The organism is Microcoleus sp. T2B6 (assembly GCF_036700475.1).
In the GTDB taxonomy this organism is placed as follows: domain Bacteria; phylum Cyanobacteriota; class Cyanobacteriia; order Cyanobacteriales; family Microcoleaceae; genus Microcoleus.
On sequence record NZ_JAUBOZ010000026.1, the window covers coordinates 1 to 56,739 of the forward strand.

General features: G+C 46.1%; 58 protein-coding genes and 1 pseudogene (1 of these 59 only partly in view). 29 read left to right on the top strand and 30 right to left on the bottom strand.

The genetic code is table 11. The annotated features are described in order from the left end of the window. The 4 genes from QUA00_RS13960 to QUA00_RS13975 all read left to right on the top strand — a co-directional run. On the top strand, window positions 1-284 hold a 284-nt coding region (locus tag QUA00_RS13960; protein ID WP_445305745.1), incomplete at its 5' end, for an IS607 family transposase. Further along, complete coding sequence (locus tag QUA00_RS13965) at window positions 277-462, top strand: hypothetical protein (protein ID WP_333141883.1); 186 nt, start codon at window positions 277-279, stop codon at window positions 460-462. The genes QUA00_RS13960 and QUA00_RS13965, both read left to right, overlap by 8 nt. Then, on the top strand, window positions 446-1,474 hold the full coding sequence (locus QUA00_RS13970; RefSeq protein ID WP_333409993.1) for a transposase: 1,029 nt from the start codon (window positions 446-448) through the stop codon (window positions 1,472-1,474). Before QUA00_RS13965 ends, QUA00_RS13970 begins: the two co-directional genes overlap by 17 nt. A gap of 20 nt (window positions 1,475-1,494) precedes the next feature. Continuing rightward, entirely contained in the window at window positions 1,495-2,706 is a 1,212-nt protein-coding gene (locus QUA00_RS13975; RefSeq protein ID WP_333141885.1) for a chloride channel protein, read from the top strand. Window positions 2,707-2,813: 107 nt separating this feature from the next. On the opposite strand, the gene QUA00_RS13980 is transcribed toward QUA00_RS13975, so the two are convergent. Beyond that, window positions 2,814-2,936: a hypothetical protein gene (locus QUA00_RS13980; protein WP_333141886.1), complete on the bottom strand. Its 123-nt coding sequence runs from the start codon at window positions 2,934-2,936 to the stop codon at window positions 2,814-2,816. 187 nt (window positions 2,937-3,123) lie between these two features. Between QUA00_RS13980 and QUA00_RS13985 the strand changes: the two are divergent. The 3 genes and pseudogenes from QUA00_RS13985 (at window position 3,124) to glmS (ending at window position 6,913) form a co-directional block, all read left to right on the top strand. Beyond that, window positions 3,124-4,311: pseudogene (locus QUA00_RS13985) on the top strand (RNA-guided endonuclease InsQ/TnpB family protein). Window positions 4,312-4,584: 273 nt separating this feature from the next. After that, window positions 4,585-4,830 carry a photosystem I iron-sulfur center protein PsaC gene (gene psaC, locus QUA00_RS13990; RefSeq protein WP_015175986.1) on the top strand — a complete coding sequence of 82 codons (246 nt, stop codon included), beginning with the start codon at window positions 4,585-4,587 and terminating at the stop codon, window positions 4,828-4,830. A 160-nt stretch (window positions 4,831-4,990) separates the two neighbouring features. Beyond that, window positions 4,991-6,913, top strand: coding sequence for a glutamine--fructose-6-phosphate transaminase (isomerizing) (gene glmS, locus QUA00_RS13995; RefSeq protein WP_333310952.1), 1,923 nt, complete (start codon window positions 4,991-4,993; stop codon window positions 6,911-6,913). A gap of 13 nt (window positions 6,914-6,926) precedes the next feature. On the opposite strand, the gene QUA00_RS14000 is transcribed toward glmS, so the two are convergent. The 4 genes from QUA00_RS14000 to QUA00_RS14015 form a co-directional block, all read right to left on the bottom strand. Further along, window positions 6,927-7,154, bottom strand: a complete 228-nt coding sequence (locus QUA00_RS14000; protein WP_333409994.1) for a hypothetical protein — start codon at window positions 7,152-7,154, stop codon at window positions 6,927-6,929. Continuing rightward, window positions 7,130-8,608 (bottom strand): O-antigen ligase family protein, encoded by a 1,479-nt coding sequence (locus tag QUA00_RS14005; RefSeq protein ID WP_333311069.1) that lies wholly within the window; start codon window positions 8,606-8,608, stop codon window positions 7,130-7,132. Before QUA00_RS14005 ends, QUA00_RS14000 begins: the two co-directional genes overlap by 25 nt. A 43-nt stretch (window positions 8,609-8,651) precedes the next feature. After that, the gene (locus QUA00_RS14010) at window positions 8,652-9,497 is read right to left on the bottom strand and encodes a YaaW family protein (RefSeq protein ID WP_333311067.1); all 846 of its coding nucleotides are present in this window, start codon (window positions 9,495-9,497) and stop codon (window positions 8,652-8,654) included. Between the two features lie 77 nt (window positions 9,498-9,574). After that, window positions 9,575-9,730: a hypothetical protein gene (locus QUA00_RS14015; protein ID WP_333409995.1), complete on the bottom strand. Its 156-nt coding sequence runs from the start codon at window positions 9,728-9,730 to the stop codon at window positions 9,575-9,577. Window positions 9,731-10,087: 357 nt separating this feature from the next. Between QUA00_RS14015 and QUA00_RS14020 the strand changes: the two genes are divergently transcribed. Both QUA00_RS14020 and QUA00_RS14025 read left to right on the top strand, forming a co-directional pair. After that, window positions 10,088-11,158 carry an FAD-dependent oxidoreductase gene (locus QUA00_RS14020; RefSeq protein WP_333409996.1) on the top strand — a complete coding sequence of 357 codons (1,071 nt, stop codon included), beginning with the start codon at window positions 10,088-10,090 and terminating at the stop codon, window positions 11,156-11,158. Window positions 11,159-11,267: 109 nt separating this feature from the next. Then, window positions 11,268-11,429 (top strand): hypothetical protein, encoded by a 162-nt coding sequence (locus QUA00_RS14025; RefSeq protein WP_333409997.1) that lies wholly within the window; start codon window positions 11,268-11,270, stop codon window positions 11,427-11,429. Between the two features lie 131 nt (window positions 11,430-11,560). On the opposite strand, the gene QUA00_RS14030 is transcribed toward QUA00_RS14025, so the two are convergent. The 3 genes from QUA00_RS14030 to QUA00_RS14040 all read right to left on the bottom strand — a co-directional run bounded on the left by QUA00_RS14030 (window position 11,561) and on the right by QUA00_RS14040 (window position 16,005). After that, window positions 11,561-12,496 (bottom strand): polysaccharide deacetylase family protein, encoded by a 936-nt coding sequence (locus QUA00_RS14030; RefSeq protein ID WP_333409998.1) that lies wholly within the window; start codon window positions 12,494-12,496, stop codon window positions 11,561-11,563. A 492-nt stretch (window positions 12,497-12,988) separates the two neighbouring features. Beyond that, complete coding sequence (locus QUA00_RS14035; protein ID WP_333409999.1) at window positions 12,989-14,581, bottom strand: bifunctional pantoate--beta-alanine ligase/(d)CMP kinase; 1,593 nt, start codon at window positions 14,579-14,581, stop codon at window positions 12,989-12,991. 326 nt (window positions 14,582-14,907) lie between these two features. Then, window positions 14,908-16,005: a septal ring lytic transglycosylase RlpA family protein gene (locus QUA00_RS14040; protein ID WP_333410000.1), complete on the bottom strand. Its 1,098-nt coding sequence runs from the start codon at window positions 16,003-16,005 to the stop codon at window positions 14,908-14,910. Window positions 16,006-16,476: 471 nt separating this feature from the next. Here QUA00_RS14040 and purM point away from each other — a divergent pair, with 471 nt between their 5' ends. Then, window positions 16,477-17,505, top strand: coding sequence for a phosphoribosylformylglycinamidine cyclo-ligase (gene purM / locus QUA00_RS14045; RefSeq protein WP_333410001.1), 1,029 nt, complete (start codon window positions 16,477-16,479; stop codon window positions 17,503-17,505). A gap of 411 nt (window positions 17,506-17,916) precedes the next feature. Here the strand turns inward: purM and QUA00_RS14050 are convergent, their stop codons facing one another. Then, window positions 17,917-18,753 carry a pentapeptide repeat-containing protein gene (locus tag QUA00_RS14050; RefSeq protein WP_333410002.1) on the bottom strand — a complete coding sequence of 279 codons (837 nt, stop codon included), beginning with the start codon at window positions 18,751-18,753 and terminating at the stop codon, window positions 17,917-17,919. 213 nt (window positions 18,754-18,966) lie between these two features. On the opposite strand from QUA00_RS14050, the gene QUA00_RS14055 reads away from it, so the two are divergent. After that, complete coding sequence (locus QUA00_RS14055; RefSeq protein ID WP_333322203.1) at window positions 18,967-19,158, top strand: hypothetical protein; 192 nt, start codon at window positions 18,967-18,969, stop codon at window positions 19,156-19,158. A gap of 56 nt (window positions 19,159-19,214) precedes the next feature. Then, on the top strand, window positions 19,215-19,388 hold the full coding sequence (locus QUA00_RS14060) for a hypothetical protein (protein ID WP_333322205.1): 174 nt from the start codon (window positions 19,215-19,217) through the stop codon (window positions 19,386-19,388). Window positions 19,389-19,496: 108 nt separating this feature from the next. Here QUA00_RS14060 and QUA00_RS14065 read toward each other — a convergent pair whose 3' ends face one another. From QUA00_RS14065 to QUA00_RS14095, 7 genes are all read right to left on the bottom strand, one after another. Next, a complete protein-coding gene (locus QUA00_RS14065) occupies window positions 19,497-19,907 on the bottom strand; it encodes a hypothetical protein (protein WP_333410003.1) in 411 nt (136 codons plus the stop codon). Beyond that, window positions 19,891-20,091, bottom strand: coding sequence for a hypothetical protein (locus QUA00_RS14070; protein WP_333410004.1), 201 nt, complete (start codon window positions 20,089-20,091; stop codon window positions 19,891-19,893). The genes QUA00_RS14065 and QUA00_RS14070 overlap by 17 nt, the downstream gene beginning before the upstream one ends. Window positions 20,092-20,308: 217 nt before the next feature. Beyond that, window positions 20,309-20,737, bottom strand: a complete 429-nt coding sequence (locus tag QUA00_RS14075; RefSeq protein ID WP_333410005.1) for a hypothetical protein — start codon at window positions 20,735-20,737, stop codon at window positions 20,309-20,311. Between the two features lie 32 nt (window positions 20,738-20,769). Next, window positions 20,770-21,387 (bottom strand): Uma2 family endonuclease, encoded by a 618-nt coding sequence (locus QUA00_RS14080; RefSeq protein WP_333410006.1) that lies wholly within the window; start codon window positions 21,385-21,387, stop codon window positions 20,770-20,772. A 252-nt stretch (window positions 21,388-21,639) separates the two neighbouring features. Beyond that, complete coding sequence (locus QUA00_RS14085; RefSeq protein WP_333410007.1) at window positions 21,640-22,374, bottom strand: hypothetical protein; 735 nt, start codon at window positions 22,372-22,374, stop codon at window positions 21,640-21,642. Window positions 22,375-22,566: 192 nt separating this feature from the next. Continuing rightward, window positions 22,567-23,190: a DedA family protein gene (locus QUA00_RS14090; protein ID WP_333410008.1), complete on the bottom strand. Its 624-nt coding sequence runs from the start codon at window positions 23,188-23,190 to the stop codon at window positions 22,567-22,569. A gap of 57 nt (window positions 23,191-23,247) precedes the next feature. Beyond that, window positions 23,248-23,535: a hypothetical protein gene (locus QUA00_RS14095; protein WP_333410009.1), complete on the bottom strand. Its 288-nt coding sequence runs from the start codon at window positions 23,533-23,535 to the stop codon at window positions 23,248-23,250. Between the two features lie 347 nt (window positions 23,536-23,882). Between QUA00_RS14095 and QUA00_RS14100 the strand changes: the two genes are divergently transcribed. Both QUA00_RS14100 and QUA00_RS14105 read left to right on the top strand, forming a co-directional pair. Continuing rightward, a complete protein-coding gene (locus tag QUA00_RS14100) occupies window positions 23,883-25,460 on the top strand; it encodes a reverse transcriptase domain-containing protein (protein WP_333410010.1) in 1,578 nt (525 codons plus the stop codon). A 211-nt stretch (window positions 25,461-25,671) separates the two neighbouring features. Then, window positions 25,672-26,016, top strand: a complete 345-nt coding sequence (locus QUA00_RS14105) for an STAS domain-containing protein (protein WP_333410011.1) — start codon at window positions 25,672-25,674, stop codon at window positions 26,014-26,016. A 26-nt stretch (window positions 26,017-26,042) separates the two neighbouring features. On the opposite strand, the gene QUA00_RS14110 is transcribed toward QUA00_RS14105, so the two are convergent. The 4 genes from QUA00_RS14110 to QUA00_RS14125 form a co-directional block, all read right to left on the bottom strand. Continuing rightward, a complete protein-coding gene (locus QUA00_RS14110) occupies window positions 26,043-26,711 on the bottom strand; it encodes a hypothetical protein (RefSeq protein WP_333410012.1) in 669 nt (222 codons plus the stop codon). Beyond that, window positions 26,704-27,258 carry an Npun_F5560 family protein gene (locus tag QUA00_RS14115; RefSeq protein WP_333410013.1) on the bottom strand — a complete coding sequence of 185 codons (555 nt, stop codon included), beginning with the start codon at window positions 27,256-27,258 and terminating at the stop codon, window positions 26,704-26,706. The genes QUA00_RS14110 and QUA00_RS14115 overlap by 8 nt, the downstream gene beginning before the upstream one ends. Window positions 27,259-27,857: 599 nt before the next feature. Continuing rightward, the gene (locus QUA00_RS14120) at window positions 27,858-28,469 is read right to left on the bottom strand and encodes a class II aldolase/adducin family protein (protein ID WP_333410014.1); all 612 of its coding nucleotides are present in this window, start codon (window positions 28,467-28,469) and stop codon (window positions 27,858-27,860) included. Between the two features lie 564 nt (window positions 28,470-29,033). Beyond that, on the bottom strand, window positions 29,034-29,303 hold the full coding sequence (locus QUA00_RS14125; RefSeq protein WP_333410015.1) for a hypothetical protein: 270 nt from the start codon (window positions 29,301-29,303) through the stop codon (window positions 29,034-29,036). A 1-nt stretch (window position 29,304) separates the two neighbouring features. Here QUA00_RS14125 and QUA00_RS14130 point away from each other — a divergent pair, with 1 nt between their 5' ends. After that, the gene (locus QUA00_RS14130) at window positions 29,305-29,502 is read left to right on the top strand and encodes a hypothetical protein (RefSeq protein ID WP_333410016.1); all 198 of its coding nucleotides are present in this window, start codon (window positions 29,305-29,307) and stop codon (window positions 29,500-29,502) included. Here the strand turns inward: QUA00_RS14130 and QUA00_RS14135 are convergent. The 4 genes from QUA00_RS14135 to psbN all read right to left on the bottom strand — a co-directional run bounded on the left by QUA00_RS14135 (window position 29,462) and on the right by psbN (window position 33,409). After that, complete coding sequence (locus tag QUA00_RS14135) at window positions 29,462-30,385, bottom strand: hypothetical protein (protein ID WP_333141907.1); 924 nt, start codon at window positions 30,383-30,385, stop codon at window positions 29,462-29,464. The two genes, QUA00_RS14130 and QUA00_RS14135, sit on opposite strands and share 41 nt — an antisense overlap. 634 nt (window positions 30,386-31,019) lie before the next feature. Beyond that, the gene (locus QUA00_RS14140) at window positions 31,020-31,931 is read right to left on the bottom strand and encodes an MBL fold metallo-hydrolase (protein WP_333141908.1); all 912 of its coding nucleotides are present in this window, start codon (window positions 31,929-31,931) and stop codon (window positions 31,020-31,022) included. 1 nt (window position 31,932) lies between these two features. Continuing rightward, the gene (gene aroC, locus QUA00_RS14145) at window positions 31,933-33,033 is read right to left on the bottom strand and encodes a chorismate synthase (RefSeq protein ID WP_333372165.1); all 1,101 of its coding nucleotides are present in this window, start codon (window positions 33,031-33,033) and stop codon (window positions 31,933-31,935) included. Between the two features lie 244 nt (window positions 33,034-33,277). Next, window positions 33,278-33,409 (bottom strand): photosystem II reaction center protein PsbN, encoded by a 132-nt coding sequence (gene psbN, locus QUA00_RS14150; protein WP_190742515.1) that lies wholly within the window; start codon window positions 33,407-33,409, stop codon window positions 33,278-33,280. Window positions 33,410-33,621: 212 nt separating this feature from the next. On the opposite strand from psbN, the gene psbH reads away from it, so the two are divergent. The 4 genes from psbH (at window position 33,622) to QUA00_RS14170 (ending at window position 35,163) form a co-directional block, all read left to right on the top strand. Continuing rightward, complete coding sequence (psbH, locus tag QUA00_RS14155) at window positions 33,622-33,825, top strand: photosystem II reaction center phosphoprotein PsbH (protein ID WP_015176007.1); 204 nt, start codon at window positions 33,622-33,624, stop codon at window positions 33,823-33,825. 151 nt (window positions 33,826-33,976) lie between these two features. Then, a complete protein-coding gene (locus QUA00_RS14160; protein ID WP_333141910.1) occupies window positions 33,977-34,237 on the top strand; it encodes a TatA/E family twin arginine-targeting protein translocase in 261 nt (86 codons plus the stop codon). Further along, a complete protein-coding gene (pth, locus tag QUA00_RS14165) occupies window positions 34,238-34,900 on the top strand; it encodes an aminoacyl-tRNA hydrolase (RefSeq protein ID WP_015176009.1) in 663 nt (220 codons plus the stop codon). Further along, window positions 34,897-35,163, top strand: coding sequence for a DUF3146 family protein (locus QUA00_RS14170; RefSeq protein WP_006633689.1), 267 nt, complete (start codon window positions 34,897-34,899; stop codon window positions 35,161-35,163). The genes pth and QUA00_RS14170 overlap by 4 nt, the downstream gene beginning before the upstream one ends. 219 nt (window positions 35,164-35,382) lie before the next feature. Here the strand turns inward: QUA00_RS14170 and QUA00_RS14175 are convergent, their stop codons facing one another. Next, window positions 35,383-35,760, bottom strand: coding sequence for an S-layer protein (locus QUA00_RS14175; RefSeq protein WP_333410017.1), 378 nt, complete (start codon window positions 35,758-35,760; stop codon window positions 35,383-35,385). 56 nt (window positions 35,761-35,816) lie between these two features. Here QUA00_RS14175 and QUA00_RS14180 point away from each other — a divergent pair, with 56 nt between their 5' ends. The 3 genes from QUA00_RS14180 to QUA00_RS14190 all read left to right on the top strand — a co-directional run bounded on the left by QUA00_RS14180 (window position 35,817) and on the right by QUA00_RS14190 (window position 38,858). Next, entirely contained in the window at window positions 35,817-37,619 is a 1,803-nt protein-coding gene (locus QUA00_RS14180) for a bifunctional serine/threonine-protein kinase/formylglycine-generating enzyme family protein (RefSeq protein ID WP_333410018.1), read from the top strand. A 407-nt stretch (window positions 37,620-38,026) separates the two neighbouring features. After that, complete coding sequence (locus tag QUA00_RS14185; RefSeq protein ID WP_333410019.1) at window positions 38,027-38,491, top strand: hypothetical protein; 465 nt, start codon at window positions 38,027-38,029, stop codon at window positions 38,489-38,491. Further along, complete coding sequence (locus QUA00_RS14190) at window positions 38,481-38,858, top strand: HEPN domain-containing protein (RefSeq protein ID WP_333141914.1); 378 nt, start codon at window positions 38,481-38,483, stop codon at window positions 38,856-38,858. Before QUA00_RS14185 ends, QUA00_RS14190 begins: the two co-directional genes overlap by 11 nt. Before the next feature lie 136 nt (window positions 38,859-38,994). Here the strand turns inward: QUA00_RS14190 and QUA00_RS14195 are convergent, their stop codons facing one another. The 3 genes from QUA00_RS14195 to QUA00_RS14205 all read right to left on the bottom strand — a co-directional run bounded on the left by QUA00_RS14195 (window position 38,995) and on the right by QUA00_RS14205 (window position 41,337). After that, window positions 38,995-39,462 (bottom strand): hypothetical protein, encoded by a 468-nt coding sequence (locus QUA00_RS14195; RefSeq protein ID WP_333410020.1) that lies wholly within the window; start codon window positions 39,460-39,462, stop codon window positions 38,995-38,997. Continuing rightward, window positions 39,459-39,968 (bottom strand): hypothetical protein, encoded by a 510-nt coding sequence (locus tag QUA00_RS14200; protein WP_333141916.1) that lies wholly within the window; start codon window positions 39,966-39,968, stop codon window positions 39,459-39,461. Before QUA00_RS14200 ends, QUA00_RS14195 begins: the two co-directional genes overlap by 4 nt. Window positions 39,969-40,494: 526 nt before the next feature. Continuing rightward, complete coding sequence (locus QUA00_RS14205) at window positions 40,495-41,337, bottom strand: type II CAAX endopeptidase family protein (protein ID WP_333410021.1); 843 nt, start codon at window positions 41,335-41,337, stop codon at window positions 40,495-40,497. A gap of 528 nt (window positions 41,338-41,865) precedes the next feature. Here QUA00_RS14205 and QUA00_RS14210 point away from each other — a divergent pair. Further along, window positions 41,866-43,338 carry a GTP-binding protein gene (locus QUA00_RS14210; RefSeq protein ID WP_333307867.1) on the top strand — a complete coding sequence of 491 codons (1,473 nt, stop codon included), beginning with the start codon at window positions 41,866-41,868 and terminating at the stop codon, window positions 43,336-43,338. A gap of 78 nt (window positions 43,339-43,416) precedes the next feature. Here QUA00_RS14210 and QUA00_RS14215 read toward each other — a convergent pair whose 3' ends face one another. After that, a complete protein-coding gene (locus QUA00_RS14215; RefSeq protein WP_333410022.1) occupies window positions 43,417-43,560 on the bottom strand; it encodes a hypothetical protein in 144 nt (47 codons plus the stop codon). Between QUA00_RS14215 and QUA00_RS14220 the strand changes: the two genes are divergently transcribed. The 3 genes from QUA00_RS14220 (at window position 43,547) to QUA00_RS14230 (ending at window position 48,144) form a co-directional block, all read left to right on the top strand. Then, window positions 43,547-44,941 carry a 3' terminal RNA ribose 2'-O-methyltransferase Hen1 gene (locus QUA00_RS14220; RefSeq protein ID WP_333410023.1) on the top strand — a complete coding sequence of 465 codons (1,395 nt, stop codon included), beginning with the start codon at window positions 43,547-43,549 and terminating at the stop codon, window positions 44,939-44,941. The genes QUA00_RS14215 and QUA00_RS14220 overlap by 14 nt on opposite strands. Window positions 44,942-45,007: 66 nt before the next feature. Beyond that, window positions 45,008-45,265, top strand: coding sequence for an AbrB/MazE/SpoVT family DNA-binding domain-containing protein (locus QUA00_RS14225; RefSeq protein WP_333410024.1), 258 nt, complete (start codon window positions 45,008-45,010; stop codon window positions 45,263-45,265). Between the two features lie 236 nt (window positions 45,266-45,501). Further along, window positions 45,502-48,144, top strand: a complete 2,643-nt coding sequence (locus QUA00_RS14230) for a polynucleotide kinase-phosphatase (RefSeq protein ID WP_333410025.1) — start codon at window positions 45,502-45,504, stop codon at window positions 48,142-48,144. Window positions 48,145-48,420: 276 nt separating this feature from the next. On the opposite strand, the gene QUA00_RS14235 is transcribed toward QUA00_RS14230, so the two are convergent. Next, a complete protein-coding gene (locus tag QUA00_RS14235; protein ID WP_333109161.1) occupies window positions 48,421-49,629 on the bottom strand; it encodes an argininosuccinate synthase in 1,209 nt (402 codons plus the stop codon). A 388-nt stretch (window positions 49,630-50,017) separates the two neighbouring features. On the opposite strand from QUA00_RS14235, the gene QUA00_RS14240 reads away from it, so the two are divergent. The 3 genes from QUA00_RS14240 to argZ all read left to right on the top strand — a co-directional run. Continuing rightward, complete coding sequence (locus QUA00_RS14240; RefSeq protein WP_333307857.1) at window positions 50,018-50,956, top strand: glycosyltransferase; 939 nt, start codon at window positions 50,018-50,020, stop codon at window positions 50,954-50,956. A 905-nt stretch (window positions 50,957-51,861) separates the two neighbouring features. Further along, on the top strand, window positions 51,862-55,014 hold the full coding sequence (locus tag QUA00_RS14245) for a PAS domain-containing protein (protein WP_333410026.1): 3,153 nt from the start codon (window positions 51,862-51,864) through the stop codon (window positions 55,012-55,014). Window positions 55,015-55,517: 503 nt separating this feature from the next. Further along, a protein-coding gene (gene argZ / locus QUA00_RS14250; protein ID WP_333141926.1) for a bifunctional arginine dihydrolase/ornithine cyclodeaminase crosses the window boundary here: on the top strand, window positions 55,518-56,739 show its 5' portion. The gene runs 893 nt beyond the window's last position; the window shows 1,222 of its 2,115 coding nt (coding positions 1-1,222); its start codon is at window positions 55,518-55,520; the stop codon falls past the right edge of the window.

Here is a 56,739-nt window from a genome sequence, read left to right on the forward strand (position 1 = left end):
TTGCCTCAAAAGATAGATTATGCCGGTTCGGATTCGATCTTATCTCATGGTTCGCGGAGCGGGGCGGGTGTAAGATTCTGGTTCTCAACAATAGTTCACTTAGTCCCGAAAGAGAAATGGTTGAAGATATACTCGCCATCATCCACGTCTTCAGTTGCCGATTGTACGGACTCAGAAAGTATAAAAAGCAAATCATTGAAGACTATGACGTACCGAGTTTACCCAAAGGGGGAGACGAAGAAAGTCTGGATGTTGAGAATTCACGCCAATCGCAAAGTGTATAACAATGCAATCGCTTACCTGAATCAGCATCAAGGAAAGTTCACCTACTACACTGTAGACAAAAAGACTAATCAGCCAGTCTCAAAAACTTCCGGTAAGCAAGCTTTTCGGAGTTACTGTAAAACTCGCTTGTTGCGAGATAATCCCGGAATGGTGCAAAGAATTGGGAATAGCACATAGTTTGGACAACGCCCTTTTCGAGGCTTATACAGCTTGGAAGAAAACCGACAAACAGCCAGCTCAGTTAGGTAAAGGAAAAAAGGCAAAACCCAATCCTTTAGTCGGATTGAAATTAGCTCGATTCAGGTCAATTCGAGCCCAAAAACAGACTATTCAGTTCGCTCCGGGTGACTATAAGAACGGTCATCTAATGCTCAATGCTAGCAAAGGTCTAGAAAAACCTCTCTGGACGGGGCAGGATTCCTGCTTAATCAACTATGACAAGGCAGTAGAAGTCACCTACAATAAGGGACGCTGGTTCGTAAATATGCCTATAGAGATGGACGTTCCAGAACCCAAAAATGGCGGCAATACCATCGCACTCGACCCCGGACTGCGCTGTTTCCTGACTGGATTTGATGGCAATTCTTTTACTGAATTTGGAAAGCATGACTTTGGGAAGATTGCGCGATTGTGCCAGCATTTGGATAAGATGCAGTCAAAATTTGGATGCTCAAAGGGCGGTCAGTTTTCTCGATTGCGCTATCGGCTGAAACAAGCAATGGAGAAAGTTAGAACTAAAATCAAAAACCTGCGGTCGGAAATTCACAAGCAGGTAGCGAGCTATTTAGCACGGAATTACGATGTTATTTACCTACCTACTTTTGAAACTTCTCAAATGGTGGCAAGAGGTAGTCGCAAACTTAATTCCAAGTCGGCGAGGGCGATGATGACTTGGGCATTTTATCAGTTCTCGCAAACCTTAGAACATCTCTGTAATCGTTACGGTTCGAGATTGGTTAGAGTGACTGAGGAATATACTTCCAAAACTTGTACAAAATGCGGTCATATTCAGAGAAAGTTAGGTGGCTCTAAAACTTTTAGATGTCCCAACTGCGGTTATGAAATACCTCGCGATTTCAATGGCGCTTTAGGAATTTTTCTTAAAGCTTTGTGGGATACCACCATACTCTCAGACGTATCTGATGAGTGTGCTATATTCAGATTTTCGCCGATAGTCGGGATTGTCTGAATTAAAAGTATCAGTAAACAATGAAACGAAACCCAGTAAATCTCACACGTTCGGTATTCCTATGGGCAATGCTAGGAATCATTTGTGGTTTGTTTGGTGCAAGTTATTGGATATTTTTGTCTTACATGATGGTGGGATTTGAATATTTTAGTGGACATTCTCTACTAATCATCATGCCGCTTGCGGGTTTACTCATCGGTTTGCTCATTCATTGGCTGGGAAATCCTGGCGAAATAGGGTTGATTATTGACAATATTCATCTCAATGGTGGGCGGTTACCAATGAACGAGAATCCTTCGATGATTCTGTCGTCGCTAATCAGTATTGCAAGTGGAGGCAGTGCGGGTCCAGAAGCACCAATGGTGCAAGTCACAGGTTCAATTGGTACGTGGTTAGCCGATCGCTTTCAATTGCGCGGAGAGGCACTACGAACTTTGAGTATTGCTGGCATGGCATCTGGTTTTACAGTTTTGTTCGGTGCTCCTTTGGGTGGTACTTTTTTTGCTTTAGAAATCCTGCATCATCAGAATGTTGTGGAGTATTTTGAAGCAATCTTGCCTGCGGTAGTGGCAAGTTGTGCAAGTTACACCATTTTTGTAGCAATTACCCAGCTTGGAATAGGCCCTACCTGGCATTTTCCTCAATACAATGTGGACAGCCTTTATGACTTTGGCGCAGCGATTGCTTATGGAATCGTAGGTGCGCTCATGGGGTGGCTTTTTATCGCTATATTTCGCGGTGTAGGTCGCTTGTTTGATGCCATACCCAGTCCAATCTATGTGCGGACTACTTTAGCTGGGCTAGGACTTGGTGTTTTATCAGCTTTATTTCCGCTCACTCGTTTCTTTGGTGAACATCAAATTGAAAAAATTGTTGAGGGAAACTTTCCTGTGGAATTTCTCTTGATTTTAGTTATTGCTAAAGTGTTTGCCATTAGTACGACCGTAAATGGAGGCTGGCGGGGAGGGATTATCATCCCACTGTTTTTTATAGGAGCCTGTTTAGGAAAGGCAATCGCTATCATTAATCCCGCATCCAACGAGACTTTGGCAATGATTTGTGTAATGGCTGCTCTGAATTCAACAGTTACTCGAACTCCAATTAGTACAACTCTGCTACTGGCAAAATTGACAGGATTTAGCACTTTTACACCGATTCTCTTCGCTAGTCTCGTGGGCTTCTTCTTGGCTCCCCGATCTCCCTTCATTAGCTCACAGCGTAAAGTGGATTAACCAAACGGCTAGAATTCCTCTAATAGCTCGGTGTAGCGGTGAAAAATACGTGCAATTTGCGAGTGTCGAGTCTAAAGGCTTCTGCCATTACAAATGCACCAATGGCATCAAACAACATCTAGCCGTTGATACCAGTCAGCTTGCCGTTTTTGAGCCATTGCACAACAGCCAGTGTGTCCGATGAATGTGGCTTGATTGAAATGTTGAGTCACAACCTCGATTATTTTCACACTCTGACCCGTCAATATTCCGAAGATTACCATTCTGCAAGGGCAAGGGGTATCACCCGGATAAGATCATCAGAAAAATGGGTGAGAAACCCCGTCCTTCTAGGACGGCTTTACTTGAATTTTGCTAAGACCTTCTACTATTTCAGATGGGAGGTGCTAGACTGTGAAAGTAACGCCAAAGGTGAGCATGACACTAAAAGCCTTCAGTTACCGATTCTACCCCACGCCGGAACAAGAAAGTTTGTTGCGACGCACACTGGGTTGTACTCGTTTGGTTTACAACCGTGCATTAGCTGCAAGAACTGAAGCCTGGTACAAAGACCAGAAACGGGTAGGGTACGCTGAAACCTCTTCAATGCTAACCGAATGGAAGAAAACGGAAGAACTTGATTTTCTTAATGAAGTTAGCTGTGTACCATTGCAGCAATGCTTGCGCCACCTGCAAACTGCCCTGAGCAACTTCTTTGACGGGCGGGCAAAATACCCCAACTTCAAAAAGAAACGCAATGGCGGCAGTGCTGAGTTCACCAAATCTGCTTTTAAGTTAAAAAACGGACAGGTCTACCTAGCAAAATGCACTCAAGCGTTGCCTATTCGCTGGAGTCGGATGCTGCCTGTCGGTGCGACACCATCAACGATTACGGTGAAGCTTTCACCATCTGGTAGATGGTCAGTCTCTCTGTTGGTAGATGTTGAAATTGAAGCACTACCTGTGTCAGACAGTCAAGTCGGCATCGACTTGGGAATTGCGAGTTTACTCACTCTGGGCACTGGTGAAAAGATTGCTAATCCCAAAGGATTTAAGGCAAAGTATCGAAAGCTCAGGAGAGCGCAGAAATCTTTAAGTCGAAAGCAGAAAGGGTCTAACAACCGTCACAAAGCACGGCTTAAAGTAGCGAGAGTGCATCAAGAAATTACTGATGCAAGAAAAGATAACCTTCACAAGTTAACGACTCGATTGGTGCGCGAAAACCAAAGGATTGCCATTGAGGATTTAGCTGTGAAGAACATGGTTAAAAATCGGAAACTAGCTGTTGCCATAAGTGACGCAAGTTGGGGTGAATTGGTCAGGCAACTTGAATACAAGTGCAACTGATACGGTCGCACTTTAATCAAAATTGACCGATGGTTTCCGAGTTCAAAACGGTGTGGCAATTGCGGTCACATCGTTGAAAAGATGGCGTTAAATATCCGGGAATGGGATTGTCCTAAGTGCCGGACTCACCATGACCGAGACATCAATGCGGCAAGGAATATTTTGGCGGCAGGGCTTGCCGTGTCAGTCTGTGGAGCGACCGTAAGACCCGAACAGAGTAAATCTGTTAAGGCTGGTGCGAAACCCCGTCAGGGACAGAAGCAGAAACCCAAGCAGTGATGTTTGGGAATCCCCGCCCTAAAAGTGCGGGGAGGATGTCAACAGGCTGATGCTCAAACGGTTGGCGAATGATATAGAGCCCAAATGGGTTCTATCAGAGTCCCACCGTGAATAACTGTGAAGTTTTGTCGCTTTTTCGCGAAGTGCTTCCAGGCACTGCGGTAGACTAACCTTTAATTCTCTGTGCAGGCTATAGCGGTGGCACCTCGCCGTCAAATCTGTTCACTCGCAGAGGCAGCAAATTTTTAGTGACTCGTTGGGAGCCTTTATTCAATGTCTCATTCAGTCAAAATTTACGATACTTGCATCGGCTGCACTCAATGCGTCCGCGCTTGTCCGACTGACGTTTTGGAGATGGTGCCCTGGGATGGCTGCAAAGCAGCTCAGATTGCCTCATCTCCCCGCACCGAAGACTGTGTAGGCTGCAAGCGGTGCGAAACTGCTTGTCCCACCGATTTTCTGAGCATCCGGGTTTACCTGGGAGCAGAAACCACTCGCAGTATGGGTCTAGCCTACTAAATATCGATCGACACGCCGATCGAATTACGGGCACAAAAGAGGGGGCAATTTAATCGCCCCCTCTTTTTTTGTCGCGGAATCTGCATTCTGGGGCCGGAAGAAGGTAAAAATGATAAAACTTAAGTTTTATTGCGATCGCTAAGCAGGAGTAGTACGTTAAATGTGCGGAATCGTTGGCTATATCGGCACGCAAGCAGCAAGCGAGATTTTGCTAGCAGGATTGGAGAAACTAGAATACCGGGGCTACGATTCAGCGGGCCTCGCTACCATCTCCGAAGGAGAAATTACCTGCATCCGAGCAAAGGGCAAATTGCACAGCCTCCGGGAAAAGCTAGCAGAGATAGACTCTCTGGCTCCCATCGGCATCGGACACACCCGCTGGGCCACTCACGGCAAGCCTGAAGAATATAACGCTCACCCTCACCTAGATAATAGCGGGCGAATTGCGGTAGTTCAAAATGGAATTGTCGAAAATTATCGCGAGTTGCGGAAAGAATTGAAAGCGAAGGGACATAAATTTGTTTCGGATACCGATACAGAAGTTATCCCTCATTTAATAGCTGAATTTTTGAAAGAAGCAAGAAGGGAGAAGGAAGAAGAAAAAGATAAAAAAACAGAAAAAATTGCTGATTTATCGTTTTTGGAAACCGTTTTAAAGGCGGTAAACAAATTAGAAGGAGCTTTTGCGATCGCCGTTATCTGTGCAGATTTTCCAGAGGAAATAATTGTCGCCAGACAGCAAGCTCCTTTGGTGATTGGGTTTGGTGCTGGTGAATTTTTCTGCGCTTCCGATACGCCGGCCTTAGTATCTCACACCCGCACTGTTTTGTCCTTAGAAAATGGCGAATTGGCAAGACTGACTTCGATGGGAGTGGAAGTTTACAGCTTTGCAGGGGAAAGGCTGAAAAAAAGCCCGCGCATCCTTGGTTGGAGTCCGGTTTTAGTCGAAAAACAAGGCTTCAAACACTTCATGCACAAGGAGATTTACGAACAGCCAGCCGTAGTCCGAGCTTGTTTGGAGGCTTATTTAGACAGCGATTGGCAGCCAGGAAATCCGCGCTCTCCCATCAATCTCAATTTGCCCAAGGAACTTTGCGCTGATGTCGAACAAGTTTCCATTCTCGCCTGCGGAACGAGCTGGCACGCCTCGCTAATCGGCAAATATTTGTTGGAACAATTAGCTAATATTCCGACTGCGGTGCAGTACGCTTCTGAGTACCGCTACGCACCGGCACCGCTGACAGCAAATACTTTAACTATTGGGGTAACTCAGTCGGGAGAAACGGCGGACACGCTGGCTGCTTTGGGGATGGAACAGCAGCGCCGCGCGGGTTTTACTGATAAATTCCGGGCGAGAATGTTAGGCATTACTAACAGAACCGAAAGTTCGATCGCCCACATGATGCCGCAGGTAATCAACACCCACGCTGGTATAGAAATCGGCGTTGCTGCGACTAAAACTTTTGTCACTCAGTTGATGGCATTCTATTTCTTAGCTTTGGATTTGGCGCACCAGCGGCAAACAATCAGCACTGAGAGATTGGCAGAAATTATTACTGGTTTGCGCCAGTTGCCAGCGGAAATTGAGAAGTTTTTGGAGATTCAAGAACAGTATGTGGAGGAATTGTCTCACCAGTTTACAGACACCCAAGATTTTATCTTTTTGGGGCGGGGAATTAATTTTCCGATTGCTTTGGAAGGGGCGCTGAAACTGAAGGAAATTAGCTACATTCACGCCGAAGGATATCCGGCGGGAGAGATGAAACACGGCCCGATCGCCCTTTTGGATGCGAAAGTGCCTGTAGTGGCGATCGCCATGCCAGGAAGCGTCTACGAAAAAGTGCTTTCCAACGCTCAAGAAGCCAAGGCCCGCGACGCCCGTTTAATTGGCGTTACGCCGAAGCAAGGTGTGGCGGAAGCCGAGATTTTTGACCACGTTTTGCCCGTGCCTTTGGTGGATGAATTGTTGTCACCGATTGTGACAGTGATTCCGCTGCAATTGTTGGCTTATCACATTGCGGCGCGTCGGGGTTTGGATGTGGATCAGCCGCGCAATTTGGCGAAGTCGGTGACGGTAGAATAAAGGAAGTCATTAGTCAGTAGTCATTAGTCAGTAGTTGGTTGTTGGTTGTTGGTTGTTGGTTGTTCGTTCTAATAACCAATAACCTATGCCCGATGCGCGATACCCGATGCCCGATGCCCGATGCCCGATGCCCGATGCCCGATGCCCGATACCCGATGCCCGATGCCCGATGCCCGATGCCCGATGCCCGATGCCCGATGCCCGATGCCCGATGCCCTATTCCCTCTGGCTGACTCCGCAAATTGCGGCTAACAGCAACCAGCTTGTAGTATTGAGTCGAAAATCAAACAGCGTCACATCTACAGTGTTAAAAAGCGTACAGGCGACGAAGGCTAATAAATAACTGAAAAAAATTAGGCGATCGGCCGCTCTTACATCTTGACAAACAACCTGATTTTTGCTATTAATTATAGATTTTGGATTGAACAATAAAGCATTTTCCGCTACTTCCTGTGTTGCTATTTGCTCGTGTTTGATATCTGCAGAAAAAAGCGGCCAATTCGCCAGCAGCAAAACACCCCTAGCCAAAACCCAACCAACTAAACCCAACAACAAAAGCGTTGCGGGTATCCCCGTTTCCGCAGTCAACATCAGTATCAAACTGTGAGGATGACCAAGCCATTCTTGCATCTGAGCTTGATAGAGAGGCGTAAAATTTCGCAATCCCCAACCAGTCCAAGGACGCTGCTGAGTCATCGACCAAGCAAATTCCCACTGAGTAGTTCTCAAAGTAGCTGTCGGCCGATTTGGGAACATTTCGTCGGTGAGTCTAGCCCAGAAAAAAGCCGGAACAATTCTTCGTAAAGATTGCCGCAGTGGTTCCGGGCCAAAGGCAGACAAAAAAACTGTGCTAGCTACACTAAAAACCGCAGCTAATAATTTTTTATAACCCGCATAAAATGCAAAAGCCAAAACTGCCAAAACTGCCAGACCCCAAGCATTGCGAGAATTAGTAAAAATCAAAGCAACAGCATTTCCGATCACTGCCAAACTTAAAAATAGGAATTGGGAATTGGGAATTGGGAATTGGGAATTGGTAAGTGGTGACGACTGACAACTGCCAACTGACAACTGACAACTGCCTTCTTCCATCCACAGTCCCAGTGCTAAAGTAAAAGCAATTGTCAGATAGCAAGCTAAAATATTAGCGTACATAAATACAGAAGCCATGCGGCCGGGGGGATTGCCTTTGGGTTCGAGTACCCAGCCAAAAACAGGCTGCAATTGATCGATGCCACTCCAACCTAAAAATTGCTGTCCCAGGCCTAAAATTATCACTGGGATTGAACTAATTACAATCACCCAAGACAATTGCCGCAATTGAGGCAGAGTTTGAATTAAACTGCTAAAAGCGGCAAACAATATAAAGAACGGCAAGAAATTGTACAACCCTATAAAAGCCTCGATGCGGTTGTGGGCAAAAACCGCTGTGATGACTAGCAGCGCGCTTAGAATTGCGAATCCTCGATTCAACGGGCGGCGACTAATTTGACGGAACTTTTGCTTCCAAGTGCCGGCCAATCCCAGGAATAAACCTAAAGCTCCCAAAATGGGAATTAAGGGAAAAATTAGCATCCCCACTTGGGCGAAATTCCAAGGAATTTGCAGGCGGGGATCGGGATGTTTTTGGAGGCGAGACTTGAGATTTTCGGCTGTCTGTTTGGCAGCTAATTTCAACCGATTTTTGATATTCACCCACACTCCCAATCTCAAATCTAAAATCTACAATTTACCATCGTTAAGCTAGTTCCCAAACGCATTCCGATCGCGTCAGGCGTATTTGAGCTAGGGCAAAAATGGTCGGGATAATGCGGCCGTAGTTCGTGGAAATTGATCGCCAACCCAAATCCGCTAAAAACCAAGTCCACATCACCGGGCCGACTAACGAAAATACGCTCCGCGTTGCACCGTAACGAGCCGCACTCACCGCCATACCGCGCCGCGCCGTCTGAATGGCGACATAATTTTGAAACTGGGTTGCTGCAGTTGCAGTGCCTGCAAGCACTCCTTGTTTTGCCATTTGATAGGTGGCAAAATGCAGCGCAAATTGATTGGCCATTAGTTTAAGCAGCATTGGTTTTAAGATGGAACTAACAGCTAAAGCGCTGCCGCCTTTGAACAGTAAACCCAGCGGGTCTTTTTCAGCAGAAATTGGCAGGGGTTCTGAGAGTTTAGAATCAACGATCGCTCGCTGTACGCGCAGTGTCAGCGCTTGCTGTTCATCTGCAGGTAAACGCTTCCACGCGCGGCCCATTAAGTGCAGAAATACTTCTGCCTCTAAGTCGGTGGTTGACAACTGTCTGGGATAAGGGATTTTGAGATAGCGACAAACTTGAATTAGTGCTTGTCTGTAAGTTACTTGTTGGGTTCGCCCTCTGAGTACCGTCAACCCGTCGGCTGCAAGATAGCGAAACCGCTGTTCTACGGCGTCGAGCCATGCTTCGCGATCGCGACTTTGTACATCTATCGGTGCGGGGGTTTGCACGTAATCTAAAGGGTTAAACTTGCGGCTGAACAGAAGTTCTGTTAGTTGCTGCAATTCTTCTTCTGTTGTCAATTCGAGTGCTGCTCTGAGTTCGTCCAAAATTTTGCCCTCCCCTATGCGATTTTAGATTTTAGATTTTAGATTTTAGATGACGGCTGGTTGACAACCATTAGGATTTAGGATGGGAGCATCTCATATTTGTAAAAATACTTCTTCTGGCTCCTTCCTTCTTCTGGCTCCTTCCTTCTTCTTCTTTCCTTCTGCCTCTTTCCTTCTGCCTCCTGCCTCCTGCCTCCTGCCTCAAAACTCCAATTTCTAGCGGAGGGCTGCAAAGGTGAGATGCTCCCTTTAGGATTTACCTACAGTGGCATTTTTTGATCTGGTCTTAATCATGGATTCGTGCTGTCCCTTATTCTACTACCTGGCGCAGGACGATGGCGTCGGGCCCTCGCCCGTGCTACGGCTCTTTTGAGTCATCGGTAAGGTACAAATTCAGCTCGCAGCCTTTAAGCTGATGTTTAGATTCACAAGGCTGACCGAAAGCATCCAGGATACAAGCCGCCGGATTCATCCGTCCAGAAATAAAAAACCTGTATCCGATGAAACTTGCCCCCCCAATTTATCCGTGGGGTCAATGCTTCAATCTAAAATCTAAAATCTAAAATCTAAAATCGATTGACTGATTGATTATGTTCGATGTTGCGGTGATTGGTGCGGGTATGGCGGGGCTGAGTTGCGCTCAACGGTTGCGTCAAGCTGGTTATTCTGTGGCTGTTGTTGAGAAATCTCGCGGCGCGGGGGGACGTGTTGCTACCCGCCGCCTACAGGGTACTAGGGCCGATCACGGGGCGCGGTATCTGGAACCGCAGGGGGATGCGGTGCAGGGGTTAATTGAGGTTTTGGTCGATCGGGATATCCTCAAACTCTGGACGGATAGTGTGGGAGAATTCCGACAAGGAGAAATGTTCTCTATTCCTAGTTCTTGCTATGTCGCACCTGCGGGTATGAATGCGATCGGTAAGTATCTGGCGGAGGGGGTAGAAATTTGGTTTGGCCGCCGCGTACAAGCTATTTCTACTACCACAGATAACCAAATCTGGCATCTTTCCCTAGAAGTTACTGATGACAATTTACAGACGCCTCAAGAATTGATTGCTAAGGCTGTTGTAGTAGCAATTCCGGCTCCTCAAGCTTTAATGTTTTTGAATTCGGAAATCGGTTTGAAATCTGATTTTCTTGACAAATTGCGTTCTGTGGAGTACGAACCTTGCTTTACGGTTATGGCTGGCTATCCTGCGGCAAAACAGCAAGATTTGAGCAATCTAAATCCGCCGTGGAAAGCTGTTTCTTTTCCCGATAATTCTGATTTAGCTTGGGTTGGTTTGGACAGCAGCAAACGGCTCGATCCGCAGCAGCCGGTGTTTGTGGTTCACAGCAGCGCAAATTTTGCAGAACGCTATTTAGAAGCTGCTGATTTGGAAACTGTCGGTCATGAATTGCTCGCTCGCACTTCTGAATATTTAATGCCTTGGCTGAAACAGCCGGAATGGTTGCAGGTTCACCGCTGGCGCTATGCTTTTTGTCGAAATCCTTTGCCTGTTTCTTGTTTGGCGGCGGAGGGGACTTTGCCGCTGGTTTGTGCGGGGGATTTGTGCGGGGAAGGTCAAATAGAGGGTGCTTTGCGCTCGGGTTTGGCGGCGGCTAATTGGGTGAATTCTCAGTTGCAGGATTTGCCGTTAGATTCAAGCCTAAATTGGTAATATGGCTACAAGTAATGTATTGATTTTACCTCTAACGCTATGATTGCCATCCCGTCTGGGTTTAGCCCCGAAGATTACCTTGCCCTCGAACGTGATAATACCGTCCGGCATGAATAACGAATGTCAGGAAGAAAGAATAAGGAAGTTCGGCAACGGATTGTGTCACGGATGTAACGGATGTCAGGAAGAAGGAAGAAGGAAAAAGGAAGAAAGAAGAGGGAAGAAGGAAGAAGGAAGAAGGGAAATGCAATTAAAGCAATGGTTTCAGTAGTTAAGAACGTCGCCTGGAATCGGGCGCGGTTGCTACTTCTTCCTTCTTTTTTCGGCTAGAGTTATGAAAAATTAATCTAACGACATACAACAAAATGGAATAATGGTGTGAACTCCCACTTTTCCCAATTGTTACTTTTGTGCTGTTTCCTGTTTTTCTAAGTCTTGTTCTTGCATCTGCAATAACTCGGGAACTGTTACGAAACTGTACCCTTCCTTTCTCAATCGAGCAATAATATCAGGTAAAGCTTTTACAGTTCTCGCTCGATTTCCGCCACCGTCGTGCATCAGCACAATGCCACCGGAATTTGCCTGCCTCATCACGTTGTCTATCAAAGATTCCGTAAGAGTGCGCCAATCAAAAGAATCAGCAGACCACATCACAACTGCATAATTTTTCTTTTGAGCATAAGCTGTTAATCCATTGTTTAAAATGCCTCCTGGCGGGCGGAACATCGATGTTTGGATGCCGGTCAAGTCCTCAATTAAGGATGAAGTGCGATCGATCTCGCGAGCAGCACCGTCTTCGTTATACTGAAGGTATTCATGGCTCCAAGTGTGATTGCCGATCGCGTGACCGGCTGCTGCGACCTGTTTGCCAATTTCGGGAGAATTGTGCAGGTATCTTCCTACCCAGAAGAATGTAGCCTTAATATTATTTTCCTTGAGAATATCTAGGATTTGTGTAGTTGTTTTCGGCCAGGGGCCGTCGTCAAATGTCAGGGCGATCGCCTTGTGCTGGGAGTCGAGTTTCGCGTGACTAATGGTTGTCCCTTGAAGCTGATCCGGTACGGCTGATTGAAATCGGATTGCCTGCAATTGGGCTAGAGCATTTTGGGAAAATTCAACTCGACGGGCGATCGCCTCGGAGAACTTATTAATATTGGACAGCGGCTGTTGTTCTTGCGACTGGGATACAGCCAATACTTGCGCCTGAATGGGTTCCAATGGCTGATTTGCCCGCAAGTTAATCGGCCATGTCACACCCAGCAAAAAACTTCCTGTTGCTGCCATAAAAGCAAGTATTAAAGTTTTTCGCCGCCTCCACAGCAGTTTCAATTTTGTCACGTCATTCTCTCCTTCACACCTTGTACAGTTAATTTGAGATTTTATGTTGATATCAAGTTAATCCACTTAAGAGGATAATCTTAAATTGGACAGTCCGTAAAAATGCTACTGGAAATAACCGATCGTGGGGAAGTCCGTCAGGATAAAAAAATTTAAGGTTTGTGCGCCAGAAGTCCCCTAACCCATGAAAACGCGGGATGGTTGAACTTTTTCCCCAGCCAGGGGGACGGCGCTCAAATCGGGTTAATGGCACGATATTCTCAGGGACTCAGCCCGCATCTGCCCGCGTCCCTACCTGACACTGCAAGTTGGTTTAACGTGAGATGTTGCACCATTGTCAATAAGCTTTTTAGGAACAGGCTTTTCGGCCTGTTCCACAAGAAAATCTACTCTTTGTGGAACAGGCATCTTGCCTGTTCTTGAGAATGGTGCAAGATGTGAGGTTAACCGGATTTGAGATGAGGGCGATCGCGCGCGCCCAGCGTCGTAAAATTAACTTTTAGGGCCGATTCTCTCTTTGTACAAGCCGACAATCCGATCGATAACTTCAGCAACAGTCAGATTGTCTGTTTGAATTTCCACAGCATCGGCCGCTTTACGCAAAGGTGCAACCTCGCGGGTGCTGTCTTTTTCGTCCCGCAGGGCGATGTCTTGTTCCAATTGGGCCAAGCTAATATTAGCCCGATCGGTATCTTTAAGTTCTAACAGCCGCCTGCGCGATCGCTCTTGTACCGAAGCCGTCAAAAAAATCTTCAGTTCCGCATCGGGAAACACGTTAGTGCCGATATCGCGGCCTTCTGCTATAATTCCGCCTTTTGTGCCGCAGCGCCGCTGTTCCTCCACCAGAAACTGCCGCACGGCGGGAAGTGCCGCCATTTCCGAGACGCGGGATGTCACTTCTAAACTGCGAATTGCCTCGGTTACGTCTTCGCCGTTAATCTTCAACATCTTTGATGCGGGATCGAGGTTGTATTCCAAATAACTGGAACTGATTAATTCGGCGATCGCGCATTCGTCGGAAATCGGCGTGTCTGTTTTCAATGCCAGCCAAGTCAGCGCCCGATACATCGCACCGGTATCCAGATAAAACAAGTTCAAAGCTGTTGCGGCAAGGCGAGTTACGGTAGATTTGCCTGCTCCCGCCGGGCCGTCGATCGCCACAATGGGCCGGCGGTTCCTGAGAATTATATTGTCAATCAAGCGAGTAGAGCCGACTCTGGCGGCCACGGCTAAAAGTCCCGCTGTTTCCACAACCTGCAACGGCGTCAAAGTGTCGGGCTCGACGATTTCGGCGTATTCGAGCTTGACTGCGGGTTCTTCTGCGACTGCTGCGTGGGCGGCAGCGAGTGCGGCTGCTGCGGTGCGATCCCCTGAAGCAAAAGTTTCCGAGGCTTGTTGCAGCGCGCGGTAGAGTACGGAGGCTTGCTGTTTTTGCTCTGCTGTTAAATACTGATTGCGAGAACTCATTGCCAGTCCCGACTCTTCGCGGACGATCGGACAAGCGACAATCTCTACAGGCAAGTTAAAATCCAAGACCAGCTTCCGAATAATTGCTAGCTGCTGGGCGTCTTTTTGACCGAAATAAGCTTTTGTCGGCTGCACCAAACTCAAAAGTTTAGTAACTATTGCCGCGACGCCCTGAAAATGACCGGGCCTTGCTTTGCCGCACAAAACCGATGTCATCGCCGGTGGCGGCACTACTTGGGTTAAGGATGAAAGGTGAATCTCTATCTGTTTTTGGGCGGTTTGCTCTGTTTCTGTACGCTCGACGGCTTGGTTGCCGAACATTTCGGTTGCTGAGGGAGCAAATATGGCATCAACGCCAGCTTGTTCGCACAACAGCCGGTCTTGCTCGATATTCCGAGGATAATCTTGAAAATCTTCTGTGGGGCCAAATTGCAGCGGGTTGACAAAAATGCTGACCAGGGCGATCGCATTTTCTTGCCTTGCCCGCTGGATCAAGCTCAGATGCCCTGCGTGCAAAGCTCCCATCGTCGGCACCAAACCGACTGTCAAATGAGGTGCAGCAGACTTTTGTAAATTTAAGTAGCAGCGAAGTGCTGCAATGGTAGTAAACAGGCGCACCGGTAGAATCTCCTGAAGGCATTCGGCAGAATGCAGAGTTTATTTGTCAGAATTTGTTCGAGTTGACATCTTGCACCATCTTCAAGAACAGGCTTTCCGGCCTGTTCCACAAAGAATAGTGCAAGATGTCAGTTTTATCTCACATCTTGCACCATTCTCAATTAGTTGTTTAGGAACAGGCTTTTCGGCCTGTTCCACAAGAAAACTCATTCTTTGTGGAACGGGCCGGAGAGCCCGTTCTTGACAATGGTGCAAGATGTCAGTTTTATTCTACTTTCTGCTTTCTACACTTCGGATAACTTTTGTATTCTGCCTGAGAGTAGCCTTCAGCGTCCAACAGTTGTTTGCTGCTGCGGTTCGATCACTTCGATTTCCACTCTGGCAACGCCACTGCTGATCATTCCTAGCACGCTGGCGGCGCCGGCGGACAAGTCAATGAGCCGATCGCCCACATAGGGGCCGCGGTCATTAATGCGGACGACCACAGTGCGGCCGTTGTCGAGATTTCTCACCATGACTCTCGTTCCAAAAGGCAAATTTGGGTGGGCTGCGGTCATATCATTTTGGTTGAAACGCTCGCCGCTGGCGCTGAGGTTGCCGTTAAATCCTGGGCCGTACCAGGAAGCCCAGCCGCTGAGGCGCACTTGAACTGGGCCCATAGACAGCACGGGGGGTTCTGGTTGGGGTTTGCCTGCGACTTCTTCCAGGGGTGGGGCGTTGCCCAGAAGTCGCCGGAGGCGATTGGTTGCTTGCAGGGCGTCTCGGCTAAAGTTGCTGGTGGTGTCGGGGAGGATGGTTTCGGCGTTGATGTTTACCAACTCCTCGCCGTTTGCCTGGATAATGTAGCGATCGCCTTTTTCCCACTTAACGGTAATGCTGTTGGGATCGATGTTGTTGCGGGCTAGCTGATTGAGTCTTGCTGCTAAGCTTGATGCCCGCCAAATGGGATCGGGTTCTTGGTTGCTAGAGTTGCTGGCAAGGTTTCCGACTTTGGGATTTTCTCTTGCGCCCGCTACTTTTGACGGACTGCTAGGACGGGCTTGGCTGTTGCCCGTTTCTCCCAAAGGCGTGTTTGTTTCCGGACTGGCGTTGAGAAAGGTGATGACTGGAATGTTTCGCACGTAGACTGTCGCTGCTTGTCGCCCGCCTAAGTTGTGGGGCTGAATTTTGGCGATCGAGTCTCGGGCAATTTCAGCTCTTGCTTGATACTGATACTGTCCGACTTTTTGCGCTTCGACCCGAGTAGCGTTTAACTGCCGGGACGGTTGGGTGGCAATTACTTGCTCGGACTGAGAGTTTTGGTTGTCGGCACCTGTTGCTTGTGCGTGACAAGAGGATGCCGTTCCTACCACAGGAACTAACAGGACAGCGAGTAGACCACCAACAAATTTTTCCTTCATACGTCCATTTTTGTGAATAGCCATTGCCAACCGAGATTGGAGGATTGGCCGTTTGGCGACAGGCGTCAAGGATTTCTCTCTTGCCCTTCGCCATTCCCCCGTGAGTCAAAGCAAAGTATCCGGGTGCGTTTTTGCTTTAATGCTTCCGCCCCAAAAAAATTTGGCGGAAACTTCCCTGACACTTGACAACTCATACTCGATCCGCAATTTGTGTGTTGTTCACGAACTGCAACAGACTACCACAAACTTTTGCGGTTGGGGATCGCTGCGATCGCGCTTTTCACCAAATCTTCATCAAATTTTCTCAAAACCCTCTATCATAAAACCCTTTAGTTCCAGTGCTTACAGCCGTTTCAGTCTTTACGGAAAAATTTACAAAAATTTACAAAAATTTAGTGTATTTTGTGGGCTGCCGAATGGCTAGTCTTAAAAAAGCTGTTTGTCAACTGTTATGGGAATAAACTAAAAATTAGAAGAAATCGATTTGGCGGACTTATGGATTATCGAGAAGCAGGTGTGGATGTTGAGGCGGGCAGAGCTTTTGTCTCGCGCATCGGGAGTATGGTCAAGAGCACGCACCGATCGGGAGTTTTGGGCGGATTCGGCGGGTTTAGCGGGTTTTTCAGCGTCCCGGAGGGTTTAAAAGAGCCGGTGATGGTTTCGGGGACGGACGGCGTTGGGACTAAGTTGAAATTGGCCCACAATCTCGATCGGCACGACACCGTAGGTATCGACTTGGTGGCGATGTGCGTCAACGACGTGCTGACATCCGGGGCCGAACCCCTCTTTTTTCTCGATTATTTGGCCACGGGAAAGTTAAATCCCGAACAATTAGCTGCGGTGGTGGCCGGCATTGCTGACGGTTGCAAGCAAGCGGGCTGTGCTTTGCTCGGAGGGGAAACGGCAGAAATGCCCGGTTTTTACCAAGCGGGTGAGTACGATTTGGCGGGGTTTTGTGTGGGTATTGTGGAAAAGAGCAAATTGTTGGACGGTTCGCGGGTGCAGGTGGGAGATGTGGCTGTGGGGCTGGCAAGTTCGGGCGTGCACAGCAACGGTTTTAGTTTGGTGAGAAAAATTGCGGGCGATCTCGGTTTTGATTGGCATTCTCAACCAGAAAAATTGGGCGGCAAAAGTTTAGGCGAAGTCCTCCTAACTCCGACTAAAATTTATGTGAAACCAGTCCTCGAAGCAATTAAGAGCGGTTTAGAAATTCACGGCATGGCTCACATTACGGGCGGCGGTTTGCCGGAAAATTTGCCCCGCTGTTTGGGAGTTAATCAATCTGTGAAAATTGACAGCAATAGCTGGCAAAATTTGCCAATTTTCCAGTGGATTGCTGAAGCGGGCCAAGTTGCTACAGCAGATATGTTCAATACTTTTAATATGGGGATTGGGTTTGTGCTGTTGCTTGATTCCAGGGAAGTAGAACAGGCTGTTAAATGGTTTGAGTCTCAGGGAATTGGTGCTTGGGCGATCGGGGAAGTAATTGAGGGGAAAGGAGAATTGATAATGGGTAACGGGTAATGGGTAATTAGTAAGAAGCAATCGCCGAGGTGAAGATTGCTTAGCTTTGTTCTATGCACTAACAGACAATCTCAACCTGCCTTCATCTGTGTATATCTGCGGTTAAATTTATAATTTTGAAAGTAACCGCAGAGGACGCAGAGGAGATAGAGAAAAAGGAATTCACAACAGATGACTGGTTGCTACAATTTTTAATGAAATTGAAAAAAGCTATTGTGCTTTTAAATACGGTATAATTCAAAATTACTTCCGTGAATTAATATAAAAGCTTTCGCCAAACGTTTAAATTAATTGAAGATCTATACTATTTATTACATCGACTATGAAATGAAGGATTGTTAATTGTTGAAGGGAGAAACGATCACAAACCAAGGTAATGTTTGTATCACAGTTTAAATAAAAAATAGCTTATTAGGCTTGTACCTGACTCAAATTTTCCAAAAAGTCCTGCACAACTAGATCCGGTTGTTCGCTGCATCGGGTAGGATCGTAATGTTTGACAAGACAGATGCCCGAATCTCTCAAAAGTTGATCGCACATTTCATCTTCTGTTGCGTTTGGATGGGATGATGCACGGTCAATTTTCAGTATCCCTAGCTTGTTTTGGTGGAAGATCAGAAAGTCAGCTTGTTGGTTTTGTCTCCCTGCGGGTGTTGCGAGTCGCAGTTGGGAGTTGGGGATGAAGAGGGTGGAAGTGCGATCGAGTATTTCGGCAATTTTCACTTGTGCGTCGGAGTGAAGGCGAAAACCATTCCAGTTAATTTCGTTTTCAGAGTAAGCCTGAGTTTCCTGATTGTGTTCATCTTCAATATCTGTGAATTCTTCAGATGATGCTGTGTTGTCATCCGGTGCGATCGATCCTTTGTAGTCAGCTTGAGACAAATCTGTTTCAATGAAGTTAGCAACTACTCTAGCTCCATTTAAGTTCGCACCACTTAGATTTGCACCGCTGAGGTTAACTTCGATCGTCAAATTTCGCTGTAAATTCACTTTGTGTCGTCGCGTGTATCGTTTTAAGACTGACTGAATATTATCTTTTTTGACTTTCTCTCCAAAGGCTTCAGATAGTTGTTTCCAGAGCTTAGCACCAGCATCTTTGATATAATCTGAGTCATAGCCTGCGCTTTTAGCAATTTCTATATAAGACAGTCCATCCCAAGATTGCCGAAACACTAGCTCTTGAACTTTATTGAGACTTTCGTAGTCTAGTACACTTTCTACAAGTGTTATTGCTTCCTCAACTGTCATTTGTTAAACTCCCTAAACAATGAAACGTTCATGTTGGCGTAACAGTTAGCGACACCCCTATAGATGAAATCCATCGTCAGATATAGATTTTACTGCAATTAGTCAAGAATATTACTTTTTTATTACTTTTTTATTACTTTTTTATTACTTTTCCCACTGTTAAAGCTCATATAGATTCGTTATGGTGTTAATAATTTAAACGAGGAAAGTTCCATGATTGCTGTAGTTGACCCAATTAGTCTCATGGTTATTGGTTCTGTTGTTGGAGCTATAGCTGGTGGTGTGCGGGGTGCGGCAAAAGACACTAAAGATCCTGTTAAAGGAGCTTTGAAAGGAGCTGCAACAGGTGCTATTATTGGGGGTACTTGCGGATTAGCAGGTCAGCAGCCTCCCAAGCAGTCCTAGATATAGTCTTTGGGATTGCGTTAAATACTTGTAGCTAATCACACTATGGAGGTTTTATGATCGCGATAATTGACCCTATTACCGCTACTATAGTCCTCTCTGCCATAGCAGGAGCAGTAGTTGGACAGAAAGGCAAGAACATTATTGATGGATTAGGTGCAGCTAACACTGCTACTAATTTTGAAAAAGGGGTGGAATCTTTAGAAAGAGAAAGCACTAAAGATCGGTAAAATCATTGATTGATTATGTTAGAATTCCCAATTATTTGATTGGGGATTCTGTATTCTATATTAAAAATTTTTAACAATAAAGATAATTGCGATCGCTAGTGCGATCGCTCAACTATTAACTACTTCCAAACCCGTATCTTTAGCTACTTGTTGCGCTACAATTTCCTCCAAAGTAGCAACTCTCTCCCACTCAGACTCTATTGGCTCAAACTGACAGTAGCAAAGGATGATTTCATCCCAATCGCAGTCTTCGCCAACAGCAGGATAGCACTGTACTTTTGCGACTAACCAGTCGCTTTGGCGGTGGTAAATTTCTCCGTCTGCGAAACGTTTAGACTCTCCCAAGCGATCGCCAATTTTAGGGAGAGTTCGGTTTCTGGAATAATCCATCTCTTCGTGCAGCAAGTAAGTGCCCGAACCTATTGCATCAAGCCTTTTTTCCCATCCACTCTGAGCACCGTCAGTGCGGTAAATCTTCAGTGTTGGCTTGCTTTTAAGCGAGTTAATCTTGGTGGTCATACCACAACTCCTGAAAGTAAATCTCTTCTCCTACAAACTCGCAGTCTACCTTCAAAACAGGATCGTTATTAGGAATAAATCTCTGGTAATCCCAGCCGTATTTTTTAGCCATTTCCGCGCATTTATCTGGATCGGTCGCCGGTTTTGTAAATCGCTTTTTCTTGGAAGGGTAAGTTTCGGACATTTTACCACCCTGGAATTGAACGCCGCAGCTTAATTATACCGCCTTTTCTTTAGACGATCGCAACTGTCTAGTATTAAATAAAATTAAATTAGTGAAACAAAAAGGAGCGATCGCCTTTCAGCAAACACGCCAAATAATTACGATCGCCCTTTTTCATCTCAACATTCTCTGACAAAGGGCGATCGAGCTTTTTGAAGTGCGATCGCTCCCACGTCGTTTACCACATAAACAGTTCTTTGTCAACATAAACATATTTCCCCAAAACCGTCAGCGGCATCATCTCCCCGCTGCCAAGTAAATCAATTGAAACCCCATCTCGAATCAATATTTTAAACAATTCCTCGTCATCTTTTATCAAACTAGCATCTAATTCAATAACTTGACCTTCTTCCCTCATTACCTCCAACAAATCCGAAGTAGATACCTGAAATATTTCCTGATTATTACACCGCGCCGTCCAGCAATTGCCGTAACTGCCCGTAGCTTCAATATCAGATATTTCCCATTGCTTTAAGAGATAATTTTTGTCTAAATACTCAAGAATTTTTGCAACTCTCAATTCCAGTTTTTCTTCGGCTTCGCAGCAAAGAGTCACAGCCCATTTTTGACCGATATTAGAAGTAATAGCCAACTTTTCACATTCCATAATGCTTCCGGGATTCTACTTCTAGTAGAACTTCACTCTTCAGACTCAGACTCAAAATCCACGCGATCGTAAATATCACCTAACCGCATCTCAAACTCCACACAACTCAATCTCAACACCGCATCAGCACCATCATACTCAGACAAAACCCACTTATTATCATCCGTCTTAACAAACTGTTCGACGTGCATCTCGTATTGATCGATCAAAACATACTCTCGAAAAGTAGGAATCGTGCGAAAAAGTTTAAACTTGCCACCTCTGTCATAATCCGCCGTCGATTCCGATAAAACCTCAGCCACCATCACCGCATTAGTAATCGTATCTTTCCTAGCCTCCGCAAACTCCAACTTCCCCGCAACCAACATCACATCAGGATAAGTACAAACTTGCTTCTGCGGTATCCACAAACGCAAACCTAAAGCAAATAAATGATAATCTCTCTGTTTTTTCAAAGCGAAGTTCAAAGGAGCAATCAAATTACCTACTATCAGGTTGTGATTGGCGGAATCAAGCGCCATTGGTAATATTTTACCGCTATGATATTCACTTTTATACTCTGCTGCCTCTTCTAATTCAAAATACTCCAATGGAGAGTAATAAGGCTGTGCTTTCTCGATTGCTTCGCGTATTTCTGTTAAGGCCGTCATAGTAAATCCTCGGACGATCGTACTTACAATTATATAGCATATGACCTGTGTATGTAGTACCTATAATCTGATGGCAAGTAAGGTGCGTCGCTATCTAGAATCTGCAAGTTATATCGAAAATATCGCAGCGACGCACCCTACGAATTAGCTACTACGACCAAAGAAACCGGGTTTTTTCCCGAATCTGCGTCCTACAACGAAGTATTTCGTAAAAAACCCGGTTTCTGAGCCTCCATGAATCGAAACTACAGCTCACAAATCCTCATCTTGTGTTTCCATTACCTCTCCTTCAAACTCAAAACCCCGCTCCATACCATCAAAATACTTGTCAAAATTAGGCTTGATCCACAGTGCAGCTTCCCCGTGCCCCAACTCCACAGCTTTATCAATTACCTCCTTCCAATCCCTCAAAGAAAATCCCGTCGCTTCCATCGTCTTGAAACAATCCCAAACAAACTTTGGCACCGATACCGGCGACACCGCATATCTCAACAATTCCTGTGCACCTTCTGGCAAAATAATCAGATTTCTGGCAACTACGATCGTACCTATATCTTCTTCCCTTTCCCCCTGCCAATTCACTTCGCCATTTAAAACATAACCCCAAGGTTTAAGAAAATTGTCGATCAGATACTGCAACCATTCGACATAATCATAAAACTTTTCTACACCGCTCCATTTAATCCCGCCGCCGTCAGCAGTAGGAATCCACTTACACCACAATCCGGGCTGAGTCTTCGGCGGGCGGTTGTAATCGACAACGGAAACTTCCGAATCTTCATCCCATTTTTCATTCACAAAATAGCAGCCTTCTTCGCCCACAGGCAAACCAACTGCTTCTCTTGCCGAATCGGGAATACTTTGCAAAATAGCAGGATTTCGCTTCATCCGTCTAGTCCGAGAAAACTCCAATAAGTAAATAGCTTCGCTGTCTAATAACCGTTTGTTTAAATGAAATATTCCGTCAAATGTTGTAGTGTATCCCATGATTTCGACCTATTTATAAATGTAGGGTGTCGAAGTCCAACTCAGAAGAAAGTTTATTGTTTGTGGAACGGGCTTCTAGCCCGTTGCTGACATTGGTGCAAAATGTGATTTTCATATATTTCACTATTCTGAAGAACGGGCAAGATGCCCGTTCCACAAGAATATTGAGTCTTTGGGGAACGCCTTCCAACCCTACTTAGTCTTGTCCAAACTCCGCGACTCCAACCAAATAGGAATTGCAATCCAAGCAACTGCTAACAGCAAAGCAAATACCGCAAATTGAGCAGCCCAAGCTACCAATTTCTCTAAAGACACAACTTGTCCCAAGAAGTAGGATAAACTCACCATTACAGATGCCCAGCTTGCAGCACCCAGAACATTGAACAGCGAAAATTTCCAAAAAGGCATTTCTGCAATACCCGCTAGGGGGCTAGCAAAAATTCGCAGCAGTGCAATGAAACGACCCAAAAATACGGCTTTAGCTGCATTTTTGCTAAACTGTTCTTTTAAGTCAAACAGTTGTTCTTCTCGAAAGCGGAAAAATTGTCCCAGCTTCAGCAGGAGTGGCCAGCCGCCGTACCTGCCGATCGCATAACCAAAATTTCCCCCCACAGTCGCACCCGCGATCGCACTGCCGAGCACAAACCAGTAATTCAGTTCCCCACTGCCAGCTAAAAACCCGCCAGCAATCGTAATAGTCTCGCCTGGAAGAGGAACTCCCAGATTTTCCAGCAAAATTCCCAGAAATACTGCCCAGTAGCCGTAATCGCGCGCAAACTGCTGAATAGTCTCTAACGATAAAAACTCAAAAGACATTCGATACTGCCTTCGTAAACTTTTGCAAAGCTCAATACATTTATATATTGGCTCGATTCAGCCAATAGTGCAATCTTTCGCTGTGATGAAAAACACACTGTTGTCGCGATCGCTGGCCCCACTAAAAATTAGCCTTTCAGGCATACTAGAGGAATAGGTGCGATTCGTTGAAACGTGAATCACGGTGAAAGTCCGTACATAGCGTTTCCAGCCACAAGGCTGAACTCTCGGACTGATAAGGGTGCAAGTCCCTTCTACCAGACTCAGGTATGACTCCCTATCTGCCCACACCGACCAAGCTCGATTCTTGGAGAGTGAAGCTGGGAACAGGACGCAATCAGACATCTAATGTGAGGTGACACTGGCGTTAATGGGGAGTTCCAATGGTGAAATAGAGCCTATAAAAGTAACTTATCTGGGAGCGGGACACAGACCAATCTCCCGACTCTACTGGAGTTTTATACCCGCCGAATATCTGTTCAATATCGGCAAGAGTCTAGGGTATCCAGCAGTTAAATTGGCTACACCTAAAGGAACAATTAATCTAACCGAGGGAACGAAGAAAAACGAACTGAGGGTCAAGGGGAAGTCGAACCCCGAGTAGGCTAGACGAGCAGCGGAACCCCCTTAGTTCGGGTAGGACAGACCGTAATTGGTCTGAGGTGTTCAGAATACACAAACTGGAGCAGAGCATGATTAGGCACAACAGAAATGTTAGTGAATCTTGGAAGACATTACCGTGGAAGAAATTCCGCCGTAATTTATTCCGCCTACAAAAGCGCGTGTACAAAGCGATTCAGGTTGGAGACAAGCAGAAAGCGAAGTCCCTTCAAAAGCTAATTCTGAAATCTACGGCTGCAAGAATGTTGGCAATACGTCAAGTAACTCAATTAAATGCTGGCAAAAAGACTGCGGGAATCGATGGAAAAGCCTCACTCACATTTGAGGAAAGGTTTGCTCTGGGTGAAGAACTCAGAGCCAAAAGTAACAACTGGAAACACCAGAAGTTACGTTCAATACCAATCCCTAAAAAGGATGGGAGCACCCGCCTCCTTAAGATACCGACTATCGCCGATAGAGCGTGGCAATGCCTCGCAAAATACGCGCTAGAGCCAGCACACGAAGCAACTTTCCACGCCCAGAGTTATGGGTTTAGAACAGGAAGGTCGGCGCACGACGCGCAGAAAAAACTGTTTCACAATCTACGCTCTAACAGCTACGGAATAGAAAAACGGGTTATTGAACTCGATATCGAAAAATGCTTTGACAGGATAAACCACACCAGCATAATGGAACGACTCATCGCCCCAAGAGGCATCAAGACCGGAATACTCCGCTGTCTAAAATCAGGAGTCAATCCAGAATTTCCCGAACAAGGAACCCCGCAAGGGGGCGTGGTAAGTCCATTACTAGCCAATATTGCTCTCAATGGGATTGAGGAAATACACCAATCAGTTCGCTATGCGGATGATATGGTAATAATTCTGAAACCTAAAGATGATGCGAAGGCAATACTTGATAAAATCAGCGAATTTCTGGCAGAACGAGGTATGAAGGTTAGTGAAAAGAAAACAAAGCTAACGGCTACGACAGATGGGTTTGACTTCCTCGGTTGGCATTTTAAAGTGCAAAACAACGGGAAATTTAGATGCGTTCCATCAGCGGACAATTTTAAAACGTTCCGTCAGAAGGTAAAACACATCGTCAATAACTCGAATTATGGAGCCACGCTCAAGGCTGAGAAATTAGCCCCTGTGGTTAGAGGCTGGAGAAATTACCACCGCTACTGTAAATTGGATGGGTCACGGTTCTCACTGTGGTTCATCAAAAATAGAGCCTTCAAGGTATTCAACAAGGAAGTAAAACAGAATCGCTATACTGTCGAGAAGTTGATAGAAAAAGCGTTCCCGGCGATCCCCCACTCCGAAAACAAATTTGTCAATGTCAAAGGAGAGAAATCACCCTACGACGGAGATATAGCCTACTGGAGTGAGCGTAACAGCAAACTCTATAACGGCGAAACCTCTAAAGCTTTAAAACGGCAAAACCATAAATGTGGAAAATGTGGCTTAAAAATGCTAGGCGATGAAAAGGTACATCTGCATCATGTAGATGGTTGCCATAGTAATTGGAAAATAAATAACCTTCTAGCGGTTCACGAAAGCTGCCACAATTATCTCCACATGAGCAAAGGCGCAAGCCAAGAACATCGGGAGCTGGGTGCGAGGAAACTAGCACGCCCAGATCTAACTGAGAGGGGCGGGGAATAATATCCCCCCTCGACTCAACCAGAATTGTTGCGGTTGCGTTCCGCGCGATCGCTAGCCAGTTTCCTACTAAATTTATCACAACGGCTCTCCCCACCGATTCCCACAAGGGCGATCGCCAATCCTAAAACATACGCTGAAATCCCCTGAGTCTCTCAAGAGAGTCAGCAACTAAACTAACTTATTCATACTTTACGATCGTAGGATAACTGCTATGGAATCTCCCAACTTCAACCCACCCATCGTCCTTCAACCTCACAACTGCCTCGACTCCCAAGCCGGCTGCCTCCTCCAGCAACAGCTAGCCGAGATTGTGCCCGATCGCCACAAACTCTGGGTAATAGACATGGCCGCCGTAGATTTCATCGACAGTTCCGGGCTGTGTGCCTTAGTCGGCGGACTCAACGCCGCCCGCCACCGGGGATGCCGCCTCGTCATCTGCAACCTCTCAGCAACAGTCAGGCTAATATTTGAAATTACTCAACTCGACCAACTCTTTGAAATCTTCGACAGTTTCGAGCAAGTTATCTCCACTGAAACTCCGGCTTTAGTGGCTTGATTAAAATTAGCTGCCCAGTTCAAATCTCAAGTTTCCAAGAGGCTTCCAGCAACCGCAGAGCTAATTTCAATATCATAAATAGGTTGATTTGTCAAGCAATACCAATGACAAACAAATAAATCCGGCACTTGAACGCCGACAGAAGCGATCGCAGGTGCAGCCGGAAAAGGCCAAAGTCGATCGAAACAAATCCTTTCCCCTACAAACCCGAACTGCATCAAATAAGTCGCCGGCGGCGCATTTAAAAGATTTAGCAAGCCGTAAGCCAACTCATACAACTGCTGTCGCCAAACATCCGACAAATGCACCGGTTGAGAGTAACTCAACTCGCCAGACTGCTTAGAAGGTTCCCCACCGATCACCTCAGCATACAGTGGGCCCTTTGCCGTCAACACCACAGGCAGCCAAAAATTGCCACCGCCGACGGGAAAAAGCAACTCCTGGGACACTCGATCGCGCGCCGCCGAAACATTGCTACAAAATCGAAACACATCTTGAGCAGGAAAAACCAGATTTTCTGGCACATCCAGCGTCAAAGGACAAAAGATCGCCCCACCCGGAGCGATCGCGCCAGAATGGAGTTCAGAAACCCCACAGATATTGACTTCAGTTAAAGGATCAGATTGAGCGATCGCCGCCTTGAGACTTGGGGCCGGATCTTTCTCACCACCCGCCACAATCAAAACCTTAGACATTGCCAAAGCTCGGCATTTGAATGCCCCGATCGTCCGTTTCATCGACGCTCGGCAGATCCAAGCCCTTAGCCTTGCGGCTCCGCACAGCGAGACGGTAAGTTACGCTTTGCAACTCAGTGTGCAACTGGCGGTTTTCCTTTTGCAATTGCTCCAACTTTTCCTTAATCGGATCGAGCCGCTCGGCAAACTTCTGGCGGTAAACCCCCGGCAATTCCTGAACCACCTGTTCTAGCATCCGAGAGCGATCCGTCAATTCTTGCACCGACTGCCGCAGTTGGTAAACCTCAGCATCCCGTTCGGCGATTTGTTCCTGATAAAAACTCACCTGTTCTTCAACAGCTTGGAGTTGTTCCCGCATTGCCTGCATTTGAGCTTGGTGGCGATCGGAAACTTCCGGCGCTGGCACAAAACTCGAATTTCCCTTCACCAGCCGGAAAAGTTCTTGAGACAACTGCTGCACCAATTGGTCGCGCATTTGCAGCTCTTCGGTGAGACGAGATACCTCTGATTGCAGTTCTTTTGAGCTTACAAGTTTAGTTTGATTCATAAAAATGCTCCTCGGTAAGTGGGAAAATCAGAGGCTTGAGCCCTGAGAGGTAAACGACACGGGCGGTTTCAATATATTCGACGGAGTTTATCCTGAGCGAAGCCGAAGGGCGAGCGTGACCACAGGCTTGAATCCGCTTTCCCCTCCGGCGAGGGGTAGAGGGGTATAATTACCCCTCTGTGGAGATATGGTTATCTCCGGCTCCCTTTCGGGGTAATGTTCGCTTCGCCAATGTTATAAGAGCTTGTTAAGCTTGCAGCACTGCCTCAGTGACCTTAAGGCTGTTTAACTACAAGCGACAGATCGGAAAACTAGCGTCGCATTCTCCGGTGTCATGACCCAAATAACGTAGACCTCTAAAGTCTTAGGCTGGTCAGTACAGCTTGCTCAATCAGTCGCGACCAAGCTCAGTCCCTTTAGGGCTGGGTTACTGACAATGACTCTCAGCTTTTACGATTGAATATAGTATATATCTGCTCTTTAGGATATCTTTCCATTAGCACAGAGGCAAGAGGCACTTGGCAATTTTTGAGCTGGTTGCGAGAGTTTGATGCTCGATCTTTACCACAACCCAGGCGATGGATCAACCGTTCGAGAGATCAACGCTCAACTCCAATCTCATTAATCGCAGCCGAAAGCACTTGACCAGCTTCGTCCACGGTGCTGCCAAAACAGATAATGCCGTCCTCGTGACCGGCCATCGCCAGAATTTTGCGCTCCGCCAAATTCTCCTCCTCAAAAAGTCTAAACATTTCTAAGGCCATCTGGGGAGTGCCGTAAGGTATTTCTTTTCTAGTAGTAGGAATCTTAAACAGCATTTGCTGCCATAGCTTAGGATTGTGGACGTGAATAATCGCGCCCACCTCCTCTCTCTGAAGGTACAGGGCCCCGTGAGTCAGGGACTCCGACGAAGCTTGTACGGGGCCCCGGCAGCCGAGGAAATTTTGTTCTAAGTTAAATTCGGTAACAGTACAGTAGAATTCTGGTCCCAGAGTTTTCAAGTGTGCAGTCTGGGTTCCCGAAATCACGAATTGGCCTGAATTGCCGAGTCTGACGCTGACGTTGCCAAACCCTATGCCATTTTCGTAGACGCCAATTAATCCCCAAGCGTGGAGCCGATCGCGCCAGTCCATCAAATCTGCTATGTTCCGGGCAGCTACAGGGTCTGCTTCTTCCCAGTCACAGCGGTACTTAACGACTCCTTCATCCATTTTTTTGTTTTATCAGACACTACTCTGACACGACAGACATGGCCCAAGCTGAGACTTAATCGAAGTTATCAAGAAGTTGTCAAACAGCTTTTTTTGCCTGCTGCCTTATGCCTCGGTGCATAAGTGCCTTAACTAATCTACATTCCAGTGTCGCCGTAATTAGCGACCGACATTAGCAAAAAGTAAGCTAGGAAAGAAGAACCAATTATTTCCAAAATCATGATTTAGCCTCTCGGTTATTACAAAAGTTCAATGTGAAAATGTACCCTTTCAGTCGGGGAGTTTGATTCTAGGCTTTTGCCCGATCGAGTTTCTGATGTGAAACTACATAACATCCCTGAATCGCTTATTGTTCTATACTACAGCATTTCTACTGAGTTTACTTCTAACTTAAGAAATATTTAAGGATAAAGTACCCTTAATCCGGTAAGTCCGGTAAAAAGCAACCGTAGATTTACTTATTTTTTATAATTGTACATATATTTAAGCAAAAAGCAAGCGGAACACAAAAATTTTTTTTTAGCCAGTCTGGGACGAACTGGCACAATCTTCGGCTGCTCTACGTTAGTCAACACCTATGTCTATCGAGCAATTTTTAGCTCCGGGGCATCCTACAACCTTAGAAACCGGGTTGAGCGTAATATCATGTCGGGTAAAATCACCGCAACGCCAGCTCGCGTCGGCGGGTTCACCAAAATCTGTAGTATTAGTATAAGTTATAGATCCCCTAAACCCGCGCCTACCTAGAGGGGGATAGTCGATCGACCGAACCTGATATAATCCTATTAACTGAGAGGTTGCACCATTCTCAATTAGTCTTTTATGAACAGGCAAGATGCCTGTTCCACAAGAAAATTTATATTTTGTGGAACAGGCATCTTGCCTGTTGCTGACAATGGTGCAAGATATCAGATTAAGAAAAAAACAAGCCGATCGAGCAGTGAGGGCCCGATCGGCTAAATTTTTCTGTGAAGCGCGATCGCCCCAGCCCTTTAAATGTGGAAGTGATACAAGATGCTGCCGTCGTCTTTAATTTCGCAATTGGCATTAAAGACTTCAGCTTGTTGGTTCAAAAAACGCTGAGCCACATCCGGCGACAGCCGCGTCTCCATCGCAAACCGCACCAGAGTGATTTCGCCCCGGCCTTCTTTGATCAGTCGGTACAAAGCACTTTGGAGCCTTTCGCTCTCTTCTCGTTGAAAAGCTGCTTTGTACCTCCAATCCGCCACCGAAGGAATCAAACCGCGGCTGACCAAAATCGCCAACAGCAAGCCAATTCCCAAAATCAGAGGCACTGTCGGATCGCTCGTGGGCGTCGCCACAATTTGTGGCACTGTAGCAGCGGCCAAACTGCTAACCATTTCTTTTTCCGACGCTTGCGTATCCGCCATTGCAAGCTGAGTTTTGTTGTAAAAGTCTTGCTGAAGCTTCATTTGCTGCAACAGGCGAGCGCGCTCTCTTTCGTATTGGTCGAGTTTTTGCTGAGCTTGTTTCAGGTCTTGAGTGACTTGTGCCAAGCGTTGGTTGAGCGACTGATTGACTGATTGCCACCGATATCTGTTAATCAGGCGGCTTTTTTCAACCATGCCCTTCATCAACATATCCGCCGTTTGGATTGCTTGCTGCTGATCGAGCGAGCGATACCCAACCACAATTTCTAGGGGTTGTTCCGCCTTAGAAATCTTGACACTAGCATTTTGTCGAACTTGCTGGGGCGAGAGCTTAACTGCATCTGCCACTGCTTTGACAACATTATCTGCTAGGAGAACCTCCGGGGTGAGTTGCTCTCCCTGCTTGAGAATTGTCGTGCCCGTGGTCGAAAATTTGACTGGCGGATTATTAGAAGTGAGAGTGCCTTGAGCCATGAATCCGGGGGGCGGGGCGAGGCGGTAGGCCAGGGCGCCTGAAATACCCATAATTACAGCAAAACTGCCTAGGGCAATCCATCTGTATTGATTTGCTGAAGATCTAAAACGTAAATTTCCCATTTTGATAGTCAAGTCATAACATTCGCTTGCCGCAGCTACTGCCAAACGCCAGAGCGATCGTTTCTTTCTGGTTAGTCCAATTGACTGCTGAAAATTTTCTCAGTTTGTACCTAAAAGCTATTAGCTTTTGAGAGTTGTCAATATTCATGAGTCCAAAAAACCGATCGCGCTTTTATTTGATCCGAGCTATAACTTCAGTTTTTGTCCTTAATAATTAATCTGTAACAAGGCTTCTGGAAGTCTACTGGCCTCAGACTAGCACTCAGGCGTGCGAGAGCCTCGCCTCCCCGTGTTTGTTGACATTCAAAACTGTCTCCTTTTCACCCTTGGCAATCCTCCAATTATCTTACGTCTTGGCGTCTTGCGGACGCGGTTGAAGAATAAAAAAAACCTTAAATACTGTGCCTAAAAACTTAACAAGCAAGAATTATACCATGCAGTTAAGAGTTTGCTGCATATTAAAAAAAATTGTGGATCGGGCCGCGAGACCCGATCCACATATTCACATAACAATTATGGTTCGATCGGTTGATGGTTCGATCGAGCTCACAAGGGCAAATGTTCAGAAGCCGATCGGCAAAATAAGACCCTCGCGGGCCATGACAGCCTTCGGAAAAGCGATTTGCACGTCTTCGGCGATGCGATCGAGAAAATCGTCAGTGTGAGCCGGATCATGGTGAAAAATCACCACTCGTTTCACCCGCGCCTCCTTAGCCATTCTCACCGCTTCCTGCCAAGTCGAGTGTCCCCAACCCACCTTCGGAGACTTGGGGTTGTGATATTCCTCGTCTGTGTACATCGCGTCGTAAATCAGCACGTCCGCGTCGAGGGCTAAGTTGTAGACATTCTCATCTAGCCGATCGGGAAAATGTTCAGTATCCGAACAGTAAACAACAGATCGTCCCTGCCAAGTCACCCGATATCCCATAGCAGTATTGGGGTGATTCAGAGATCCCGTCCTAATCTCAATATCGTCCAGCATCATCGTCTGGTTGTGATTGAGTTCGTAGAAATTCAAATCTGCCTGCAAACCCATCAGCGGTATCGGCGAATTCGAGTGGAGCACCCGTTCTACGAAGTGCCTTTTCATGCAATCTCCATCCGGCGGAGTCGCCCCGTAAATATCAAAGCTATTGCCGCGGATAAAAGCTGGGGCGAACAGCGGGAACCCTTGAATGTGATCCCAGTGATAGTGAGTAAAAAACATATAAGCTTGCACAGGCATTTCTTGCACCAACTGGTCTCCCAGCATCCGCAAGCCTGTTCCGCCGTCAAAAATCAAGCGTTTGCCAGCGACGCGCATTTCCAAACAAGAAGTATTGCCGCCGTAGCGAACAGTTTCTTGTCCGGGTGTCGGAACACTGCCCCGCACGCCCCAGAACTGTACTACAAAATCATCTATACCTTTTATTGATTCGGAGGGTTGAGGGCAATCAACGGGAGTTGCCGCTACTGAGGACAAGCTGATTTCCATTTTAAAATTCAGGCTTTAAGGTTCCACATTGTCCGTGATGGCGCAGCAGATGATCGCACAACACTAAAGCTACCATCGCTTCCACCATTGGCACAGCTCTTGGCAAAACACAAGGGTCATGCCGTCCCTTGGCAGCCAGCAGCGTTTCTTCGCCTTCTCGGGTAACTGTGCGCTGCTGCTGGCGAATTGTCGCAGTCGGCTTGAATGCCGCCCGCAAAATGATATTTTCGCCGTTAGCAATGCCACCCTGAATTCCGCCAGAGCGATTCGTTACTGTACGAATTACACCCTTATCATCAGTATAGTATTCATCATTATGTTCGCTGCCCTTGAGCAGAGTCCCGGCAAACCCGGAACCAATTTCAAAGCCTTTGCTGGCGGGCAAGGACATGATGGCTTTGGCCAAGTCGGCTTCGAGTTTGTCGAATACGGGCATTCCCAGCCCTTTGGGTACGTTGCGGGCGACGCATTCGACTACACCGCCGATCGAATCTCCGCTGTCGCGAACTTTTTCGATCAGTTCAATCATTCTTTCGGCACATTCGGCATCTGGACAGCGGACGATGTTGCTTTCTACTTGTTCTAAGGTAACAGTGTCCGGGTCGGCGACACATTCTAAGTCTTTGATGCGTTTGACGTAGCCGACTATTTCGACTCCTGCTGCTTGTTTGAGAATTTTTTTAGCGATCGCCCCTGCTGCTACTCTACCTATTGTCTCTCTCGCCGAACTGCGACCTCCGCCTTGCCAGTTACGAATTCCGTACTTAGCATCGTAGGTAGCATCAGCGTGGGAAGGGCGGTAGGTAGTCGCCATTTCTTCGTAGTCTTGGGGGCGCGTGTTTTGATTGCGGACTAAAATGGCGATCGGCGTTCCCAAAGTTTTGCCTTCAAACACCCCCGACAGAATTTCGCAGGTATCTGCTTCTTTGCGGGGCGTAGTAATTTTGCTTTGGCCGGGGCGACGGCGATCGAGTTCGGCTTGAATTTCCGATGCGTCGATCGACACCAGGGGCGGGCAACCGTCAATTACTACTCCGACACCGCCGCCGTGAGATTCCCCAAATGTCGAGATCCGAAATAAATGCCCAAATGTGTTCCCCATGATGCTTTAGCCTGACACCTAATAATTTTTAGCTTAAATGGAATAGAGATTTACTGTATTTATGAAAAATATACCATTGACGAGTAGGCGACCGGCGATCGCCCCACAGCATCACTCCCTTCCCACCCCTAGAAGAATATCTACCAGGGAGAGAGGGAGAGACAGAGAATAGGAGATCTCTGGAAACACACTTAAATTCATCCGTGTATCCGTGTCCGAATCCGTGTTGTGCCTTCCTTCTTCTTTAGTCTTCGTGTTCTTCAAAAGGATCTCTCAATTCCTTAGCGGGAGGGCCGAAAGCCGTGTAGATCGAGAAACCGGTGATAGCCACCAGACACACGCCCAGTGAAATGCCAAGAACTGCTGCAGGTTCCATATTTTTGATCGATTATGAGTGCTCCACTCTATAATATTACAAAAAATAACAATCCGTCTGAAAGTCTCGTGATTTTAGGCGCTGTACGGTATGGCAGCCAACCCCCACTCCCCGTTTTGCGAGTCCCCCGGCAGCATTTCTGAGAAATTGCGATCGCAATTAGCGGTAGAAATATGTCAAACTTTTCTGTAGAGATTCATTGCAGGTGACTTATGGCACAACGGACTTGGTTAGGAGATATACTCAAACCCCTTAACTCGGAATACGGCAAGGTAGCCCCCGGCTGGGGAACCACGCTATTGATGAGCGTTTTCATTGGACTGTTTTTCGTGTTCTTGTTGATTATTTTGCAAATCTACAACTCTTCTCTGATTCTGGAGAGTGTGGATATGGATTGGTCGAGTCTCGGCCGCTAAAAATTGATCGCAAAACAGTAAGGCTAAAAGTAAAAGCTGAGGGTTGAGGAGAAAGGGTAAAAGCTAAGTTTTCCCGTTTTTCCTTACCCTTTCCGATTACTTTTGCCATAAATAAACAAGAAGTAACTAAACAAATTGCAGGAGAAAAACCATGAATATTTTTGGCATTGGTTTGCCGGAAATGGCCGTTATTTTTACGATCGCCCTATTGGTGTTTGGTCCGAAAAAATTACCTGAAATCGGCCGGAGTATGGGGAAGGCAATTCGGGGCTTTCAAGACGCTTCGCGGGATTTTGAGTCGGAATTCACGCGGGAAGCTAAGCAGTTAGAAGAAGCAGTAGCAACTAGCCGCAAACCGGAAACTGAAAAACTCACGGCGGCTACTCCCAAGGAAGATAGCACAGACATTTAAATGAACAACACTCAGAAGTCGGAAACACCAGCGGAGTTAGTGATTCCCCAGCTAATAGTTGGCTTGGGAAATCCCGAACCTAAATACGATCGCACCCGACACAACATAGGCTTTAATGCTGTCGATGCCTTGGCTAAATCTTGGCAGATTTCGCTGTCGGAAAATCGCAAATTTCAAGGCATATTTGGCGAGGGAAACCGGCCGCGGGGACAGAAAATCCGTTTGCTGAAACCGCTTACTTACATGAATCTGTCGGGTCAAGCGATTCGGGCGGCGACGGATTGGTACAAAATACCTGCGGAATCGGTATTAATAGTATACGATGATATGGATTTGCCGATCGGGAAATTGAGAATGCGGCTTGCCGGTTCTGCCGGCGGACACAACGGCATGAAATCGACAATTTCTCATTTGGGCACAGACAAATTTCCCCGCTTGCGGATTGGCATCGGCAAACCTCAAAACGATGCTGCTAAAAATGAGAAAGATACGATTTCCTTCGTTTTAGGAAAATTTTCCTCAGAGGAAAGTCAGTTAGTAGAGAAAGTGCTTAAACTGGTTGTAGAAGCTGTGGAACTAAGCCTGCACCAAGGAGTAGAAAAAGCCATGAGCCTTTACAATAGTCGCACAATTGCAGAAACAAACGCGGAAACAAAAAGGTGAGTTCGAGACGTTTGCCTGAAACAACTGCATATGTCCGGGTTACTGGTCAATCTTGGCAAAAAGGCACGATTGAGGGTGAAGTGACTGCCGGCAATTTTGAGTGGCAGTTTCAGTGGCGTTTCACGTCAGAAAAAACACTGATACTTGAGCCTTCTCAGGGTAGGGCATTGATTCAGGAACCGCTGCACCGTTTTCTGGAAAAATGGGATTATCAGCTTGAACCGGGCGGGGATTATTCGTTTACGGTTCGGGCTCAGTTTTAAAATCTTGGTAATGGGAAATGGGGAAAGGGTAATCGGGAATAAAAACTTCCTCTATAGCAATCCTAAATGATTCGTGTAATTCTTGTAGGGGCAAACCCCACGCCCGGTTGCCCCGCCTTGGCTGGGGTAGGCACGGGGAGTAGGGGTAGCACTACCCCTACATATTTTTACAAATGATTTAGGATTGCTATAGTAGGGTATCCAGATTCCACTAATTGTTTAATTAATTATCGGGAATTGCTGTGATGGGAAATTGGGAAAGGGTGATCTGGAAGGCAAACTTTCTCTAGTAGTATCTCCCGATTCCAGTAATTCTTTAATTAAATCAGGGTTCATCCCTTCTCGGTAAGCCCCACAATAATACATTGTCAAAACAGCTTTGTAAGCCCAGTGATTTGATGGTACATCGGTAAAAGGATTTGGCAGGGTTTCAGCCTGATTCTGCACGCAAGCATTGAGAATTTGTTCTGGCGTTTGCTGCACTTGAACTAAAGAGTTATTTTGCTTTATTTGTGCCGGATTTTTCGCCTGTGCGGGAGATGAACAACAGGCACTAACTAGCAGTATAATTGTGGAAACGATTCTGAGTTTAAGCATCTAATTTCCTCTGGTGCGACAATATATCCTAACTTCCACTGCATTCCCTGAAAACTATGCTGGGTCGTACCCTCCGCAATCATTATCAAATTATCAAATTCTTGGGGAAAGGCGGTTTTGGACACACGTACCTAGCCAAAGATTTAGACTTACCCGGACATCCCCAGTGCGTTGTCAAACATCTTAAACCGCAAAACGCTGACCCTGACCTTTTACTAATTGCCAAACGCTTATTCGACGCAGAAGCACAAACTCTGTATAAATTGGGTAGTCTACACGACCAAATTCCCAAGCTTTCCGCCCACTTTGAGGAAAATGGGGAATTTTATTTGGTGCAAGATTTTATCGCCGGACACGACCTTACGAAAGAACTGATTCTAGGTAAAAAATTAAGCGAATCATATACTATTACATTATTGCACAATATCTTAGAAATTTTAGCAATTGTTCATCAGCAAAAGGTGATTCATCGCGATCTTAAACCTGATAATTTAATGCGTCGCCAAGATGGTAAAATTGTCTTGATTGACTTTGGCGCTGTCAAGGAAATTAGCACAATAGTTGTGAATGCTCAAAAGCCAACTAGCTTAACTATTGCAATTGGTACTCCTGGTTATATGCCGAGCGAACAAGCGAAGGGCAAACCTAGATTTGCCAGTGATATTCATGCAGTGGGGATGATTGGAATTCAAGCATTGACTGGTGAACATCCTTTTAACTTACGAGAAGATACGCATACAGGAGAGGTAATTTGGCGAAATCAGGCTCAAGTCAGTAATAATTTAGCTAATGTTTTAGATAAAATGGTGCGCGACAATTTCAGTCAGCGTTATCAAAATGCAGAGGAAGCATTGCAAGCAATTTTATCTTTGTTGTCGCCTCTCCCACCGCCACCACCGCCACCGACACCGACACCGACACCAAGTGCACCGACAAGGCGAGGTTTTTTACAATTAGTCGGTTTTGCGGGAGTAGGACTTGTCGGTGCAGTTGTGACTAAAAGTTTGCTGAATAACTCCTCTAATCCCCTAAAAACAGTTCAATTTGAAACGGTGACAGTGAATTCAACGGGAGAAATCACCAAGCGCAGCCAAAGTCAAGCACAGGTTTTGACAGAAACTATGGCCAATGGCATTACTTTACAGATGATGGCAATTCCTGGGGGCAGTTTCGTCATGGGTTCCCCCGATAGCGAAGCAAAACGAAGGCACGACGAAGGGCCACAGCATACTGTTAATCTCGCCCCTTTTTTTATGGGAAAATATGAGGTGACGCAAGAACAATGGGAAGCAGTGATGGGAAATAACCCTTCTCACTTCAAAGGCGCGAAACTTCCTGTAGAACAAGTAAGCTGGAATGACGCTGTGCAATTCTGTCAGAAACTTTCTCAAAAAACAGGGAAGAATTATCGCTTACCTTCCGAAGCAGAATGGGAATATGCTTGTCGCGCCGGAACTACAACACCGTTCTATTTTGGTGAAACCATTACCCCAGATTTAGTTAATTATGACGGCAATTATCCCTACGGTGCTGCATCCAAGGGACTTTACCGCGAGAAAACAACGGATGTAGGGAGTTTTGGGCCGAATGCCTTTGGTTTATACGATATGCACGGAAATGTTTTGGAATGGTGCAGCGATCGCTTTCATTCTAACTACAATGGCGCACCAACAGACGGAACTTCTTGGGAAACAGGTACAGATGATAACCGGGTGCTGCGTGGGGGTTCGTGGGCCAACAATGCGGTCTATGGCCGTGCTGCCGACCGCTTCTACGACTCTGCGGACCTCTCGGACCGGTCCCAGGGTTTTCGTGTAGCGGTAGCTGTGGCTGTCCCTTCCTCCCTGTCTTCCCTGTGAGGATTCTTCTCTACCCTTTTGCCCTTTTTCCCTTTACTCTTCTTCTCTTTTCACTTAGGTTGTCGCCAGAGGCGACTGGATTTATTTTTGGCACTCCTGGATGCACTCCCGACAAAGAAACCGGGTTTTTTACTTAATCTGTGGAGTACAGCGAAGGATATCCTCAAAAAACCCGGTTTCTGGCCACCTGTGCGTAAGTTCTGTTTGGGAAAATCACTGTCATTGTGTCAATGCTTTCTGTATAGACAAGTCTGCTGAAATAGTCTGGTTTATTTACGGAGGAGTTGATGCTGATTTAGGATGGGTTCCAGCGTAGTAAACTATTTTTTTTTCAGATTCACCGCCGAACACATTATAATTAGAAATATTGATTTTTATCACGAATAGTCGCATAGGAGATTTACAAAATGAATAACCTATTAGCAGAAACTTTTGCCACCGTCTCTCAACTACCCGAAGCAGAACAAAATGCCATAGCATCCTTAATTTTAGACAAGATATCAGCACCCAGAGTCGCGCCTTTCGTCATTTCCCAATCAGACATGGAAACCATAGAAAAATCATACATTTTCCGAGACAAGACAGAAGTCATTGACTTTATTAACCAATATCCGTTTTTACTTCCCGTTTTGCTAGAAGCATCCGTCCAGATTAGCAATTATTTTCCCGAACAAAAACTATTACTTCAAGTCATCAATGACCCCGAAATTCCTAACTATGTTCATCTGGTTCTCTCAATCATCTTGACAGACCTCGATCCCGATGAAGCAATGGATAGAGAAGACGAATTGCGTAAAAATTGGTCTAGGGAATTATCCCATGAAATTCGGGAGCATTTTTATACGATTTTGGAATATACTGATGAGTTTTGATTGGTCGCAATACCTAAATTTAGCAAAAGAACTTGCTGGTCAAGCAACTATTCCTGCTGAACAGGAGGCGCGATTGAGGGATGCTATCAGTCGTTCCTATTATGCTGCTTTTATCTTAGCGCGGAACTATTTGCGAGATAAACAAGGTCATTCCCTGCCAAAAACAAGCGATATTCACCGCTATGTTTGGCAAGAATTTGATATTAATCCTGACTCAAGATATCAATTAATCGCCGATAATTTAGCAGTGTTGCGCCGATATCGAAATCAAGCAGACTATGACGATAATTTTCCCTTATTATCTGCGATTGCTACTATTGCGCTCAAGCGTTCTCAAGAAATAATTTATAACCTAAATAATCTCTAAATATCAATTTAATCTGATAATGCTTTTTTGCTGGAGTCGGGTTTGTTGCTGGATAAGCCGGTGGAGTCATGGATCAAAATTTGGTGGATAAATCGGCTCAAACTCCAACGCTAAAAGTTGAAATAGCCTGGTTTATTTACGGAGGAGTTGGTGCTGATTTAGGATGGGTTCCAGCGTAGTAAACAAGCACCTTGCGTTTGTGTTCATCCGGTACATAAAATACTCTGTCTGAACTTGTTACTTCATATTCCCACGCACCTTGATAAAGTTTGCCTTTTAACGGAAAAACTCTCCTCGGTTTTCTCACCATCGGGCTAGTACATAAATCTTGATAGCAGCGACGAGCATTTTCAGGGACACGTAACAATAAAGCTTCCCAATCCCGGTTAACCCGTCGGTTTTTTGCTACTACTAACCAGGGCGATTCAGGCAATTGCGCGATAATTTCGGCTGCATTTTCTTGAGTAGATAGGGATATTCGGGGTGCTGTAAGTGCTTCTTCAGGCGGGATTACCAACTCGGAAAGCACGGGTACAGGTGCGGAAAGTTCTTCAGAGGAAACCCCGCTTTCTGAATCGTCTGGAGTGGGTGGAGTGTGCGTCATACCTGAGTCGATTCAGTAGTGCTTTCTATTTGAGGTGGTGTCAGCAAAACTTCGTCAATTTCATCGCTGAAAGCTGCTGCGAGTTCCGGGCTAGAAATTGCTTTAGCGCTTTCATGCCATTCATGAATTACAATCTCAATCTGATTCCACGCGCCCGATTCCGACTCAGCAAGTCGGTAAGCTTTTTCTAATTCAGCAATCAATTCGCTGAGTTCATCTGAGTCAAATGCTGTCAGCCAGTGATAGGGATTTTCTGAACTAATCGCTTCTCCCAATCGCAGCCGGTAAGCAGCGGCAGTCACTTCAAATACAGTCAAAGAAAGCGTCGCAGCTTTGACCCACAACGTCATCTCTTCCCGGCGCAGTAAAGCAAAATGCTGGTCGTTGCGAGTGATAGTGACAGGGTGCTCCATCGCCAAATCTAGAACTCGATTCGGTTGCTGGTTCAATTCTGTTGCGGTAATTAATTCATCGCCGTAAACAAAGCGCGAAGATTCACTTAGCATGGTTTTTGCGTCTGTATGAGTTCAGTATAACACAATTAACATCAATAATAAATGATTTGGGTTAGCGATAGCAAGGCTGATGCACTTAAACAGCTATTCTGATAAGTTAAGGTTAGTGGCAAGTAAGGCAATGTACTTAATGCACCCAGTTGCGGAGCGATTTCAGTAAACGTAAATCTGACTTTATCAACCATAATTTACTGCTTTTTCATCTGATCAAGCCTTTGCTAAAACAGCAGCAGATTCAAAATAGTTGTAGGAGTTTGTGGTAGAAGATAATTTGCTTTGATTTTCTAGGGTAATTATGTCTGATTATTGGAGTAATTCCGATAGAATAAAATGCAGTAGTAAAAGTTTGTCAGCGTGAGGCAAATGCTTCAGGTGTGGTAGAAGTTCAGCAAGCTGCATAAAAATTTCCCAAGGTTGGTTGTAGAGTAGAGGAATCGGCGGTTGAAACCGCGTCTAGACAAACGATGTCCCTCTCTAAGAGACTAAAGAATAAAGGCTAAAAATTTGGGAAGAAGGACTAAAGTCCTGACTGCGAACCTTTTGAACGTTCGGACATCTGCCGCATTCCCACAGCCAATACGCTCAAAAACAACAGCCCGATCGCCCCAGCTAGCGGATTGCCGTTAACTCCTGTTACCCAATCGGGAACAGAGGCCGAATATCGCACTAACTGCCCGATGTTAATAATGTAATATCCCCAGACTAAACCTGCATGAAGCCCGATCGACAAACCGAGGCGATTTTGGCGCGATCGTTTTCCCCAAACCAGAATCAAACCCAGCAACAACAACCCCGGAAACTGCGGCCAACTCTGCAGCATGGCCGCGACAGGTTTGATAAAATGAGATAGGGCAAACACCAGGCTATTCGCCCACAGAGATATTTTATAATTGTAATCCCGCTGCAACTCGTCCAGCAACCAACCCCGGAATACCAACTCCTCCGCAAAACCGACTCCAAGGGCGCTTAACAGCCCTTCTGCGATGATTCTCGGCAAATTATCAGAATTTTGCCACGCGACTAAGCCGAACAGCCCTTGCACCGCAAATAAGCTGAAAGTGAGCAAAAGCCCGATCGCCAATCCAATTAAAAGCTCAAAACCGTTTTTTCGCGTATTGATTAAACCGTAACTTTTGAGTAATTGGGTTTGTCCGTAAACCTTTTTTCCCCAGCGCGGCACTAGGAACAGAAACTCAGCAAATAACAATCCCATTGTCAGAATAGTGGCGAGGTTACTATCTTTAACTAAGATATAAATTGGTGCTGCTAGCGGCAGCCAAATTGCTAGCAACATTAATAGGAAAATTATTACACGTAGAGGAAATGGATAACTGGCTATTATTTGGAGGCGGTTAATCATTGTTGTAAATGAGTTGAAATTGGGTAAATCGGCTTATTGGTCTGTCGGACTGTCCGACAGGGGTTAAAAACCCCTGTCTCATAGCGAAAGTCCTCTCAAAGAGGACTGAAATTTATCACAATCTAATTTAGGTTGGCAGTCGGTTTTAACTCACATCTTGCACCATTCTCAATTACTTGTTTAGGAACAGGCAAGATGCCTGTTCCACAAGAAGACTCATTCTTTGTGGAACGGGCATCTTGCCCGTTCTTGACAAGGGTGCAAGATATCAGTTTTAACCGACTTTTGCTATAAGACGGGGATTTAAATCCCCGGCGGGCTTGCGGGTGAATGCGAGAACTTTTGGCTGAGTCAGGCTTGAGTAAATCCGAGAGTTAGAATTTGGTAAATCCGAGAGTCAGGCTTGAGTAAATCCGAGAGTTAGAGTTGGATAAATCCGAGAGAATGTACAAAGCAGACGGAAAAAGCTAGAATGGCATCGTATCGGTTGAAACTTTAAATGAAGCAAAGCTATAACATAAGGTAACAATGACTGAAGCCTCGGATTTTTCAAATGTCGATCGCGAATTAGATGACACCATTTTAAGCTTCGCAGACATTCAGGCAGAACTCAACCTGCGCCACGCTAAAGATGCTCTGCGAGATATAGTAGAAAATCTCGACTTGACAGTTCAAGAGCGAACTGGACTAGAACCGGAAATTGGCGGGTTGGAGAAAATGCTCGACAAGCTAGAGCGCGCTTGCGTGCAAATAGCTGTGTTTGGGATGGTGGGAAGGGGAAAATCTTCGGTTTTGAACGCGCTGCTAGGTCAAAATGTGTTTGAAACTGGCCCGACTCACGGGGTGACTCGCACGACGACTATCGGGCAGTGGGATGTCGGAGAGGGAATTGATGAGAATTTGCCCGATGGCTTACGCCCCGCTACGCTACGACTTTCGCCAGTTATTTACCGTTTGTCGCAAGTAGAATTAATCGATACTCCGGGAATAGATGAAGTTGACGGCGAAACTCGCGAAATGTTGGCGCGTCGCGTTGCTCAACAAGCAGATTTGATTTTGTTTGTAGTTGCTGGCGACATTACAAAGGTGGAATACGCAGCACTTTCGCAGTTGCGGGAAGCCGGAAAACCGATGTTATTAGTGTTTAATAAAATTGACCAGTATCCTGATGCAGACAGGCTGGCAATTTATCATAAAATTCGCGACGATCGCGTGAGAGAATTGTTGTCTCCCGATGAAATTGTGATGGCGGCGGCTTCGCCTTTGACGGCGAGGGCGGTGCGCCGTCCCGACGGAAGTATGGGCGTGCAAATGACTCGCAGTTTGCCACAAGTGCAAGATTTAAAATTAAAGATTTTGGAGATTTTAGACCGGGAAGGCAAATCTTTGGTCGCGCTGAATACGATGCTCTGTGCGGGGGATATTAACGAGCAGTTGGTGCAGCGAAAAATGGAGATTCGAGATAACGCGGCTAATCGAATTATCTGGAATGCGGTAATGACTAAAGCTGTGGCGATCGCACTTAATCCAATTACTGTAGTTGATATTCTTAGCGGTGCGGTAATTGATGTGGTGATGATCTTAACTTTATCTAAAGTTTACGGCATTGCGATGACGGAAGCGGGCGCGGTGGAATTGCTGCAAAAGATTGCGATTAGTATGGGGGGAATTACTGCGGGCGAATTGCTGGCTAATTTTGGTTTGAGCTCGTTGAAAGGATTGTTGGGTTTGGCGACGCCGGCGACGGGGGGTTTGGCTTTAGGGCCTTATTTGTCTGTGGCGGTGACGCAAGCTGCGATCGCGGGGGTTTCTTCCTATGGTATCGGTCAAGTTACTAAGGCTTATTTGGCTAATGGTGCTTCTTGGGGAGATGATGGGCCAAAGGCTGTTGTGAGCAAGATTTTGTCTTCTTTGGATGAGGATTCTATTTTAAATCGGATTAAGGAAGAGTTGCGGGCTAAGTTGGATTTGGGAAGTGTGGAAAAACAGAAATTGCAGTGAGAAGAAGGAAGGCACGACACTGATTTTGACACGGATACACGGATTAATTATCGACAGTGAGTAGTTATTTGTTAGTTGTTATTTGTGAGGAACTACCAATAACCAATGCCCGATGTCCAATGCCCGATGCCCAATGCCCAATGCCCGATGCCCGATGCCCGATGTCCAATGCCCGATGCCCGATGCCCGATGCCCAATTCCTAATATTATGTTATTAACCATCTCTACAACTCGCGTACCTGCTACAGATTTAGGTTATTTGCTGCACAAACATCCCGATCGCCATCAATCCTTTCCGATGACTTTCGGGCAAGCCAGCGTGTTTTATCCAGAGGCAAATGCAGAAAGGTGCACGGCGGCTTTACTCTTAGATGTCGATCCGGTTGCTTTGGTGCGGGGCAAGTCGAAATCCGGCGATCGCCCCCTCGAACAATACGTGAACGATCGCCCCTACGTTGCCTCTTCTTTTCTGTCTGTCGCCCTCGCCAAAGTCTTTAGTACAGCTCTATCCGGTCGCTGCAAAGACCGCCCAGAACTCGCAGAAACAGCAATTCCTTTGACAGTTAATCTGTCGGTTTTGCCCTGTCGCGGTGGCGAGAACTTCCTGCGGCAAATGTTTGAGCCGCTGGGCTATCAAGTCGCAGCAAAACCCCTGATTCTTGACGAGCAATTTCCCGATTGGGGCGCGAGTCCTTACTTTTCTGTGGAACTGCAAAGTACAGTTCGTTTGGCGGATTTGTTAAGCCATCTTTACGTGCTAATTCCCGTCTTGGATGACGACAAACATTATTGGGTGGGCGATGATGAAATCGAGAAGTTATTGCATCACGGCGAAGGTTGGTTGAACGCGCATCCCGCCCGCGAACAAATTGCCAACCGCTATCTGAAACGCCAGCGCCGTCTGACGCGAATTGCTGTGGCACAGTTAGCAGAAGAAGATAATATTGACCCTGAGTATCTCGAAGTTTCTCATCAGCAAGAAGAGGAAGTTTTAGAACAGCGAATTAGCTTGAATCAAGAGCGTTTGGAAGCTGTGACGGAGGTTTTAAAGCAAAGTGGTGCTAAGCGAGTGGTAGATTTGGGCTGCGGTGAGGGAAAACTGCTGAAACTGCTTTTGAAAGAAAACTCGATCGAACAAATTACAGGCGTCGATGTGTCCTTTCGGGCTTTGGAAATTGCCAGGGAACGTTTGCAAATCGATCGATTGTCTCCCGCACAGCAATCTCGCATTCAACTAATTCAAAGTTCGCTGATTTATCGGGACAGCCGCTTGACTGGTTTTGATGCGGCGGCGGTAATTGAAGTGATCGAACATCTGGATTTAGAACGGTTAGCTGCTTTTGAGCGGGTTTTGTTTGAATTTATCCGACCCAAAAGTGCGATCGTCACAACTCCAAATATTGAATATAATGTTCGCTTTGAAAACTTGCCTGCGGGTAAATTTCGCCACCGGGATCACCGCTTTGAATGGACAAGGGCCGAATTTCAAACTTGGGCAAATGGGGTTGCCGAACGGTTTGGCTGTCGGGTAGAGTTTCGTTGTGTGGGAACTGAAGATTTAGAAGTAGGTTCGCCTACGCAAATGGCAATATTCGCCCAGTGAAAATAATACCGACAGTCTGTTTGTGCTTACAATATAGTTAAACTTGGAAAAAAGCAGGCTTCCGCTATGAGTAAATCTATTCAAACCCAGATCGTTGAAATTGACAATTCTCAGGGCATTCGCATTCCCAAATCTTTGTTAGATCAAATTGGTATTAGCGAAGCAGTAGAAATCGAAGTTCACGGCGATCGGATCGTCATTCGTGCAGCCCTAAAACCGCGTGCCGGCTGGGAGGAAGCGTTCGCAAAAATGGCAGAACAACATGATGATGTCCTTCTTGATGATGTCACCACTACGGATTGGGAGGAGCGTGAGTGGGAATAAAATCAGCGCTGACGAACAAAAAGCAGTTTTAGATAGTTTGGTACAGATGTTGGCGAAATAATATTATTAAATGAAAATTACAATTTTCACTGGTTCCCCGGCTGTGCCTGGGAACCGATGCCCAGAGGCTCTGCCTCGCGAGGTTCGATCAGAATTCGAGGCAGAGCCTCTGGATCTGCGTTACCAGGCACAGCCTGGTAACGAGTAAACGAGTAAAAAATCTATATTATTAAACAATGAAAATCACGATTCCAGAACTATCCCTAGTCGTTCTCATCGGTGCATCCGGTTCCGGCAAATCCACCTTTGCGCGGCAGCATTTCCTACCTACAGAAATCATTTCATCGGATTACTGCCGCGGTCTGGTTTCCGACGACGAAAACAATCAAGCAGCCACCGCTGATGCTTTTGAAGTATTGCATTTAATCGCTGCTAAACGTCTGGCGGCAGGTAAGCTAACTGTGATTGATGCCACCAACGTTCAGCCGGAAAGCCGCAAATCTTTGTTGGAATTAGCCCGAAAATACCATTGCTTTTTGGTTGCTATTGTGCTAGATTTACCAGAAAAATTGTGTGGCGATCGCAATCAACAACGTGCAAACCGAAATTTCGGAAATCATGTAATTCGCCGCCACGTTCAAAATTTAAAGCGATCGCTCAAATCTCTAGATAGGGAAGGATTTCGCTACGTTTACGTCCTCCGTTCCCCAGAGGAAATCGACGCGGTGGAAGTCGAGAGACAACCTTTGTGGAACAATCGCAAAGGTGACGGCGGCCCTTTTGACATCATCGGCGACGTTCACGGATGCTGCGACGAATTGGAACAATTGCTGCAACAGTTGGGCTATCAAATTATCGAAAAATCCAGCGAATCCGATTTGGGGAATTTTCCCACCTACGCGCACCCGGAGGGCCGTAAAGCCGTGTTTTTAGGCGATTTGGTCGATCGGGGCCCGCGCATTCTCGACACCCTCAAACTCGTGCGAAACATGGTACTCGCAGAAACAGCTTTGTGCGTACCTGGAAATCACGACATCAAACTGCTGCGAAAACTCAACGGCAAAAATGTCAAAATCAACCACGGACTCGAACAAACCTTAGCAGAAATTGCCGCTTTACCCGATGAATTGCGCGAATCAGCAGTACGAGAAATTCGCCAATTTTTAGATAGTTTGATTGGGCATTACGTCCTCGATGGCGGCAAATTAGTCGTCGCCCACGCCGGGATGAAAGCTGAATTGCAGGGACGCGCATCGCGCCGCATTCGAGATTTCGCCTTGTACGGAGAAACAACTGGCGAAATCGATGAATTCGGCTTGCCCGTCCGCTACAATTGGGCCGCCGAATATCGAGGTCAGGCAGCGGTTGTTTACGGACACACCCCCGTTCCCGAAACAGAATGGTTTAACAATACTGTTGATATTGACACGGGCTGCGTTTTCGGAGGCAAACTAACAGCTTTGCGGTATCCCGAAAGAGAATTTGTCAGCGTTCCCGCTGCTAGAATTTACTGCGAACCTGCCAAACCGATCGCCTTTCAATCCAGCCCAAGTCCACTTAACAATAGAGACATGAGTTCACCCGCGCTCAATAGCGGTTTGGCGGCAGTGAATCTCACCTCCCAACAGCAGTTTGATGACGTACTGGACATTAGCGACGTACTCGGAAAACGCATTATTTCAACTCGCCTGCAAAGTAACATTACGATTAAAGAAGAAAATGCGATCGCAGCCCTAGAAGTAATGAGTCGGTTTGCCGCCAATCCCAAATGGCTGATTTATTTGCCGCCCACAATGTCTCCCGCTGCTACCTCCAAAGAACCAGGACTTTTAGAACATCCAGCCGAAGCATTTAGCTACTACCAACAGCAGGGCATATCGACAGTTGTGTGCGAAGAAAAGCACATGGGTTCCCGTGCAGTTGCGATTGTTTGCCGCGACACATCGGCAGCTTTACGCCGCTTTGGCATTCTCAGCGAGAGTATGGGCATTTGCTACACCCGCACGGGACGGCATTTTTTCGATAATTCTACCTTAGAAAGAGAATTTTTAGCGCGGGTAAATGTCGCTCTCACTACCAGCAATTTTTGGGAGAAATTTCAAACAGATTGGGTGTGTTTGGACTGCGAATTAATGCCTTGGTCAGCCAAAGCTCAAGGTTTATTGAAAGAGCAATACGCCGCCGTGGGAACAGCATCTCGTCACGGGTTTGCGGAGGCGATTAAGAACTTAGAACAGGCAAACCAGCGGGGAGTTGAAATTAATTCTTTGCTGAGTAGCTATCAAGAGCGAGCCGAACTAGCCGATCGCTATGTTCATGCCTATCAGCGCTACTGCTGGCCAGTGAAATCGCTCTTAGACCTCAAATTAGCGCCTTTCCACATCTTGGCAACCGAGGGAACTGTTCACACTGACAAAAATCACTGTTGGCACATGGAAGAGATTTCACAAATTTGTAAAGCTGACCCGGAATTGCTGTTAGCTACTGAATACAAAATAGTTGAAATTGCAGATTTTGACAGCAGATCCGCAGGGATTCAATGGTGGGAAAAACTGACTGATTCGGGAGGCGAAGGAATGGTTGTTAAACCAATGGATTTTATTGTGAAAAATAGCAAAGGACTCGTACAGCCTGCGGTAAAATGTCGCGGTAAAGAGTATTTGCGAATTATTTATGGTCTGGAATATTCTTTGCCGGAACATTTAGAAAAATTGCGATCGCGCGGACTTTCCGGCAAGCGTTCTTTGGCGTTGCGAGAGTTTGCTCTCGGTGTAGAAGCATTGGAGCGATTTGTTGCGGGTGCTCCATTGAGACAAGTTCACGAGTGCGTTTTCGGAGTTTTAGCTATGGAGAGCGAACCTGTCGATCCGAGGCTGTAATCGGAAGGTAGAAAGCAGGCGAAAATCTCGACTTGACAGTAATTTGGCAGGGGTTTAAACCCCTGCCTCAAAGCTAAATTTGTCTGAAGACAGTTTAACAAATTATTAGAAAAACAACCAATTACCAATTACCAATTATTACTGTATTTTACTAACTCAGAACTTAGGTAATTGGCACAGGTTGGGCGATTGCGGCAAATAAGGTGCGCCGTGCACACCCTACTCTAATTCCACGAATCGGCGGCTTAATATCAGGTTTTCAACCCTAATTCGATCCTATTTGTAACCTCTATTTTTTTCCGACCAAATGCGGGTTGGTAGTCCCCAAACATAGACAAATCCTTCGGCAGCTTTGTGATCGAATTCGTCCTCTGCGCCGTAGGTTGCTAAGTCGAAACTGTACAGAGAATTGTCTGATTTGCGGCCGACAATAGTCGCATTTCCTTTGAACAGTTTGAGCCGCACGGTTCCAGTTACTCGCTTTTGCGTGTCCTGAATAAATGCGTCTAAAGCGGTTTTCAAAGGATTGTACCACAGGCCGTTGTAAATCATTTGGCTGTAGGTTTCTTCGATGCCTCGCTTGTACCGCGTCACATCTGCTGTCAGCGTCAAACTTTCTAAGTCTCGGTGCGCGTGCATCAAAACTAAAATCGCTGGTGTTTCGTAAATTTCCCGCGATTTAATCCCGACGAGGCGGTTTTCAATCATGTCGATTCGGCCGACTCCGTGGTTTCCAACTATTTCGTTGAGTTGGGAAATTAAGGCGACTGGTGATAACTCTTTGCCGTTCAAAGTGACAGGATTTCCGAACTCGAAACCGATTTCAATATATTCGGGTGTGTCGGGAGTTTGTTCGATCGCCTTTGTCATCAAATAAACTTCCTCTGGCGGTTCCGCCCAAGGATCTTCGAGGATTCCGGCTTCAATTGCCATTCCCAATAAGTTGCGATCGATACTGTAAGGCGAAGACTTTTTCACCGGCGACGGAATGCCGCATCTTTCGCCGTATGCGATCGTTTCCTCGCGGCTCATTTTCCACTCCCGCGCTGGTGCTAAGATTTTAATCTTGGGGTTGAGCGCGCCGATCGACACATCGAACCGCACCTGATCGTTTCCTTTGCCGGTGCAACCGTGGGCGATGGCATCTGCACCGTATTTTTCCGCCGCTTCTACTAACAATTTAGCAATCAGCGGGCGAGCGAGGGCAGTCGAAAGGGGATAACGGTTTTCGTAAAGTGCGTTAGCTTGAATCGCTGGAAACGCATAGTCTTTGACAAATTCTTCGGTAGCATCAATAACTAAAGATTCCGAAGCACCGGATGCTAAAGCTTTTTTGCGGATCGGTTCTAATTCGTCTCCCTGTCCCAAATCCGCGGCCAGAGTAATTACTTCTTCAACACCCCACTCGTTTTTGAGGTAAGGAATGCAGACGGAGGTATCGACTCCGCCGGAATATGCTAGGACAACTTTTTTAGCGCGACTCATTGTTCTTTACATCCTGAATTTAACTGACATCTTGCACCCTTGTCACTAAGCTTTTCAGGGCGGGCTCTTCGACCCAACCCCTACTCCCCACAAAAAAATATCATTTTTGTGGAACAGGCATCTTGCCTGTTCGAGAGAATGGTGTAAGATGCCTGCCCCACAAGAAAATTAAATGTTTGTGGAACAGGCATCTTGCCTGTTCTGGAGAATGGTGCAAGATGTGATATTTAACCGACTTTTCATTATGCACCTAATTGAGATCGATTCTTGTCAGAAATAGTACAGATTTATATATTCTTTTTTTGCTAAACTTGGCTATTTACCGGGGGAGTTGCTGCGGAAAATCTGCTACCGTGGGATACGGTAACTGTGGCGATGGGGAAAAGCCGTGTTTTTTAGTGTTGTGATTCCGACGTATAATCGTAAACCGATTTTGGCAAAATGTCTACTGGCTTTGGAAAATCAGCAGTTCGGTGAGATTGTCAGAGAGTATGAAGTAATTGTCGTGGACGACGGATCGACGGACGGGACGCTGGAGTGGTTGGCCGCAAATGCTGACTTGTTGCCTCATGTGCGATCGATCTGTCAATCTCACCAGGGCCCGGCGGCGGCCCGGAATTTGGGCGTTGAAGATGCTAAGGGCGATACGATTATTTTTATTGACAGCGATTTGGTGGTAACAGAGCATTTTTTGCAAGCACACACCGATGCTTTACTACAGGGTTACAAAGATACTGATGCTGTTTTTACTTACGGCAGCGTGATTAATACTTGCAATTTCGACAATCCTACCTCAGAACCTTACAAAATTACCGATTTTTCGGCGGCTTATTTTGCTACGGGAAATGTGGCGATCGCCCGCCACTGGCTGCTGGCTGCTGGACTTTTTGACAATCGCTTTCAACTGTACGGATGGGAAGATTTAGAGTTGGGAGTTAGGTTAAAAAAATTAGGTTTGAAACTCATTAAATGTCCGGCTGCTGTCGGCTATCACTGGCATCCACCTTTTAGTTTAGAGCAAATTCCTGGCATGATTGACCGCGAAATTCAGCGCGGTAGAATGGGAGTTTTGTTTTATCAAAAACACCCAAATTGGGAAGTACGGATGATGATTCAAATGACTGTTTTGCACCAAATTCTGTGGGGATTTTTATCATTAGGTGGAATGCTAAATGAGCGAACGATGACTCCTTTTTTGCAGTGGTTGATTGACCAAGGCAAGCCGCAGTTAGCTCTAGAAATTGCTCGGATTTTTCTGAATTGGTATAACGTGAAAGCCGTGTACGCCGCTTGCGGGGAATTGCAGGCCGAGAACAACATACCATAAATCAGCCCGACAGCGCAAATAAAATATAATATATTGTAGGAGTCTTTCAGGGGCCATTGGTGTCAACTTAAGCTCATAATTAGTAACGGTATACTGTTTGACAATTATGCCTACACTGCCCTAGCGCTGCTTCAGAAGGGGGATTTAGGGAACAGGGATCTTTCGGAGCAACCACGGGGAGTAGGGGTCGGATTGCCCCTACGAAAAACCAGGCTTTTGTAGGGGGGTGCCAAGAATGCCCGCCCCCACCCAGAGATGATTTCATGGGCATTTCAGGCATCGGTGGAACCGGGCGTGGGTTTTGCCCCTACAAAAAAATGAAACCGCCCTGGATTTAGGGAACTCAAGACTTGGATACAAACCAGAAAAAAAAGAACTTTAGTCTTAAGTTGACACCCATGTTCCGGTCTGTTTTAATTGGGAGCATTTCACTTTTGCAGCCCAGCTAGAAATTGGAGTTTTGAGGCAGGAGGAAAAAGGCAGGAGGCAGGAGGAAAGAGGCAGGAGGCAGGAGCTAGAAGAAGTGTTTTTACAAATATGAGATGCTCCCTTTTACTTAACCTTTCGAGTGTGGGTATCTAGTGACAAAACCCAATAGAGAGCCACCCGGTAAAGGGAGGAAAAAGCGGGTAATAAAAATTGTCAAAGTAAAAGTTTTACCTCTAATCAAAATTCCTTGCTTAGCCTGTGATTTGAGGCATCAAGGCTGTTTTCTAACTCGGCTCCGATAAGTTGAGCCACCAACATTTTCAAAAGAGCATTGTTTTTGATATAATGACAGATGATTTAGGAGTGTGCTATATAGTCAATAGTTGTGCTGGTTCATCGGAGAGTGTTAGCTACAAGCGGTTAATGACTTTAAAAATATTCCCACATATACAACTTGAATATTTGGAGGGTTTGCTGTGAATACAACTGACGATAAAAATCCCAGACTAGAAACAATTAGGCTTCAAAACACTGTCTTACAAGAAAATATTTTAATGGTGGACGACCATCCAGAAAGCTTGCGACTTTTATCCCAGCTTTTGTCTAAGCGGGGATATAAAGTGCGGCCGACACGAGATGGCAAATTGGCTCTTAACTTTGCTCTGTCGAGTCCACCGGATTTGATTTTGCTGGACATTATGATGCCCGGTATGGATGGCTATCAAGTCTGCGAACAGCTAAAAGCTTGTCCGCAAACCAAACACATTCCTGTGATTTTTATTAGCTCTTTAAATGAAGTTTTTGATAAAGTCAAAGCTTTTTCGGTGGGGGGGGCCGACTACATTAGTAAACCATTTCAAACAGAAGAAGTGGTGAGCCGTGTCGAAAATCAACTGCTTCTGAACCGTCTTTATAAACAAATTTTAGCACAAAATGCGCTGCTGCAAGCAGAAATAGAAGAACGCAAGCGGATCGAAGCCGAACTCCGAGACAGCCAACGCTGGCTGTCGGCGGTAATTCAAACACATCCTAATCTTTTGTACGTTTCCGATTTGATTGAACAGCGAACTCTGTATATCAACCGCGAAATCTATAGCGATATTGGCTACACCCTGGAAGAAATCCAGCAGATGGCAGGAGGATTTCTTCCTAACTTAATACACCCTGACGATTTGCCCGGATTCTTAGAACACATGAGCAGGATTGAGGCAGCAAAAGACGGTGAAAGCTTTGAGTTTGAGTACAGAATTCCGCACAAAAATGGTGAATATCGCTGGTTTGTTAGCGTGGATACAGTGTTCGCCAGAACACCAGACGACAAACCTTGGAAAATTTTAGGAACGGCTACTGAAATTAGCGATCGCAAACAAGCCGAACTCGAACTTAAAACAGCTTTAGCTGCTTTGGAACGGCAAATTAAGCAAAGATTTCTGCTAGAAACAATTACTCTGGAAATTCGTTACAGCTTAAAGCAGGAGCAAGTTTTTCAAACAGCGACTGCCCAAATTGGTCGCATTTTTAATGCTGATTGCTGCTTGGTTCACACCTACACAGAACACCCTATTCCCAGAATTGTTAATGTCGCTGAGTACAGAAAATCCGCCTCCAAATCGCTTTTAGATTTAGAAATCCCCATAGATGGCAATCCTCACGTTCAGTTTTTATTGTCCCAAGATCAAGCTGTAGTTTCTGACGATGTTTTTTCCGAACCGCTGCTAGAAAACGTCCGAGATTTGTGCGGTCAAATAGGTTTGAAGTCGATGATATCCATCCGCACTTCCTACCAGGGAAAAGCCAACGGAATGATATGCCTGCACCAGTACGATCGCCCGCGCCACTGGACACCAGATGAGATCGGATTATTGAAAACTGTGGCGGCACAAATGGGAATTGCGATCGCTCAAGCCAATCTTCTCGAACAAGATAAACAACAGCGACTTAAACTTCAACAAAGCGAAGCTAGTCTAGCAGCAGCCCAAAAAATTGCCCATATCGGCAGTTGGGAATTTGATTTAGTCACAAATAAAATCACTTGGTCAGAAGAAGTATTCCGCATTTTTGGTCTTGACTCAAGTGCAACTGAACCGACATCTGCCAAACTTTTAAAGATGTGTCATCCCGACGACAGAGAATTATTTCAACAAACAGTCAGCCTGACTATCTCACAAGGAATTTCCTACAAAAGAGAGTTCCGATTTTTGCATCCTAGCGGTCAAATTATATACCTCGAAGGAAGGGGAGAAGCTGTTTTTAGTGAAACAGGGGAAGTAATCAAACTGTTGGGAACAGTGATGGATATTAGCGATCGCAAACAAGCCGAAGCAGCTTTGCAAATTAGCGAAGAACGTTTTTATCTGGCATTTGAAGGCAGTGCGATGGGATTGTGGGATTGGAATCTGGCCACGGGAGAAGTATATTTTAATCCCCGGTGGAAAATGATGCTGGGATATGAAGTAGAGGAAATAGCAAATAGTTTTGCATCCTGGGAGCAACTGGTACATCCAGAGGATTTGTCTCCGGCTAAAGCAGCGCTAAATGCTCACCTGGAAGGCAAAAATCCTACTTACGAAGTGGAATTTAGGATGCTGACAAAATCCGGCGAGTGGAAGTGGATTTTAGCTCAAGCGAAGGTGATGGAACACGACGCTTCGGGAAATCCTTTGCGGATGACGGGCACCCATATTGATATTAGCGATCGCAAACAAGCCGAAGTAGAGTTGCAATTTAGCGAACAGCGAGAACGAGAAAAAGCGCAACAGTTAGAACAAACTCTGGCCGACTTAAAAAAGGCTCAATCTCAGCTTATTCAATCCGAAAAAATGTCAAGTATCGGGCAAATGGTAGCCGGAATAGCCCATGAAATTAATAACCCGATTAGCTTCATCTACGGCAATATTATTCCCGCCGCACAGTACGCTCGCGATTTGGTGAAGTTGCTCCAATTCTACCAGCAATACTATCCTGAACCAGTTCCAGAAATAGCCCAAGAATTGGAAGAAGTCGAGGTGGATTTTATAGCTGGCGATTTCCCGAAAATCATGGCTTCAATGCAAGAAGGTGCTAACCGCATTAAGCAGATAGTGCTGTCTTTGAGAAACTTTTCTAGACTCGACGAAACCGATCGCAAAGTAATAGACATTCATGAAGGAATAGAGAGCACGTTGGTGATTTTGCAGCACCGATTCCAGTCACAGCCAAAACGTCGGGAGATTCAAGTTATTAAAAATTACGGGAACCTGCCCAAAGTCGAGTGTTATCCGGCTCAATTAAACCAGGTATTTATGAATTTGCTGGTGAATGCGATCGACGCTGTGGAAGAGTCATCAGCAAACTGTACTTGCAAAGTTAACCAGATTCGCATTGTTACTGAACTCAGCAGCGAAAATAAAGTGTGTGTGCGGATTTATGACAGCGGGCCCGGTATCCCTCCCGAAGTTCAGTCAAGGATGTTTGACCCGTTTTTTACTACCAAACCTGTCGGCAGCGGCACTGGTTTGGGGTTGTCGATTAGTTACCAAATAGTTAAAGACACCCACGGCGGTAAGTTGGAGTGTCATTCAGAAGTTGGCCGGGGAACAGAATTTGCGATCGAACTGCCGATTTCGCAAAAGTTGAAAGTTGAAAGTTAGGATAAGCTGTTAAATCATGTGCGGTAAATTAACCATAATTCTTGTAGGGGCCGGTTCACCACAAATCTATAATATTACTCACAGATGAGCGTAAACCCCCTCGACCGTCAGATGGGGGGCAATTGCAACGGATATCATATTAATTGTGTATCAGAACCTATTTTAGGGTGCGTGATAACCTGACATTTTCTCCCGTATTTCCTGCGAACGGTCTGTCATTTAGGATCGCGAATTAAATAACTTACAATTTTAATTGTTATTGTGGGATGGGCGTCCCGCCAGTCCAAAAAGGACGGGCGGGACGCCCATCCCACAAACTTGTGGAAGTTATTAAATTCTCATTCCTTAGTGTAATCTCATTTTAAACCTGATATAATAAAGAGTTAGCCTTTTGAGGCTCCAGACGTTGCGCTGCTAAAATTAGTAGTGAATATTACAGTTGCTATTATACAAACTCTGTCAACATACGTCTGCTGTAGCGTCTACCACATTTTAACTGAATTATGACTGACTCAATTCGCTTCCTCATGTGTGCTCCCGACCACTACGATGTGGATTACGTGATTAATCCCTGGATGGAGGGAAATGTCCACAAATCATCGCGCGATCGCGCCGTCGAACAGTGGGAAAAACTTTACCACGTCCTCAAAGACAACGCCGTTGTAGACCTCGTACCGCCGGCAAAAGGCTGGCCGGATATGGTTTTCACCGCCAACGCAGGCTTACTTTTAGGCAATACCTTCGTCCTCAGCCGTTTCTATCACAAAGAACGCCAAGGCGAAGAACCCTATTTCAAAGCATGGTTTGAAAGCAAAGGTTTCACCGTGCACGAACTCCCGAAAGACTTGCCGTTTGAGGGCGCTGGCGATGCTTTGCTCGATCGCGAAGGACGCTGGTTGTGGGCCGGATACGGCTTCCGTTCCGAACTCGACTCGCACCCGCTACTAGCAAAATGGCTCAACATAGAAGTGCTTTCCCTGCGTTTAGTTGACGAACGTTTCTATCACCTAGACACCTGTTTTTGTCCTCTGACAGGCGGATATTTGCTCTACTATCCAGCAGCATTTGACTCGTATTCCAACCGCTTAATCGAAATGCGAGTTGCGCCGGAAAAACGCATTGCTATTGAAGAAGCCGATGCCGCAAATTTTGCCTGCAATGCGGTCAATATTGACAAAGTTGTGGTAATGAACAAGGTTAGCGAAGCCTTGAAAACGCGCATTACTCAGGCTGGTTTTCAAGTAATTGAAACGCCGATGAGCGAATTTCTAAAAGCGGGCGGCGCCTGTAAGTGTTTGACGCTACGGGTAACGGAACCAGTGCAAGAAGATCGATCGGCAAACGTGATGGTAGAAAGCCGCACAATTCGCATGGAAGGTCACTTGCTCGATGCGGGTTTAATCAGCCGTGCTTTAGACTTAATTGTCGATCTCGGTGGCAGTTTCCAAGTGCTCAATTTCAATCTGGGAGAGCAGCGGCAAAGCACATCATCTGCGGACGTTAAAGTTTCGGCTCCTTCCCACGATGTGATGGAAGAAATGATGGGAATGCTGATTGACTTGGGTGCAGTGCCGCCACCACAAGAGATTTGCGACGCTATTTTAGAACCGGTAGTGCAAGATGGCGTTGGCCCGGACGACTTTTATGTTAGTACGATTTATCCCACGGAAGTGCGGGTAAATGGTCAGTGGGTGAAAGCGCAAAATCAGCGGATGGATGGTGCTG

What these genes read in the sequence shown, in the direction of transcription:
- QUA00_RS13975 (WP_333141885.1), top strand. Translation starts at nt 1,495, where the DNA reads ATGAAACGAAACCCAGTAAATCTCACACGTTCGGTATTCCTATGGGCA.
- psaC (WP_015175986.1), top strand. Translation starts at nt 4,585, where the DNA reads ATGTCTCATTCAGTCAAAATTTACGATACTTGCATCGGCTGCACTCAA.
- glmS (WP_333310952.1), top strand. Translation starts at nt 4,991, where the DNA reads ATGTGCGGAATCGTTGGCTATATCGGCACGCAAGCAGCAAGCGAGATT.
- QUA00_RS14020 (WP_333409996.1), top strand. Translation starts at nt 10,088, where the DNA reads ATGTTCGATGTTGCGGTGATTGGTGCGGGTATGGCGGGGCTGAGTTGC.
- QUA00_RS14025 (WP_333409997.1), top strand. Translation starts at nt 11,268, where the DNA reads ATGAATAACGAATGTCAGGAAGAAAGAATAAGGAAGTTCGGCAACGGA.
- QUA00_RS14040 (WP_333410000.1), bottom strand. Translation starts at nt 16,005, where the DNA reads ATGGCTATTCACAAAAATGGACGTATGAAGGAAAAATTTGTTGGTGGT.
- purM (WP_333410001.1), top strand. Translation starts at nt 16,477, where the DNA reads ATGGATTATCGAGAAGCAGGTGTGGATGTTGAGGCGGGCAGAGCTTTT.
- QUA00_RS14050 (WP_333410002.1), bottom strand. Translation starts at nt 18,753, where the DNA reads ATGACAGTTGAGGAAGCAATAACACTTGTAGAAAGTGTACTAGACTAC.
- QUA00_RS14055 (WP_333322203.1), top strand. Translation starts at nt 18,967, where the DNA reads ATGATTGCTGTAGTTGACCCAATTAGTCTCATGGTTATTGGTTCTGTT.
- QUA00_RS14060 (WP_333322205.1), top strand. Translation starts at nt 19,215, where the DNA reads ATGATCGCGATAATTGACCCTATTACCGCTACTATAGTCCTCTCTGCC.
- QUA00_RS14065 (WP_333410003.1), bottom strand. Translation starts at nt 19,907, where the DNA reads ATGACCACCAAGATTAACTCGCTTAAAAGCAAGCCAACACTGAAGATT.
- QUA00_RS14070 (WP_333410004.1), bottom strand. Translation starts at nt 20,091, where the DNA reads ATGTCCGAAACTTACCCTTCCAAGAAAAAGCGATTTACAAAACCGGCG.
- QUA00_RS14075 (WP_333410005.1), bottom strand. Translation starts at nt 20,737, where the DNA reads ATGGAATGTGAAAAGTTGGCTATTACTTCTAATATCGGTCAAAAATGG.
- QUA00_RS14080 (WP_333410006.1), bottom strand. Translation starts at nt 21,387, where the DNA reads ATGACGGCCTTAACAGAAATACGCGAAGCAATCGAGAAAGCACAGCCT.
- QUA00_RS14085 (WP_333410007.1), bottom strand. Translation starts at nt 22,374, where the DNA reads ATGGGATACACTACAACATTTGACGGAATATTTCATTTAAACAAACGG.
- QUA00_RS14090 (WP_333410008.1), bottom strand. Translation starts at nt 23,190, where the DNA reads ATGTCTTTTGAGTTTTTATCGTTAGAGACTATTCAGCAGTTTGCGCGC.
- QUA00_RS14095 (WP_333410009.1), bottom strand. Translation starts at nt 23,535, where the DNA reads ATGTCTGATTGCGTCCTGTTCCCAGCTTCACTCTCCAAGAATCGAGCT.
- QUA00_RS14100 (WP_333410010.1), top strand. Translation starts at nt 23,883, where the DNA reads ATGATTAGGCACAACAGAAATGTTAGTGAATCTTGGAAGACATTACCG.
- QUA00_RS14105 (WP_333410011.1), top strand. Translation starts at nt 25,672, where the DNA reads ATGGAATCTCCCAACTTCAACCCACCCATCGTCCTTCAACCTCACAAC.
- QUA00_RS14110 (WP_333410012.1), bottom strand. Translation starts at nt 26,711, where the DNA reads ATGTCTAAGGTTTTGATTGTGGCGGGTGGTGAGAAAGATCCGGCCCCA.
- QUA00_RS14115 (WP_333410013.1), bottom strand. Translation starts at nt 27,258, where the DNA reads ATGAATCAAACTAAACTTGTAAGCTCAAAAGAACTGCAATCAGAGGTA.
- QUA00_RS14120 (WP_333410014.1), bottom strand. Translation starts at nt 28,469, where the DNA reads ATGGATGAAGGAGTCGTTAAGTACCGCTGTGACTGGGAAGAAGCAGAC.
- QUA00_RS14130 (WP_333410016.1), top strand. Translation starts at nt 29,305, where the DNA reads ATGCCTGTTCCACAAGAAAATTTATATTTTGTGGAACAGGCATCTTGC.
- QUA00_RS14135 (WP_333141907.1), bottom strand. Translation starts at nt 30,385, where the DNA reads ATGGGTATTTCAGGCGCCCTGGCCTACCGCCTCGCCCCGCCCCCCGGA.
- QUA00_RS14140 (WP_333141908.1), bottom strand. Translation starts at nt 31,931, where the DNA reads ATGGAAATCAGCTTGTCCTCAGTAGCGGCAACTCCCGTTGATTGCCCT.
- aroC (WP_333372165.1), bottom strand. Translation starts at nt 33,033, where the DNA reads ATGGGGAACACATTTGGGCATTTATTTCGGATCTCGACATTTGGGGAA.
- psbN (WP_190742515.1), bottom strand. Translation starts at nt 33,409, where the DNA reads ATGGAACCTGCAGCAGTTCTTGGCATTTCACTGGGCGTGTGTCTGGTG.
- psbH (WP_015176007.1), top strand. Translation starts at nt 33,622, where the DNA reads ATGGCACAACGGACTTGGTTAGGAGATATACTCAAACCCCTTAACTCG.
- QUA00_RS14160 (WP_333141910.1), top strand. Translation starts at nt 33,977, where the DNA reads ATGAATATTTTTGGCATTGGTTTGCCGGAAATGGCCGTTATTTTTACG.
- pth (WP_015176009.1), top strand. Translation starts at nt 34,238, where the DNA reads ATGAACAACACTCAGAAGTCGGAAACACCAGCGGAGTTAGTGATTCCC.
- QUA00_RS14175 (WP_333410017.1), bottom strand. Translation starts at nt 35,760, where the DNA reads ATGCTTAAACTCAGAATCGTTTCCACAATTATACTGCTAGTTAGTGCC.
- QUA00_RS14180 (WP_333410018.1), top strand. Translation starts at nt 35,817, where the DNA reads ATGCTGGGTCGTACCCTCCGCAATCATTATCAAATTATCAAATTCTTG.
- QUA00_RS14185 (WP_333410019.1), top strand. Translation starts at nt 38,027, where the DNA reads ATGAATAACCTATTAGCAGAAACTTTTGCCACCGTCTCTCAACTACCC.
- QUA00_RS14190 (WP_333141914.1), top strand. Translation starts at nt 38,481, where the DNA reads ATGAGTTTTGATTGGTCGCAATACCTAAATTTAGCAAAAGAACTTGCT.
- QUA00_RS14195 (WP_333410020.1), bottom strand. Translation starts at nt 39,462, where the DNA reads ATGACGCACACTCCACCCACTCCAGACGATTCAGAAAGCGGGGTTTCC.
- QUA00_RS14200 (WP_333141916.1), bottom strand. Translation starts at nt 39,968, where the DNA reads ATGCTAAGTGAATCTTCGCGCTTTGTTTACGGCGATGAATTAATTACC.
- QUA00_RS14205 (WP_333410021.1), bottom strand. Translation starts at nt 41,337, where the DNA reads ATGATTAACCGCCTCCAAATAATAGCCAGTTATCCATTTCCTCTACGT.
- QUA00_RS14210 (WP_333307867.1), top strand. Translation starts at nt 41,866, where the DNA reads ATGACTGAAGCCTCGGATTTTTCAAATGTCGATCGCGAATTAGATGAC.
- QUA00_RS14220 (WP_333410023.1), top strand. Translation starts at nt 43,547, where the DNA reads ATGTTATTAACCATCTCTACAACTCGCGTACCTGCTACAGATTTAGGT.
- QUA00_RS14215 (WP_333410022.1), bottom strand. Translation starts at nt 43,560, where the DNA reads ATGGTTAATAACATAATATTAGGAATTGGGCATCGGGCATCGGGCATC.
- QUA00_RS14225 (WP_333410024.1), top strand. Translation starts at nt 45,008, where the DNA reads ATGAGTAAATCTATTCAAACCCAGATCGTTGAAATTGACAATTCTCAG.
- QUA00_RS14230 (WP_333410025.1), top strand. Translation starts at nt 45,502, where the DNA reads ATGAAAATCACGATTCCAGAACTATCCCTAGTCGTTCTCATCGGTGCA.
- QUA00_RS14235 (WP_333109161.1), bottom strand. Translation starts at nt 49,629, where the DNA reads ATGAGTCGCGCTAAAAAAGTTGTCCTAGCATATTCCGGCGGAGTCGAT.